We start from the raw sequence: 56654 nt of genomic DNA on the forward strand, positions 1-56654 counted from the left end.
GACTGAGTGCTAACGGCGACCTAAGGTCGTTCCTGGCACTCCCCCCAGGGGGAGTGCTAACGCGAAGATGCGTGCCTGACCCCCGCGACGGCAGCTGCGCACCCTCGCCCACCTACCTGATAGACAACCCCGTAATCTCCGAAGGGGAGCTCGGACGTGACCACCAGCAGCAAGGTTGCCATCAAGCCGCTCGAGGACCGCATTGTGGTCCAGCCGCTCGACGCCGAGACCACCACCGCCTCCGGCCTGGTGATCCCGGACACTGCCAAGGAGAAGCCCCAGGAGGGTGTCGTCCTGGCTGTCGGCCCGGGCCGCTTCGAGGACGGCCAGCGTCTGCCGCTCGACGTCGCCGTCGGTGACATCGTCCTGTACTCGAAGTACGGCGGCACCGAGGTGAAGTACCAGGGCGAGGAGTACCTCGTCCTCTCGGCTCGCGACGTTCTCGCCATCATCGAGAAGTAAGACGTCCCCAGCCCGCCCCGGATCCGTGTCAGCACTGACAGGGGCCCGGGGCGCGGTTGTTGCTCCACGTACGCAGACCACACCCTGAGGAAACGGGATCATGGCGAAGACCCTGCAGTTCAACGAGGATGCCCGCCGCTCGCTGGAGCGCGGCGTCAACAAGCTGGCCGACACCGTCAAGGTGACCATCGGCCCCAAGGGCCGCAACGTCGTCATCGACAAGAAGTTCGGCGCCCCCACCATCACCAACGACGGTGTGACCATCGCCCGCGAGGTCGAGCTCGACGACCCGTACGAGAACCTCGGCGCGCAGCTGGTCAAGGAGGTCGCCACCAAGACCAACGACGTCGCGGGTGACGGCACCACCACCGCCACCGTGCTGGCCCAGGCCCTGGTCAACGAGGGTCTGCGCAACGTCGCCGCCGGCGCCGGCCCGGCCGCCCTGAAGAAGGGCATCGACAAGGCTGTCGCCGCCGTCTCCGAGCACCTGCTGTCGGTCGCCCGCGAGATCGAGGGCAAGGACGACATCGCCGCCGTCGCCTCCCTCTCCGCGCAGGACACCCAGGTCGGCGAGCTGATCGCCGAGGCGATCGACAAGGTCGGCAAGGACGGTGTCATCACCGTCGAGGAGTCGAACACCTTCGGCGTCGAGCTCGAGTTCACCGAGGGCATGCAGTTCGACAAGGGCTACCTGTCGCCGTACTTCGTCACCGACGCGGAGCGCCAGGAAGCCGTCCTGGAGGACCCGTACATCCTGATCAACCAGGGCAAGATCTCCTCGATCCAGGAGCTCCTGCCGCTGCTGGAGAAGGTCCTGCAGGCCGGCGGCTCCCGCCCGCTGCTGATCATCGCCGAGGACGTCGACGGCGAGGCGCTGTCCACCCTGGTGGTCAACAAGATCCGCGGCACCTTCAACGCGGTCGCGGTCAAGGCCCCCGGCTTCGGTGACCGCCGCAAGGCCATCCTCGGCGACATCGCCACCCTGACCGGTGGCCAGGTCATCTCCGAGGAGGTCGGCCTCAAGCTCGACCAGGTCGGCCTGGACGTGCTGGGCTCCGCCCGCCGCATCACCGTCACCAAGGACGAGACCATCGTCGTCGACGGCGCCGGTGACTCCTCCGAGGTCGCCGGCCGCGTGGCCCAGATCAAGGCCGAGATCGCCAACACCGACTCCGACTGGGACCGCGAGAAGCTGCAGGAGCGCCTGGCCAAGCTGGCCGGTGGCGTCTGCGTGATCAAGGTCGGCGCGGCCACCGAGGTCGAGCTCAAGGAGCGCAAGCACCGCCTGGAGGACGCCATCTCCGCGACCCGCGCCGCGGTCGAGGAGGGCATCGTCGCCGGTGGTGGCGCCTCGCTGGTGCACGCCGCGAAGGTCCTGGAGGACGGCCTCGGCCTGTCCGGCGACGAGGCCACCGGTGTCGCCGTGGTCCGCCGCGCCCTGGTCGAGCCGCTGCGCTGGATCGCCCAGAACGCCGGCCTCGAGGGCTACGTCATCACCTCCAAGGTCTCCGAGCTCGAGCCGGGCCAGGGCTACAACGCCGCCACCGGCGAGTACGGCGACCTGGTCAAGGCCGGCGTCATCGACCCGGTCAAGGTCACCCGCTCCGCCCTGGAGAACGCCGCCTCCATCGCCTCCCTCCTCCTCACCACCGAGACCCTCGTGGTCGAGAAGAAGGAAGAGGAAGAGGCCGCGGGCCACGGCCACTCGCACGGTGGGCACGGCCACAGCCACTGAGCGTCTGCTGACAGCTAGGCGTTAGGGGCAGCAGCCCCAGGGGCGCGAGGAACTGCGCGACCGGCCATGCACTCTCGTAGTGCGAGGCTGGGACCGCCGGTTCCTCGCGCCCCTTTCGCGTGGGCGGAGGCGGGTGGGGCTGGACGATGGTGGTCGAGTGCGGACGGTGCATGGCTGGCCGCGCAGTTCCCCCGCGCCCCTGGTGGTGCTCTCCCTGGATCCGCACCCTGGCTCTCCCTCTAAGGTTGATGGCGTGATTGAAGCCCGCCACCTCCGTGTTCTGCATGCCGTCGCCCGGACCGGGTCCTTTTCTGCTGCGGCGCGGGAGCTGGGGTGCACTCAGCCTGCGGTGAGTCAGCAGATGAAGGCGCTGGAGAAGGCGGTGGACACCCCGCTGGTGGTGCGGTCGGGGCGGGAGATGCAGCTGAGCGAGGCCGGGCGGGTGCTGTTGAAGCATGCGAACGGGATCCTCGCGGGGCTGTCGGCCGCGGAGGAGGAGGTCGCGGCGATCGCGGGGCTGCGGGCGGGCCGGGTGCGGCTGGTCTCGTTCCCGACGGCGAGTTCGACGCTGGTGCCGCGGTCGGTGGCGCAGGTGCGGGCGGCGCACCCGGGGGTGCGGGTCTCGCTGGTGGAGGCGGAGCCCCCGCAGGCGTTGGCGATGCTGCGCGGCGGGGAGTGCGAGGTGGCGCTGGCGTTCCGGTACCCGGATTCGCAGGGCGGTCTGAGCCTGCCGTCCCCGCATGCGACGCTGCGCGAGGCGCGCGCGGAGGCGACGTTGGAGGCGGCGGCGACGGCTGCGGCGAACGACTGGTCGGAGCTGGTGGTGCGGCCGCTGCTGGACGATCCGCTGGTGGGTCTGGTGCCGGCCGGGCATCCGCTGGCGGGCCGGGGCGAGGGCGAGCCGGTGGATCTCGCGGAGCTGGCGCAGGAGCAGTGGATCGCGGGCTGTCCGCAGTGCCGGGGGCACCTGGTGGAGCTGTGCACGGACGCGGGCTTCGCGCCGTCGATCGAGTTCGCCACCGACGACTACCCGGCGGTGGTGGGCCTGGTGGGCGCGGGTCTGGGGGTGGCGGTGCTGCCGGGGCTGGCGCTGGAGTCGGTGCGGCATCCGGGAGTGGTGGCGGTGCCGGTCCGGGTGGCGTCGGGTGAGCCCGCGCGGCGCGAGGTGGTGGCGTTGACCCTGCCGGACCTGGCGGGGGTTCCGGCGGTGGAGCTGATGTTGGACCAGCTCGCGGCGGCGGCTGCGGCCCGCTGAGGCGTTCGCGGAAGGGTCCGGGAACGGACGCGGCGCCGGCCTGGGGCGGGGCGCCGCAGCGTATACGAAGAAACGTTTTTTCAGTTACTCGAAGAGTTGGTGCGGCGGCAGGGAGTATGCGCGGCCGCTCACCGGGTGCTCAGTGGCGGATGGTCTGCGGCATCGCCAGCGGGACCTGGACCAGCCGGTTGCGGGAGCGGCCGAGCAGCTCCTCGCGCTCGTCCTCCGTCATGCCGCCCCACACCCCGTAGGGCTCGCGGACGGCCAGGGCGTGGGCCGCGCACTGGGCGCGTACCGGGCAGCGCATGCAGACCTCCTTGGCGCTCGCCTCGCGGGAGGTCCGGGCCGCGCCGCGTTCGCCCTCGGGGTGGAAGAACAGCGAGCTGTCGACGCCGCGGCAGGCGGCGGAGAGCTGCCAGTCCCAGAGGTCTGCGTTGGGGCCTGGGAGGCGGGAGAAATCTGCCATGGCTCATTCCCTTCGAGGGCGCGGGACCTGGCGGCTCGGCCGTGGTTGTCCGGCGAGACTGCGCGGGACCGATACGGACACCTGGAAATATGACTTACACCCAACTACACGGACAAGTCACCCACAGACCGACACAACAGTCAATGACCTAACGGAAGCTATAAAAACGGACAAACGGTGCAATAGGTTTTAAGTCGCACCCTTCCCCGATCGGATGTCCGAAGGGGCGCGGGTCCCGGCCGGAAGGCGTGCGTGGCGCGGGCACCGCGCGCGAGCTGCACAAAAGTGCGGCGTGTGCACCGCGAGGTGGCTCTTGTGTGATGGGTTGGCCACGTACAGTGGTGGAGATGGACCTGAAGCCGTAACTCATTCGAGTGACGGTCGTTGGATGTACGGAGGCGGTCAGCAGGCGCGGGACATCGGGATCGGTCGCGGAGCGAGGCGATCGGAACGGAGTCCGTCCAAGGCGGCCGTGTCGGAGAGGTTCGTACCAGCCAGGAGGCTCAACGTGACGCGGATCAGCTGCGGAGGACGGTCATGACATCCGTACTCGTCTGCGACGATTCCCCGCTCGCCCGGGAGGCGCTGCGCCGTGCGGTGGCGACCGTACCCGGCGTGGACCGGGTGACCACTGCGACGAACGGTGAGGAGGTCCTCCGCCGCTGGGTGGCCGACCGTTCCGATCTCGTTCTGATGGACGTTCGGATGCCCGGACTGGGCGGAGTGGAGACGGTCCGCCGACTGCTCTCGGCCGACCCGGGCGCCCGGATCATCATGCTCACCGTGGCCGAGGACCTGGACGGTGTGGCCCTCGCGGTCGCCGCCGGGGCCCGCGGCTACCTGCACAAGGACGCCTCGCGCGCCGAGCTGCGGGCCACCGTCACCCAGGCGCTGGCCGACCCGACCTGGCGCCTGGCGCCGCGCCGGCTGCGCAGCCCGGACATGGGCGCCGCACCGACCTTGACGGCCCGTGAGATCCAGGTGCTGGAGGGGATGAGCCACGGCCGCAGCAACGCGGAGATCGGCCGCGAGCTGTTCCTGTCCGAGGACACCGTGAAGACGCACGCCAGGCGGCTGTTCAAGAAGCTCGGCGCCTCGGACCGCGCGCACGCGGTGGCGCTCGGCTTCCGTTGGGGCCTGGTCCGCTGAGCGGGTGCGGCGACAACTGCGCTCGCTCGGACGTGTGACGTTGTGGTCCCGAGGCTGCACCATGGAGTAGTGGAGCACCTCGGGGACCAGCGGACAGGCAGGGGAGGCGGCACGGTGCACCCGGCGACGCATAACGTTCCGATGCACAAGTCCGGACGCGGTGCCGCGTTTTCCGGTCCGACCAGGCACCATGGACCGATGCATGACGACGAGGAGGCCGCCGGGACCGATCCGGCACAGCCCGCCCCCGAGGGTGCGGCTGCCGGTCCGTCGTCGGCACCGGAGGGCCGGTCGGCGGGATCCGACGGTGCGTCGGGTGCGGGTGGCCGTCCGCAGAACGCGGGTGTGACGTCGCCCGAGGAGGCCGCACTGGTCGCGGCCGCGGTGCGTGGGGACGGTCCGGCGATCGAGGCGCTGCTCGGCTACGTGCTGCCGCTGGCGCTGCGCTACTGCCGGGGCCGGCTGCTCCGGCTGCCCGGCGGGGCCCGGCACCATGTGGACGACGTGGCGCAGGAGGTGTGCGTCGCGGTGCTGTGCGCGCTGCCCCGCTACCGGGACACCGGCCGCCCGTTCGAGGCCTTCGTGTACGGGATCGCCGCGCACAAGATCGCCGACCTGCAGCGGGCCGCGATGCGCGGGCCCGGTTCGACGGTGATCCCGCCGGACGACCTGCCGGAGACGCCGGACGACTCGCTCGGCCCGGAGGAGCGGGCGCTGCTGTCCAGCGACGCCGCGTGGATCAAGGAACTGCTGTCCAACCTGCCGGCCCGGCAGCGCGAGCTGGTGCTGCTGCGGGTGGCGGACGGGCTGTCGGCGGAGGAGACCGGCGAGGTGCTCGGCATGTCGCCGGGCGCGGTGCGGGTGGCCCAGCACCGGGCGCTGTCGCGGCTGCGGGCGCTGGCCGAGGAGTCCGGCTAGCCGGTTCGCGCGGGGGGAAGAAGCGTGGGGGCGCGCGCGTTGTCAAGAGGGCGCGACGACGCACCCCGCGGCACCAGTACCATGGGGTATCGGCGCCTGGTCGGGTCGCCAAAGTTTCTCCGGTGTGCGCGGTCCTCGGTTGGAGGATCGACCGAACGCCGGGCTTGGCGGCCGAGAGAGCCCTGGCGCCCGTGCGCAGAACGACGGCCCGCCACGGAAGGTTCCCCATGTCTTACAACGCCGCCGGCGTACCCGAGAAGTTCGCGATGCTCGGACTCACGTACGACGACGTCCTGCTGCTGCCCGGGGCCTCCGAGGTGCTGCCCAACCAGGTCGACACCTCCTCGCGGATCTCCCGGAACGTGCGGGTCAACATCCCGCTGCTGTCGGCGGCGATGGACAAGGTCACCGAGTCCCGGATGGCGATCGCGATGGCCCGGCAGGGCGGCGTCGGCGTCCTGCACCGCAACCTGTCGATCGAGGACCAGGTCAACCAGGTCGACCTGGTGAAGCGCTCCGAGTCCGGCATGGTGACCGACCCGATCACGGTCGGCCCGGAGGCCACGCTGGCCGAGGCCGACGCGCTGTGCGCCCGGTTCCGGATCTCCGGCGTGCCGGTCGCCGGCCCGGACGGCAAGCTGCTGGGCATCGTCACCAACCGTGACATGGCCTTCGAGACCGACCGCAGCCGCAAGGTCGCCGAGATCATGACGCCGATGCCGCTGATCACCGGCAAGGTCGGCATCTCCGGCGAGGACGCGATCGCGCTGCTGCGCCGCCACAAGATCGAGAAGCTGCCGCTGGTCGACGACGAGGGCCGGATCAAGGGCCTGATCACCGTCAAGGACTTCGTCAAGGCGGAGAAGTACCCGAACGCCGCGAAGGACGCCGAGGGCCGGCTGCTGGTCGGTGCCGCGGTCGGTGCGTCCGCCGAGGCGTTCGACCGCGCCCAGGCGCTGGTCGGCGCGGGCGTGGACTTCCTGGTGGTGGACACCTCGCACGGTCACTCGCACAACGCGCTGTCCTGGATCTCGAAGATCAAGTCCGCCGTGTCGGTCGACGTGGTCGGCGGCAACGTCGCCACCCGGGACGGCGCGCAGGCGCTGATCGACGCGGGCGTGGACGGCGTGAAGGTCGGCGTGGGCCCCGGCTCGATCTGCACCACCCGTGTGGTGGCCGGCGTCGGCGTGCCGCAGGTGACGGCGATCTGGGAGGCCGCGCAGGCCTGCCAGGACGCGGGCGTCCCGATCATCGGCGACGGCGGCCTGCAGTACTCCGGTGACATCGGCAAGGCGCTGTGCGCCGGCGCCGACACCGTGATGCTGGGCTCGCTGCTGGCCGGCTGCGAGGAGTCGCCGGGCGAGCTGCTGTTCATCAACGGCAAGCAGTTCAAGTCCTACCGCGGCATGGGCTCGCTGGGCGCGATGCAGACCCGCGGCCAGGCCAAGTCCTTCTCCAAGGACCGCTACTTCCAGGCCGAGGTCTCCTCGGACGAGAAGCTGATCGCCGAGGGCATCGAGGGCCAGGTGCCCTACCGCGGCCCGCTGTCCGCGGTGCTGTTCCAGCTGGTCGGCGGCCTGCGCCAGACCATGGGCTACGTCGGTGCCGGGTCGGTCGAGGAGATGCAGACCAAGGGCCGGTTCGTCCGGATCACCTCGGCGGGCCTCAAGGAGAGCCACCCGCACGACATCCAGATGACGGTCGAGGCGCCGAACTACAACGCGCGCTGACCCGAGTCCCACCGGAGCCGCCCGGCCCGCAGTTCACCCTGCGGGCCGGGCGGCTCCGGTGTTCGGTGCGCCCCTGTCGGGGGGCAAAGGGGTCGTACGGGATACTTGGGGGGCGACCGGGGTGACCCGGTCGGGAGATGGAAAGCAGCAGAAGGGCTCGAAGTGACTGAGATCGAGATCGGGCGAGGCAAGCGCGGCCGCCGGGCGTACTCCTTCGACGACATTGCCGTCGTCCCCAGCCGCCGTACGCGTGACCCGAAGGAGGTCTCGATCGCTTGGCAGATCGACGCCTACCGGTTCGAACTGCCGTTCCTGGCGGCGCCGATGGACAGCGTGGTGTCGCCCCAGCAGGCGATCGCGATCGGGCAGCTGGGCGGCCTGGGCGTGCTGAACCTGGAAGGCCTGTGGACGCGGTACGAGGACCCGCAGCCGCTGCTGGAGGAGATCGCGTCGATCGCCGACGAGGCGGACGCGACCCGGCGCCTGCAGGAGGTGTACTCCGCGCCGATCAAGGCCGAGCTGATCAAGCAGCGGATCAAGGAGGTCCGTGACTCGGGTGTGGTCACCGCCGCGGCGCTCTCGCCGCAGCGCACCGCCGAGTTCTCCAAGGCCGTGGTCGACGCCGGCGTCGACGTCTTCGTGATCCGCGGCACCACGGTCTCCGCCGAGCACGTGTCGGGTGCGGCCGAGCCGCTCAACCTGAAGCAGTTCATCTACGAGCTGGACGTCCCGGTGATCGTCGGCGGCTGCGCCACCTACACCGCCGCGCTGCACCTGATGCGCACCGGCGCGGCCGGCGTGCTGGTCGGCTTCGGCGGCGGCGCCGCGCACACCACCCGCAACGTGCTGGGCATCCAGGTGCCGATGGCGACCGCCGTGGCGGACGTCGCGGCGGCCCGTCGCGACTACATGGACGAGTCCGGCGGCCGCTACGTGCACGTGATCGCGGACGGCGGCGTCGGCTACAGCGGCGACATCCCGAAGGCCGTCGCCTGCGGCGCGGACGCGGTGATGATCGGTGCCGCGCTGGCCCGCGCCACCGACGCGCCCGGCCAGGGCTACCACTGGGGCATGGAGGCCGTCCACGAGGAGCTGCCGCGCGGCAAGCGGGTCCACCTGGGCACCGTCGGCTCCACCGAGCAGATCCTGGCCGGCCCGTCGCACACCCCCGACGGCACCATGAACCTGTTCGGCGCGCTGCGCCGGGCGATGGCCACCACCGGCTACACCGAGCTCAAGGAGTTCCAGCGGGTCGAGGTCACGGTCAACTCCGGCCACTGATCGCTCCGCTGATTCCGCTGATACGGAAAGGGCCCCTGCCATACGGCGGGGGCCATTTTTCGATGTGGCGTCAGGACTTGCCGGACTTCACGGTCATGCTGACGCCCAGGAACGCGCCGAGCACGATGAACAGCACCGAGAACAAGTCGAAGGCTTCCTTCCAGACGTCGACCAGAAGGGAGAAGTGGTCGAAGAGCAGGGCCGTCACCGACATGCTGGTGTGCTCGTGGGCGATCAGGGCGATGCCGAAGATCTCGCCGAAGAACAGGCCGACCACGGTGAGCAGCCCACCGAGCGGCGGCAGCAGCGGGTGCTTGCCGCCGACCTTGCCGACGGTGGCGCCGATGGCGGCGGCCATGCCGAGCACCAGCCAGACGAACTCGCGGTCGGTGGCCTTGGCGATGAATCCGTACAGCAGGCCGCAGGCCAGCGTGACGCCGACGCCGGCCAGCAGCGCGAGCGGCACGTTCTTCGGGCCGGCGTCGGCGCCGGCCACCGGGACGCCCGCGCCCCAGGGCTGGCCCTCGGCCGGGGCGGACTGGTCGGCCTGGCCGGGCTGGCCGTAGGGGGCCTGGCCGTACGGGGCCTGCGGCGGGGCGGCCTGGGCGTAGGGGGCCTGCGGGGGCTGGCCGTACGGAGTCTGGGGTGCGCCGGGCTGGCCGGGCGGGGCCTGCGGCGGCTGGCCGTACGGGGCCGGGGGCGGGGTGGCCTGGCCGTAGGGGGCCTGCGGCGGCTGGGCGTAGGGGTTGGTCGGATCGGGCGTGGTCATTTCGGATCCCCCCGTTGTGATGGCATGAAGAGCGCGCAGAGGTTAGCAGGCGCACGGAGCGCTTGGACAGGGGTGCGGCAGGCTTCGGACGATCACCGGTGACGGGGCGGTCGGGACCGGTCGTTTTCGGTCGCCGGAGTGGTGCGGAAGAGACACAGGGGGCGCACGGGGCGCGGCGCGGGTGGGGGTGGGTGGTCGGGCGGGGCGGAGACAGGGGATGATGGTGCCCCGGCGTGCGACCGCCGCCCGCAGTGGTCCGACAAGCCGTCAGGTCCCGGCCGGGCGACCGGCGAGGGCCGCAACACCATGGGGAGAGCGCACCGATGACGCAGCCGCAGGAACCGACCGGCCGCCTGCTGGCGGACCGTTACCGGCTCGGCGAGGTGCTCGGCCGTGGCGGTATGGGCACCGTGTGGCGGGCCGAGGACGAGATGCTCGGCCGGGTCGTCGCGGTGAAGGAGCTCCGGATGACCGGGGCCGTCGACGAGGCCGAGAAGCGCCGGCTGATCGTCCGCACCCTGCGCGAGGCCAAGGCCACCGCCCGGATCCGGCACACCGCCGCCGTCACCGTCTTCGACGTGGTCGAGGAGGACGGGCGGCCGTGGATCGTGATGGAACTCGTCGACGGCCGTTCGCTGGCCGACGTGGTCCGCGAGGACGGCGCGCTGACGCCGGAGCGGGCCGCCGCGATCGGGCTCGACCTGCTCGGGGTGCTCGGCGCCGCGCACAGCCAGGGCGTGCTGCACCGTGACGTGAAGCCGTCCAACGTGCTGATCGGTGAGGACGGGCGGACCGTGCTCACCGACTTCGGCATCGCCAGCGTCGAGGGCGACACCTCGATCACCTCCACCGGCATGCTGGTCGGCGCGCCCTCCTACATCGCGCCCGAGCGGGCCCGCGGGCAGCGGCCCGGCCCGCCGTCCGACCTGTGGTCGCTCGGCGGCACGCTGTACGCGATGGTCGAGGGCGTCCCGCCGTACGACCGGGGCTCCGCGCTGGCCACGCTGACCGCCGTGATGACCGAGGAACTGCCGCCGCCCCCGCACGCCGGGCCGCTGCTGCCGGTCATCGAGGGGCTGCTGGAGAAGGACCCCGCGAAGCGGATGGACGCGGACACCGCCCGCGAAATGCTGCAGCGGATCGTCGCCGGGAAGGCGCTGCCCGAGCCGAAGCCCGCCGCCGCCGCGAAGCCGGCCGAGCCCGTCGCCGCCGAGACCGCGACCCGGGCGCTGCCCGCCGACCCCGCCGCCGGCGCGGAGACCGCGGTGGTGGCGCGCGGCGGGGATTCCCGCCGGCGCACGCTGCTGGCCGTCGCCGCGGTGGCCGCGGTGCTGGCGCTGGTCGCCACGCTGGTGGTGCTGTGGCCTGCCGAGAAGGGCGGCGGGGCGAGCGCCCAGGACAGCGGCGGGAACACCGTCGCACCCGTGCAGCCCTCCGAGACCGCGAGCAGCTCGCCGTCCGCGAGCCCGAGTGCCAGTGCGTCGGCGGAGCCGAGCGAGTCGCCCGGGCCGACGCTGAGCCCGGGTCAGGTCCCGGACGGGTACCGGGTCTACAAGGACCCGTCCGGTTTCAGCATCACGCTGCCGGAATGGATGGCCGACAAGGGGGCGGACTACCGCTCCACCAGCCGGCAGTTCGAGGGCAACGGGTTGCGGCTGGTGGTCGACTGGCAGTCGCCCGCCGGGGACAGCGCGCTCAAGGACTGGCAGGCGTCCGACAAGTCCGCGACCATGAAGGACTACCGCCGGATCCGGGTCGAATCGGTGGCCTACCGGGGCTGGAGCAACGCCGCCGACTGGGAGTGGACCTACACCGGCAAGAGCGGCACCCTGCTGCACTCGCTGAACCGCGGCTTCGTCACCGGCAACGGCAAGTACGGCTACGCGATCTACTGGACCATGCCGGAATCCGTGTGGTCCGCGCCGGACGGCTCGCTGGCCCGGCGGATCTCCTTCGAGAGTTTCCAGCCGGCGCCGTGAACCGGACGGAGCGTCTCGGGCGGGTGGACACAAGGGAGTTGAAAGACCGCACCGGGAGGTGGCGGGTGCGGCCCGGGGCCGTAGGCTGGCGGGACTACGGCGTGAGGAACAGGCATGCGAACGGCCCCGGGGCAGGTGGTGGCCGGGCGGTACCGGGTGACGGACCGTCCGGACGATGAGGTCGGCGTGCCCGCGGTGGACGGGCCCAGCGGCGCCCGGGTGCGGCTGTTCGCCCTGGAACTGCCGGAGTCGCCGGTGCTCGGCGGGACGGCACCCGCCTACGGGCCGCAGCTGACCGCCCGGGTCGCGCAGGTCGCGGCCGCCGCACCCACCCACCCGCGGCTGCTGCGCGGACTTGCCGCCGGACCCGAGGGCGAACTGCTGTGGGTCGCCGAGGAATCGGTGGCCGGAGCGCCGCTGGAGCGGCTGATGGGCGACGGGCCGCTGTCGCCGTACCGGGTCGCGGAGATCGGCGCCGACCTGGCCGGGGCGCTGCGGGCCGTGCACGGCACCGGACTCACCCACGGCAACGTCACCGCCCGCACCGTGCTGATCTGCGAGGACGGCGCGGCGATGCTCGGCGGCCTGCTGCTCGGCGCCGCCGAAGAAGAACTGTGCGCGGCGCTCGGCGGCGAAGTGCCGCGCCGGGTGTACGAGACGCGCGCGCTCATGCTCGGACCGCTCGCCGAGCGCTGGGCGATCGACGCGGGCGCACCCGCCGACACCTGGGCCCTCGGTGTGCTGCTCTACCGCCTGCTCACCGGCCACGGCCCGTACCCCGAGCACGACCTGCCGACCCTGCTGGCCGCCGTCCGCGACGGCCGCCACCACCCCGCCGACGGGTGCGGCCCGCTGCGGTCGCTGGTCGAGCGGCTGCTGCGCCCGGACGCCGCCGCGCGGCCCGACGCGTTCGCCGTCCAGCAGGAGCTGCGCGAGCTGCTGGTGTTCGCACCCGAGCCGTACCCGGACGGCCCGCCCGCTCCGCCGATGCCCGCGCCCCGCACCGAGAGCGCTCCGCCGGCGGCCCGGCGCCCGCGCGGCGCCCGCCCGAAGAAGCGGCCGCCGACGGCCCGTCAAGGTGCCGCGCCCGCCGGGCGTCCGCCGCGGATACCCGCGCGACTGCTCGGGCCGCTGGTGGTGGTGGCGGTGCTGGTGCTGATGGTCGCGGCACTCGCCGGGATCGTTCTGGTCGCAGGCTGAAAGCGGTCGGTCACCGTGCGATTCGCAAGCCGGGGTGTGATTCCCGCGCGGCGCCGCGCAGCCTAGGCTTGCCTTCGAACCGTCGGTGCGAGCAGGCACACGAGGTGCCACGACCTCGTCCGACCGACGGTGGGGGGTCATCGAAGGGGGGACGGTCATGGGCGCACAGGACCAGTCGACCGACCGTCTGCTGGCCGGGCGGTACGCGCTCGGCGAGCGCCTGGGGCGCGGCGGGATGGGGACCGTCTGGCGGGCCAGGGACGAAATGCTGGACCGGGAGGTCGCCGTCAAGGAATTGACGGTCAGCCACCTCTCGGAAGAGGACCTGGAAATGCTTCAGTCCCGGATGAAGCGTGAGGCCCGGGCCGCCGCCCGGATCAAGCACCCGGGCGTCATCACCATCCACGACGTGCTCGAACAGGACGGCCGGCCGTGGATCGTGATGGAACTCGTCGACGGCCGTGCGCTGTCCGAAGTGATCAGCCAGGACGGCACCCTGAGCCCGCGTGAGGCCGCCGAGGTCGGCCTCCAGCTGGTCGCCGCACTGCACCGCGGCCACCAGCTCGGGGTGCTGCACCGGGACGTCAAGCCCGCCAACGTGCTGATCGAACACGGCAGCGGACGCGTCGTGCTGCTCGACTTCGGCATCGCCAAGTTCGAGGGCGCGATGGAGATCACCCGCCCCGGCGACCTGGTCGGCTCACCCGACTACCTGGCCCCCGAACGGGCCCAGGGCCAGCGGCCCGGACCGGCCTCCGACCTGTGGGCGCTCGGCGCGACGCTGTTCCACGCCGTCGAGGGCCAGTCGCCGTTCCGCCGCGACAGCCCGCTCGGCACCCTCACCGCCGTCGTCGACGAGCCGCTCCCCGAATCCCGGCGGGCCGCCGCACTCGGGCCGGTGCTGGCCGCGCTGATGGCCAAGGACCCGGCGGAACGGCCCGGCGCCGACGAAGCCACCAAGATGCTTCGCGAGGTCGCCGCCGGACAGACCGTCAGCATCCGCGTGCCGGCCCAGGCCGGCGAGGAACGGCAGCCCACGCAGGCGGTGCCGCTGGGCGACCGGGTCGAACCTGCCGAGAGGGCTGCCGGGGCGGCCGCCGGGGCGGAGACGGTGACGCCCGGGCGGGTGCCGGTGCAGGGCGGGGCGACGGAGACGGTGGCGCCGGCTGCGGTTGCGGCTCCGGCTCCGGCTCCGGCGGTTCGGGGCGGTCGGAAGCGGCGGATGCTGATGGTGCTGGCCGCCGTGCTGGCGCTGGCCGTCGCGGGTGGAGGCGGGTTCTACTACCTGGACCACCGGCACAAGGGCCAGGGCGGAGAGGTTTCGTCCGGCGTCGTCGACCCCGCGCTGTCGCCTCCTCCCACCGGCTACACCTGGCAGGAGGACCCGGCCGGATTCCGCTTCCCGCTGCCCAGCGACGGCAAGTGGGTGCGCAGCGAGGAAGGCACCCAGATCTACTACTCGCCCGACGGCCGCGACCACTACCTGCAGTTCGCGGTGACGGTCGGTCAGCCGCTCTCGCCGCAGGAGCACCTGCTGCAGCTGGAGGCCTCGCTCAGCAAGAGCCAGCGGGACTTCCAGACCAGCAGCCTGGCCGCCGCGAAGATCAACGACCAGGAAGGCGCGGTGTGGGAGTTCAGCTTCACCACGCCGAGCGGCGTCCGCCGGCACGCGAAGGAGGCGGAGTTCCGGCGCAGTGACGGGACGTCGTACTCGGTGTACGTGTCGGGGCCGGAGAAGGACTGGACGCAGAGCCTGCGGCGCTTCACGACGGTGCTCAACAAGTTCACACCGACGAAGTGAGACGGCGGCGGGCCGCGACCTGACAGCGAGGGTCGCGGCCACGTGCAGGTCATTGGCCGTGGCGCGATCCTGCCGACGGGAGTCTTCCGCTTCGCGCAGTTCTCCCCTGGGGGCTGGGAGGTGCCCCCACGCGCCCCTGGCTCGAATGAGTGTTACCGGCGGGTACACAAGCGGGCGTCGAGCGCCTAGGCTGCCCGCATGACGGAGAGCACGAGCCAGGTTCGGCGCAATCCTGTGGCCACGGGTGCGGCGCGTACGGTTGCTTCGGCGGTGCCGGCGGCGGTGGTGGCGCGGTTGGTGAAGGGTGTGACGGCGTCCGGGGAGGGCGTCGTGGAGACCCTGGCGCCGTTGACCGGGGAGGTGCTGGCGGCGCTGCCGGTGTCGGGGACGGCGGATGTGGACCGGGCGTTCACGGAGGCCCGGCGGGCGCAGCCCGCGTGGGCGGCGCTGTCGGTGCGGCACCGGGCGGGGGTGCTGCTGCGGTTCCACGATCTGTTGCTGCGGCGGCAGGACGAGGTGCTGGACCTCATTCAGGCGGAGACCGGGAAGGCCCGGCTGCATGCCTTCGAGGAGGTCATGGCGGTCGCGTCGGCGGCCCGGCACTACGGGCGGACGGCGTCCTCGTACCTGAAGGACCGCCGTCGTGGCGGTGCGGTGCCGGGGCTGACGAGTGCGGTGGAGGCGCGGCGGCCCAAGGGTGTGGTCGGGCAGATCTCGCCGTGGAACTACCCGTTGGAGCTGTCCGTCGGTGACGCGCTGCCGGCGCTGGTCGCGGGCAACGCGGTGGTGAACAAGCCGGACACCCAGACGGCGCTGACCGCGTTGTGGGCGCGGGAGTTGTTCGTCGAGGCGGGGCTGCCGCCGCAGGTGTGGCAGATCGTGCTGGGTGACGGCCCGGTGGTGGGGCCGGAGGTGGTGGAGCGCGCGGACTACGTGGCGTTCACCGGTTCGACCCGTACCGGCCGGGACGTGGCCCGGCGGGCTGCCGAGCGGCTGGTCGGGGCCTCGCTGGAGCTGGGCGGCAAGAACGCCATGCTGGTGCTCTCCGACGCCGACCTGGACAAGGCCGCGGCGGGTGCGGTGCGGGCGTGCTTCTCCTCCGCCGGGCAGCTGTGCATCTCGATCGAGCGGCTGTACGTGCACCGGTCGGTGGCGGACGCGTTCCTGGCGAAGTTCGCGGAGCGGACGTCCGCGCTGCGGCTGGGCGGCGGTCTGGCGTACGGCGCGGACATGGGCTCGCTGGTGTCGGGCCGTCAGCTGGAGACCGTGACCCGGCACGTCGAGGAGGCGGTCAAGGCCGGGGCGACGGTGGTGGCCGGCGGACAGGCCCGGCCGGACCTCGGGCCGCTGTTCTTCGAGCCGACCATCCTGGACGGCGTCACCCCCGAGATGGCGGTGTGCGCGGAGGAGACCTTCGGCCCGGTGGTGTCGATCTACCGGTTCGACACCGAGGACGAGGCGGTCGCCGCCGCCAACGCCACCCCGTACGGCCTGAACTCCAGCGTGTGGACCAGGGACACCGGCCGGGGCCGCAAGGTCGCGGCCCGGCTGCGCACCGGCACCGTCAACGTGAACGAGGCGTACGCCGCCGCGTACGGGTCGGTGGCGTCGCCGATGGGTGGCATGGGCGACTCGGGGCTCGGCCGGCGGCATGGTGCGGAAGGCATTCTGCGGTACACCGAGGCGCAGACCATCGCCGTGCAGCGGCTGCTGCCGATCGGCCCGTCGATGGGTATGGACGACCAGAAGTTCGCCGAGTTCTTCACCACCGGCCTGAAGGTCATGAAGGCGTTCCGCCTGAAGTAGCAGGGCAGTTGCCGTCGCTTGCCGAGGAGGGGCAGTGTCGTTCGACTACGACGTCGTGGTGGTCGGTTCGGGCTTCGGTGGTTCGGTCGCCGCGCTGCGGCTGACCGAGAAGGGGTACCGGGTCGCCGTCCTGGAGGCCGGGCGCAGGTTCGGCCGCGACGAGCTGCCCACCACGTCCTGGGACACCCGCGACTACCTGTGGGCGCCCGCCGTCGGCCTGTACGGCATCCAGCGCATCCACCTGCTGCGCAATGTGCTCATTCTGGCCGGGGCGGGCGTCGGCGGCGGCTCGCTGAACTACGCCAACACGCTGTACGTGCCGCCGAAGCCGTTCTTCGAGGACCGGCAGTGGCGGCACATCACCGACTGGCAGGCCGAACTCGCCCCGTTCTACGACCAGGCGCAGCGGATGCTCGGTGTTCGGCTCAACCCGACGATGACGCCTTCGGACGTGCACCTGAAGGCCGCCGCCGAGGCGATGGGCTGCGGCGACACCTTCCACCTGGCCCCCGTCGGGGTGTTCTTCGGCGACGGGCAGGACGGCACCGGCGAGGCGAAGGCCGCGCCCGGCAGCGAGGTCGACGACCCGTACTTCGGCGGGGCCGGCCCGAAGCGCAAGGCGTGCACCGAGTGCGGGGAGTGCATGACGGGCTGCCGGCACGGCGCGAAGAACATGCTCACCGAGAACTACCTGTACCTGGCGGAGCGGGCCGGCGCCGAGATCCTGCCGCTGACCACCGTGAAGCGGCTGCGCCCGCACGGCGACGGCTACGCGGTGGACGTGCTGCCCACCGACGCCCGCACCCGGCGGGCGAAGAAGGCCGGCGCCCGCACCATCACCGCCGAGCGGGTGGTGGTCGCGGCTGGCACCCACGGCACCCAGACGCTGCTGCACCGGATGCGCGAGGGCGGGCTGCTGCCCCGGATCTCCGCCAAGCTGGGCCACCTGACCCGCACCAACTCCGAGGCGCTGGTGGGCGCGCAGACCTCCGACCGGCGTTACGGGGAGCGGCCCGACTTCACCCGTGGCGTGGCCATCACCTCGTCCGTGCACCCCGACGAGAACACCCACATCGAGCCGGTCCGCTACGGCCGAGGTTCGAACGCGATGGGCGCGCTGTCCATCCAGCAGGTCAGCGGGGCGGGGCGCGGGCCGCGCTGGCTGCGCTACCTCGGGTCGGTCGGCCGGCATCCGTGGATCTTCGCTCAGTCGATGAACCAGCACCGCTGGTCGGAGAAGACCATCATCGGCCTGGTGATGCAGTCGCTGGACAACTCGCTGACGGTGTCCCTGAAGAACGGCAAGCTGACCTCCCGCCAGGGTCACGGCGCGCCCAACCCGAGCTACATCCCGGCGGCGGAGGAGGGGGCGCGGGCGCTGGCCGCGTCGATCAACGGTTTCCCCGGCTCCACCGTCGGCGAGATCTTCGACATCCCGCTGACCGCGCACTTCCTCGGCGGCTGCCCGATCGGCGACAGCGCCGAGACCGGTGTGGTCGACCCGTACCACCGGCTGTACGGCTACCCGGGGATCAGCGTGGTCGACGGCTCCGCGGTCTCCGCCAACCTCGGCGTCAACCCGTCGCTGACGATCACCGCGCAGGCCGAGCGCGCCATGTCGATGTGGCCCAACCGCGGCGAGGCCGACCCGCGCCCCGAACAGGGCGCCGACTACCGGCCCGTCCGGGCGGTGACCCCGGCTCAGCCCGCCGTGCCCGAAGGGGCGTTCGGGGCGTTGCGGCTGCCGCTGCTGGCCGTGCCGAAGGTGCCGCGCAGGGCAACTGACGCCGATTGACATCGCCGGACGGCCGATGGGATAAACGGGCACCCGATCGAACCACCCCCGGGGGGACCGTCATGCCCATCTGCCCGTCCTGCGGAGCGGCTGTCGCCGGTGCCGTGGCGACCTGCGCGAACTGCGGACACCCCACCGGGCCCGCCGTAGTGCCGCCGCCCGCGATCGGGGAAGTGATGGTGGACGAGACCGCCGCGCCCGGTCCCTCCCCGTGGGGCTCCGGCCGGATACACCAGGACCGGCAGTGGCCGACACCGTCCCGGGGCTGGCTGACCGCCGGCCGGGTGCTGCTCGCCCCGACCGCGCTGCTGGTGGTGCTGGCCACGCTCGGCAGCACCATCGCGGGCCGCGGCGGCAGCGGCGTGGACGACGACCCGGCGGTGCGCTGGACCGTCCACACCTTCCAGATGTGGCTGCAGCTGACGCTGACCGCGTTCGGCACGCCCTGGCGGAACAGCAACTCCAGCAGCTTCGGCTCCTCCACCTCCGGCATTCACGTGCTGCCGTACGCGGTGGCGTTCGGCTGGCTGGCGCTGCTCTGGCTCGGCCAGCGGCTGACCGCCCGGGCCCGCGCCGCGGCCGGCGCCGCCGAGCCGACCGGGCCGGCGGCCGGCGCGCAGGCGCTGCGCACCGGCGCGCTGTCGGCGGTCGCGGTGCTGCTGCTGGGCTGGCTCTCCACCGGCAGTTCGCACGTCGACGAGGATTCGCTCTCGCTGAGCATGCAGGTCACCACCGGTCCGGCGATGCTGCCGCTCGGGCTGTCCGGGTTCCTGGCCGCGGCCGCGGTGGTGCTGGCCGTGGACGGGCAGGGCGCGCTGCGTGCCGAGGCCGCGCGGCGCCGGTGGCTGGGCGGCTGGCTGCTGGCGTGGCAGCACGCGGCGCGGGTGGTCGGGGCGCTGCTGGTGCTGCTCACCCTGGTGTCGGTGGTGATGCAGGTGCTGGTCGACCAGCCGTTCCCGCAGTCCACGTTCCGGGCGCTGACCGTCAACGGCGGCGTGTACCTGTTCGGTGTCGGCAGCGGCGCCCGGGCCGGGGTGGGCGGCCTGCGCGGCGGGCACGAGGGCACCTTCGCGCTGTACGACCTGGGCACGCACGGCGGGCAGTGGTGGCTGGCGGTGGTTCCGGTGCTGCTGGCGGCGCTGGCGCTCGGCTGGTCCGCGCACCGGGGGCGGCTGACCCAGCTGGACCGGGCCCGGCTGGCCGTGCTGTACGCGGTGCTGACGGCGGCGCTGGTGCTCGGCACCTCGATCTGGCTGAGCGAGAGCAGCACCATCAAGGGACAGGTCCACGAGGCCCGGATCGAACTGCTCGGCTGGTCGGTGACCTCGGTGGTGGTCGCGGCCGCGGCCTGGGCGGTGTTCGGCGCGCTGCTGGTGCCGGCCGCGCTCGACGCGGTGCGGCGCACGCCGGTGCCGGTGCGCGTGCCGCTGCCCGCGCAGGCGGCGGACGAGCCGGACGGCATCGTCGGGACGGTCGAACTGGTCGCCGAGGAGCGGCCGCTGGTCGGACAGGTCGACGTACTGGACTCGCACGCTGCCTACCGGCGGCCCGACGCGAGCTGAGCCCGGACCGGGCAGGACGCCGGCCGAGTCCGGACCGGGCAGGACGCCGGCCGAGTCCGGACAGGGCAAAGGGCCCCGCGGGGGAACGGGGCCCTTTGTCGGCCAGCACTCGGCGTCAGGGCCGCGCCGCGTGCTGGGTGACGGCGCCGGGGGAGGAGCGCCGTCGGGGAAATGGTTCTGAGCGCGCCCGAGGCCGATGGGCCTCACGGAGCGTGAGAGTCGGGCCGTTCGCGCCAACGGTCCGAGAGTGCGGCGGGGTGTGTGGTGGCCCCCGTCCTGCAGTCATCGTCCTGGACGAGGGCCGTGCCGTGCAACCGATTCGACGCAAATTCGGCCGAGTCCGGTACCGGACACGGCGCCGGGGGGCGCCGAAACCGACCGGCCGGGGTGGTAACTGTCCGTGATAGTGGCTTGCGGGGCGCACCGGGGCGTACGCCGGAGCGGTTGGTTGACCCGTGTGCGGCGGCCGGCACCGGTACCGGCCGCCACACCCCGGGTCCGCCCGGTCGCGGACGGGTTCGCTGTCCCCTGCTGACCCGACCGCGGCACCGGGGCGCGGTCCCACGGCGGGCCCGTGCCCGCCACGCGCACCGGTGGACCGGAGAAGAAAGATCCACGCGTGGTCCGCCGCACGCGCCGCCCGCACCTGGAGGGTGCCGGCGTCTCGCACGGTCTCCCGGTGCAACGATTCGCCACCCTGCGCGGTCACGGGCGGCTCGGCTGGCAGCCGGGTGAAACGCTCCCGGTAGACTCGGTGGCGACACCCCTTTTGTACCGCCGCCGGAAGGCCGTCCGTGTCCTCTGTACACCCCCAGTCCCCGCCCGAGAACGACACCGTCCTGGTCGTCGACTTCGGCGCCCAGTACGCCCAGCTCATCGCCCGTCGGGTGCGTGAGGCGCGGGTTTACAGCGAGATCGTGCCGAGCTCCATGCCGGTCGCCGAGATGCTCGCCAAGAACCCGAAGGCGATCATCCTCTCCGGCGGTCCGTCGTCGGTGTACGAGGAGGGCGCTCCGCAGCTCGACCGTGCGATCTTCGAGGCCGGTGTTCCGGTGTTCGGCATGTGCTATGGCTTCCAGCTGATGGCCACCGTCCTCGGTGGCACCGTCGACAACAGCGGCGCCCGTGAGTACGGCCGCACCCCGCTGACCGTCACCCGCTCGGGCTCGACGCTGTTCGAGGGCACCCCGGACAAGCACTCGGTGTGGATGTCGCACGGCGACGCCTGCTCGGCCGCGCCGGAGGGCTTCACCGTCACCGCGTCGACCGACGTGGTGCCGGTCGCCGCGTTCGAGAACGACGAGCGCAAGCTGTACGGCGTGCAGTACCACCCCGAGGTGATGCACTCCGAGCACGGCCAGCAGGTGCTGGAGCACTTCCTGTACCGCGGCGCCGGCATCGCCCCGAACTGGACCACCACCAACGTGGTCGAGGAGCAGGTCGCGCTGATCCGCGAGCAGGTCGGCGACAAGCGCGCCATCTGCGGCCTGTCCGGTGGCGTGGACTCCGCCGTCGCCGCCGCCCTAGTGCAGCGCGCCATCGGCGACCGCCTGACCTGCGTCTACGTCGACCACGGCCTGATGCGCAAGGGCGAGACCGAGCAGGTCGAGAAGGACTTCGTCGCGGCCACCGGCGTCAAGCTGATCGTGGTCGACGCCGAGGAGCGCTTCCTGACCGCGCTGAAGGGCGTCTCCGACCCCGAGACCAAGCGCAAGATCATCGGCCGCGAGTTCATCCGGGTCTTCGAGCAGGCCCAGGCCGACATCATCGCCGACGAGGGCCCCGCCGTGGAGTTCCTGGTCCAGGGCACCCTGTACCCGGACGTGGTGGAGTCCGGCGGCGGCACCGGCACCGCCAACATCAAGTCCCACCACAACGTCGGCGGCCTCCCCGAGGACCTCGAGTTCCAGCTCGTCGAGCCGCTGCGCAAGCTGTTCAAGGACGAGGTCCGGATGGTCGGCCAGGAGCTCGGCCTGCCCGCCGAGATCGTCCAGCGCCAGCCGTTCCCCGGCCCCGGCCTCGGCATCCGCATCGTCGGCGAGGTCACCAAGGAACGCCTGGACCTGCTCCGCGACGCCGACGCCATCGCCCGCGAGGAACTGACCCTCGCCGGCCTCGACTCCGAGATCTGGCAGTGCCCCGTCGTGCTGCTCGCCGACGTCCGCTCGGTCGGCGTCCAGGGCGACGGCCGCACCTACGGCCACCCGATCGTGCTGCGCCCGGTCTCCTCCGAGGACGCCATGACCGCCGACTGGTCGCGCCTGCCCTACGAGGTGCTGGCGAAGATCTCCACCCGGATCACCAACGAGGTCAAGGACGTCAACCGCGTCGTCCTGGACGTCACCTCCAAGCCGCCGGGCACCATCGAGTGGGAGTGATCCCACCCCCGGCAACCGTGTGACCGCGCCGCCGCTCCCCGACCGAGGGAGTGGCGGCGCCGTCATGTCCGGGCGGCACCCGGCACAATCGGACCCGGTCCCGTCGGCGGTCGGCGGGCGGCGCGAGGAGAGGGCAACAGCGATGGCGACGGGCACGGGCACAGGCCTGCACGAAGGCCGGAGCACGGAAACACAGACCTGGCAGTGGAAGGCGACGGCCTCCCGCCTCGCCCTGCTGCCGCTGCGGCTGTTCCTGGGGGCGACCTTCGTCTACGCCGCCTTCGACAAGCTCTCCGACGCGCACTACCTGGCCGGCCCCGGCGACGCCGCCTCCTTCTACGCGCAGACGCAGGCCGCCAAGGCCGGCAGCCCGCTCGGCTGGGCGCTCGCCCCCGCCCTGGACTCGCCCACCTTCTTCGGCCTGCTGATCGCCTTCGGCGAGCTCGCGGTGGGCCTGGGCACCCTGTTCGGCCTGTGGGGACGGGTCGCCGCCCTCGGAGGCGCGCTGCTCAGCGCCACCCTCTGGCTGACCGTCAGCTTCCACACCACCCCGTACTACCTGGGCAACGACCTCGCCTACCTGATGGCCTGGACGCCGCTGCTGCTGGCCGGCACCCCCTACCTGTCGGTGGACGGCTACCTCGCCGCCCGGGCCGCCCGGGACCGCGCCCGCGGCCTCGCCGAGGACGCGGTGCGCCGCCGCGCCCTGCTGGACGGCGGCATCGCGGCCGTCGCGCTCGGCGGCGCCGGCCTGCTGTCCGGCTCGCTCACCGCCGCCTTCGGCCGCGACGGGATCGCGCCCGCCGCCGCCCCCGGCACCACCGGCGCGGCCCCGCAGTCCGCCGCGCCGCAGTCCGCGGCGCCGGCGGTGGGCGTCCCCGCCGCGCAGGTCCCGGTCGGCGGCTCCGCCACCGTCAAGGACCCCGCCAGCGGCGACGCCGTGTACATCGTCCAGCCGTCCGCCGGGAAGTACGCCGGCCTGTCCTCGGTGTGCACCCACTCCGGCTGCGCCGTCAACCCGCCCAAGGACGGCCAGCTGTACTGCCCCTGCCACGGCTCCAAGTTCGACGCCGCCACCGGCGCGGTGATCAACGGGCCGGCCACCAAGCCGCTGCCCACCTACGCCGTCACCAAGAACGGCGAGCAGCTCGAACTCGGGCCGAAGCAGGGCGCCTAGGGTCTGTCCTAGTCCAGCGTGTGATTGTCGTCGCGGGCCCCGCCCCGGCCGCGCCTGGAGACTGCCACCAGCGCGCCGCCGAGGCCGCCCGCGCCGAGCACGATCAGCGCCAGCGGCAGCACGAACCGGCTGTTCACCTCCTGGTCGTTCACCGACGCCACCAGGTACAGCACCGCCAGCGCCGTGAACAGTCCGCCCGCGACCAGCGCGTACAGATCGAACTGATGCTTCCTCATCACCGCTCCACCCTGATGTCACCGATGCCCATGGTCACCGTCAGCTCCAGCGCCCCCTTGGACGGCTGCCCCTCCGGGACCTCGATCACCACGTTCTCGTTGGTCGCCGGGCCGCTGTATTCCTGACCGTCCGGCAGGCTCACCGAGCCCACCCCGTCGCGCAGCTTCAGCCGCAGCTCCACACCGTCCGGCACCCGCACCACCGCGTTGCCCATGCCGACCCGCAGCTGGGTGTCGAGGACGCCGCCCTTCGGGTCCAGCGCCGACAGGTCGAGCCGGACGTCGCCGACGCCCGCCGTGTACCGCGAGTGCAGGTTGTCCGCGCTCGCCGTCCAGCTACGGTCGCCGATGGTGTCCGCGACCGTCACCGAGGTACCGCCCGCGACCACCAGGCCCGCCGTCAGCAGCAGCGACAGGAAGGTCAGCCCGCGGGTGCGCCCCCAGCGGGCGCTGAGCACCATCGCCAGGCCCAGCGGCAGCAGCGCCACCGCCAGCACCGCCGACCAGCGGTGGCTGCCGTGGTCGCTCACCGCCACCGCCCAGGCCGCGCCCAGCGACAGCAGCACCGCCGATGCCCCCAGGCCTGACCGCCCGCGCTCTGCGCGCCGCTTGGCCTTCCACTCGCGGTGGCGCGCCATGCTCTCCCGGTGCCGCTCCATCGCCTCCCGCTGCGCCAGGTGGCGCTGCTCGGCGCGCTCCCGGTACTGCGCCATGCTCTGTTCCATGCGCTCCTGGTAGCCCGACGGCGCGGCGGGCTCCTTGCGCAGCGGGTCGCCCTCCGGCAGGTCGGTGCGCTGCCACCAGGGCCGGGCGGGCGCGCCGGGCGGCGGCGTCGCGCCGTACGGGTTGCGCTCCGGGTGCCGCGGGTCCCACAGGTAACCGGACGGGCCGGCCGGGGGCGTGTCCCCGGGGACAGCGCCCGCCGCGTGCTCCTCGTTCCGGGTGGCGATCCGTTCGTGCAGGTCGGCCGTGCGGGCCTGCCACTCGCCGCGCAGGTCGCGGCTCATCGCCTCGCCCCAGGTCTTCCAGTCGGCGAAATTGCCGGACGGGTCCAGCCGGTCGTACGGGCCGCCGGCCGGCTTGGGGCCCGCGGTCTCGTCGCCGCTGAACCGGCGGCGGCGCTCCGGGTCGTGGCGCAGCGCCAGGAACACCAGCGCGGCCAGCATCAGCACCGGGAACAGCTGGTCGCCGTCGTTCATCGAGGAGAAGAACACCCCGGTGCCGATCACCGTCAGCAGCACCGCGCCGATCGACTGGCCGTCCACCCGGCCGGTCAGCACGCGCTGGAGTTCGGTGCGGCCGCCCTCGCCGTCGGTGGCCTCGCGCGGCACCACCAGCCAGGCCAGGCCGTACAGGAACAACCCGAGTCCGCCGGTCAGGCCGAGCACCGCGATCACCACCCGGAACACCACCGGGTCGATGTCCAGGTAGCGGCCGAGCCCGCCGCACACGCCCGCCACCACCCGGTGCCGGGAGGAGCGGGTCAGCGCCGGGCGCGGTTCGGTGGGGGCGCCCGGTGCGTCTCCCGGGATCTGGTCGTCCGTCATACCCCCCATCCTTCCGGGCCGCCGGGCCCCGCCCAACCGTCCGGAGCCCCGGAGCGACCCTGAACTGTCCCTGAGGCGGGCTCCGGGCCGGACCCTGATGCGCCGCCGACCGGGCACCTGCGACCATCGGTGCCGTGGCAGCACCCGACACCAGAACCACCGAGACCGCCCCGACCGACACGCCGGCCGGTGCGCCGCCCTACCGGCGGCTCTACCGCAGCCCGCACGGCCGGATCCTCGGCGGTGTCTGCCAGGGACTGTCGGTGCACCTCGGGGTGCCCGTCACCTGGGTGCGGGTGGCGTTCATCGTGCTGTTCTTCTCCCAGGGCATCGGCACGCTGCTGTACGCCGCGTTCTGGGTGGTGGTGCCGCTCGGCATCGGCGAGGCCGCCCCCGGCGCCCCCCGCACCGGGCTGCCCGCCGCCGGCGCCGGCCGCGTCGGGCGGCTGCGCGGCCTGCTGGAGCGCACCTTCCACGGCGAGGACGGCGCCCCCGGCACCTTCCCCGCCGACCTGCAGGCCGGCCCCGCCTCCGCCCCGGCCGCCCCGGCGACCGCCGGGCAGCGCGGCGGCAGCCTCGGCCAGCTGTTCGCGCTGATCGGCCTGGTCATCGGCGTGATGGCGCTGCTGTCCGCGCTCGGCATCCAGACCGCCAAGCCGTACGTGTGGCCGCTGCTCGCGGTCGGCGTCGGTGTCGCCCTGGTGTGGCGGCAGGCCGACGACTCGCGCTGGCAGAACTGGTTCGGCCTGGAGCCCGGCAGCCGCAAGGGCGCCTACCTGCGGGTCGCCGCCGGTGTGCTGCTGGTGGTGGCCGGCATCATCGGCTACTTCGTGACGCAGGGCGTCGACTCGCCGATCGCCCTGGTGATCGAGTCCTCGCTGGCCGTGGTGGCGGGCGTGCTGGTGCTGGCCGGCCCGTCGATGCTGCGGATGTGGCAGGACCTCGGCGCCGAGCGCACCGCCCGCATCCGCGCCCAGGAGCGCGCCGAGATCGCCGCCCACATCCACGACTCGGTGCTGCACACGCTGACGCTGATCCAGCGCCGGGCCGAGGACCCCAAGGAGGTGCTGCGGCTGGCCCGCGCCCAGGAACGCGAACTGCGCCTGTGGCTGTACCGCCCCGAGGCCGCCGCCGAGGCCGCGCCCGATACCCTCGCCGAACACCTGCGGGCGATCGTCGCCGAGGTCGAGGACCGGCACGGCGTCCACATCGAGCTGGTCTGCGTCGGCGACTGCCCGATGGACGAGAAGATCGCCTCGCAGATGCAGGCAGCCAGGGAAGCCATGGTGAACGCCGCCAAGTACGGTGGCGGGGGACCGGTCCAGGTCTACGCGGAGGTGGAGGGGAGGACGGTGTCGGTGTTCGTTCGCGACCACGGCCCCGGCTTCGACCCCGACGACCTGCCCGAGGACCGGATGGGCGTACGCGAATCGATCATCGGCCGGATGCGGCGCAACGGCGGCACCGCGCGGGTGCGGCCCGCGCCGGACGGCGGGACCGAGGTCGAGCTGGAGATGGAGAGGGCGGCAGATGACTGAGATAGCGGCACCCGAGAGGCGTGCCCGGGTGGTCCTGGTGGACGACCACCGGATGTTCCGTACCGGTGTGCGCGCCGAGATCGGGCGCACCGAGGAGACCGGCATCGACGTGGTCGGCGAGGCCGACGACGTGGAGTCGGCGGTCCGGGTGGTCGCCGAGACCCGGCCCGACGTGGTGCTGCTCGACGTCCACCTGCCCGGCGGCGGCGGTGTCGAGGTGCTGCGCCGCTCGGCGGGTGTGGAGGGGGTGCGCTTCCTCGCGCTGTCGGTCTCCGACGCCGCGGAGGACGTCATCGGCGTGATCCGCGGTGGCGCCCGCGGCTACGTCACCAAGACCATCACCGGTACCGACCTGGTCAAGGCGATCTTCCGGATCTCCGACGGCGACGCGGTGTTCTCGCCGCGGCTGGCCGGCTTCGTGCTCGACGCGTTCGCCGCCACCGACACCCCGCCGGTCGACGAGGACCTCGACCGCCTCACCCAGCGCGAGCGCGAGGTGCTGCGGCTGATCGCCCGCGGCTACGCGTACAAGGAGATCGCCAAGCAGCTGTTCATCTCGGTGAAGACGGTGGAGAGCCACGTCTCCGCGGTGCTGCGCAAGCTGCAGCTGTCGAACCGGCACGAACTGACCCGCTGGGCCACGGCCCGCCGGCTGATCTGAGTCGCCCGGGCCACGGGCCGGTCCGGGCCCGTGCCCGCCCTGTGGTGGGCGTCTCAGGCCCTCGATATTCGTGTGATATTTGTACGGATGCGTTCGAGCCGAGCGTGGCGATCGTCCGAACAAGGGGACCAGGGTGGGAATCAAGAAGGCGTCCGCGTCGGACATCGGTCCGTGGCTGCGGACGAGGGCGCCGATACCGGTCCTCGTGGCTGCCGTGCTCATGTACTTCTTCACCGTCTACAACGCGCGCCACAGCGGGATAAACATGATGGACAACACGTTCATCGTGAAGGCCGCGCAGACCTTCGTGGACGGGGGCTCGCCGTACGAGGACAAGCGGTTCCTGTACTTCCCCAGCGCCGTCCTGGTCGCCGCCCCGATGACCTTCGTCCCCCCGTACTGGCTGGGCTGGCTGGTGCCGGCGCTGACCACGGGCATGGTGATGCTCGGCTGGTTCTTCGCGGTGCGGATCTTCCGGGTGTCGGTGTTCAGCCGGCTGTCGGTGCTCGGCGTGCTGTTCCTCTGCTTCTTCGGCCCGTTCCGGAACCTGGCGCAGCTGGGCAACTGGACGGCCTACTCGGCGCTGGCGCTGCCGGCGGCCCTGCTGCTGGCCAGCCGGGCGCGCTGGGTGTGGGCGGGCGTGGTGGTCGGCCTGGCGATAGCGACCAAGCCGATGCTGGTGCCGTTCGCGCTGATCTTCCTGATCGCCCGGAGGCCCAAGGCGTTCGCGGTGGCCGCCGCCGTCCCGCTGGCCCTCTGCGGCGTGGCCGCGGCGATAATGCCGCAGCCCGGCCTGTTCTTCACCAAGACACTGCCGTTCCTGCTGCACGGGCAGGACGAGTTCGCCAGGCCGTACGACGCCTCGCTGGGCACCCTGCTGGCGCGGGTGCACATCCCGGGCGTGGTGGCGTCGGGCGTGGCGGCGCTGCTGGCGCTGGCGCTGCTGGTCGGCGCGTGGCGGCGCTGGAACCGGGGCGACGCGGAGGACATCCGGCTGGTCGAGACCGGCGTCATGCTGATGGTGGCGGCCAACATCGTCCTCAAGCCGGCCTTCGACCACTACCTGCTGGTGACGCTCCCGGTGCTGCTCGCCTCGGTGATCCGGTCCGGCTCGGTGGCCCGTTCGCCGTGGCTGTGGGTCGCGCTGATCCCGCGGATGGCCGGGTTCACCCTGCCCTGGTTCGACGTGGTCGAGCACTGGGCGTACTCGGTGGCCGCGGTGAACGTGACCGTCGCGCTGCTCCTGCTCGACCGGGCGTTCCGGCCGGCCGCGGTGAAGAGCGCCGAGGTGCCGGACGGGCCGGCCGCGATGGACCCCGCCGTCCCTTCCCTCGGCGAGGAGATGCTTTCCGCCACGGCACAGCCGGTGCGTTGAGCACGGTGTGACCGTGATGTATCCGGTATGGAGGGATGCCGATCTTTGCCCGCCTGTGGGTGTTTTTGGGGTGACAGGAGCGCGTAAGGTCTGCTGAGGTCGGCCGGTCCGCAGTGCGGGTCGGCCTTGGCCCTTTCGCCTTCCCCCGCGTCGAGAGTCCGTCATGCCTGCTGTGCCCATGCCGTCCCTCCCGGCTATAGCCGAGCCCGCTCCGACCGAGACCCCCGCGGCCAGACCGCGCCTGTACGTCCTGGACGGGCTGCGGCTGATCGCCTCGCTCGGAGTGGTCGCCTTCCACTGGACGGGTGTCGACATCCACCCGAACGTCTGGGCGGGAACCCCGCGTGCGCTGATGCCGACCATCCACTCGATCGGCTCCTACGGGTGGCTGGGTGTCCAGCTGTTCTTCCTGATCAGCGGCTTCGTCATCTGCATGTCCTGCTGGGGCAAGTCGCCGCGGGCGTACTTCAGCTCCCGGGTGGTGCGACTCTTCCCGGCGTACTGGATCGGCGTCCTGCTGACCACCGCCGTGGTCAACTACTGGCCGACCGCGCGCACGGACCGCAAGCCGATGAGCGTCAGCGACGTGCTGACCAACCTCACCATGCTGGAGCGCCCGCTCGGCGTCACCGAGGCGGACGGCGTCTACTGGACGCTCTGGATCGAGCTGCGGTTCTACATCGTGTTCGCGATCATGGTCGTGCTGGGTCTGACGTACCGCCGCCTGGTGGCGTTCTGCATGATCTGGACCACCCTCGTGGTGATCTCCGCGAACGTCGACAGCCCGCTGTTCGGCTACCTGGTCCAGCCCCAGGACGCCCCTTACTTCATCGCCGGCATCGTGCTGTACCTGATCTACCGGTTCGGGGCGAACCCGCTGCTGCTCGGCATGGTGGTGTTCGAGTGGCTGATAGCCCAGAACCGGCTCCACATCACCCAGGGCGGCTACGAGTACGAGGTGCACCACGCGCTCTCCTGGCCCGTCATGGCCACCCTGTCCGGCGCCGCGTTCCTGGTGATGCTCGGGGTGGCGATGGGCGCCTTCAACTCGATCCGCTGGAAGTGGCTGACCGTGGCCGGCGCCCTGACCTACCCGGTCTACCTGCTGCACCAGGAGATCGGCTGGGCGATGATCCGGCTGGCCCGGCACCAGGGCATCGGCCACAAGACGACACTGCTGCTCTGCCTGATCTTCATCCTGGCCCTGTCCTGGGTGGTGCACCGCTACGGAGAGCGGCCGCTGTCCAAGCTCCTCAAGCGGCTGATGGACGCGAAGACGCTCTCCCTGCCGAAGGCGGACCCGCCCGTCAAGCGGCGCGAACAGGCCCCCGAAGCGGCCGCGGACGACCAGGTGCTGGCCGCGCATTCATAAGCGGAGCCCGATGGCAACTAGGGTGTGGCGGGTATCGACCGCCGCCCGAAAGCCAGAGGAAGTACGTATGGGTAGTAGCACGGTGACACATGGCGCCACGGAGGCGCCGGGGGAAGTGCACCGCAGCCCGCTCCGGCAGCGCGGGGACGCCGGGGCAGCCCTGCTCCGGCGCACCTTCTGGCTCTGGCCGGCCCTGCTCACCCTCGGGCTGGGCGTCCACGGCAGCTGGCGGCCGGAACTGTGGCGTGACGAGCTGGCGACCTGGAGCGCCGCCACCCGCAGCACCGGCGAGCTGTTCGCCCTGCTGGGCAACGTGGACGCGGTGTCGGGGCTGTACTACCTGCTGATGCACTTCTGGGTGTCGGCGTTCGGCGACTCGGCCACGATGCTCCGGCTGCCCTCCGCGCTGGCCATGTCCGGCGCCGCGGTGTTCGTCGCGCTGACCGGCCGCAAGCAGTTCGACACCAGGACCGGCCTGGTCGCCGGCCTGCTGTTCGCCGTCCTCCCCAGCGTGTCGCGGTACTCCCAGGAGGCCCGCTCCTACGCCTTCGCGGTGCTCGCGGTCGCCGCCGCGACCTGGTTGCTGCTGCGCGCCCTGGAACTCCCGACCTGGCGGCGCTGGCTGCCGTACTCGGTGGCCGTCGCCCTCGCCGGACTGTTCCACATGATCGCGCTGTGCGTGCTCGCCCCGCACGCCGTCGTGGTGCTGCTGCGCTGGTGGCGGGAGCGCGGCCGGGCGCTGCTGATCGGGTTCCCGGTGGCGGTGCTGGTCGCGCTGCTGCCGGTGGTGCCGCTGGTGCTGCTCGGCCGCCGCCAGGTGGGCAGGCAGATCTCCTGGCTGCACGCGCCCACGCTGCAGGACTTCACCAACATGTGGCACGGCCTGTTCCAGTCGCCGCTGGTCAGCGGCTGCGTGCTGGCACTGGCCGTGCTGCCCGCGGCCTGGCCGAAGGGCCGCCGTCCGGCGTTCGAGATCGGCCTGATCGCGGCACTGCCGATCGTGGTGATCTGGTTCGTCTCGCAGGGGCAGACCGCCTACTTCCTCGACCGCTACCTGCTGTTCACCGTCCCCGCCTGGGTGGTGCTGGCCGCCGCCGGCCTGACCGCCCTGCGCCCGCGGGTACTGATCGCGATCGGCCTGATCGGCACCGCGCTGCTCGGCGTCCAGGACCAGCGGAACACCCGGACGCGGACCGCGCACGAGTGGGCCGACGAGCAGGGCGCCGCGAAGATCATCGCCGCGGGCTACCGGCCCGGCGACGGTGTCGCCCCGGTGCGCGGCAGCGACGCGTTCATGATGCTCGACTTCGCCCTCGACTACTACCTGCCCGAACGGGTGAAGCCGAAGGACGTGTTCATCACCGAGAGCCCGGTGCAGCACAAGGACCTGTACTCGGTCGCCTGCAAGGACCCGGCGGCCTGCGCCGCGGGCGTCGACCGCATCTGGGTGGTCACCTACGGCTCCCCCGAGGACCCGTACAAGAACATGTCCGAGGGCGAGGTCAAGGTGCTCTCCGGCGAGTACAAAACGATCCAGACCAAGCAGGTGAAGGGGATCACCGTAACCCTGGTCGAGCGCAGCAAAGCCGTGCAGTGAACGGTTTCTGACGGATCGTCCGCTGCATTTGTCAGTTCGTCGCGAACCGAGGAGGATCGGCGCAGCCGCGGGCAACGGCCCGCCTGCGACCGGTCTCGGAGGACTCTTCGGTGAGCACTGACCTCTCCCGTGCCGACGGCCGGACGGCGGATTCCGGCAGGGGCGCGCCGCGGCGATCCGCGCTGCGGGGGCGGGTCGGGCTGAGGGCCGCCGCCCCCGCCCTGCTGGGGTACATCGCGGTGCGGGCGGTCGGCGTGCTGGTGCTGGTCGCGTGGGGAGCACGCCGGAACGTGGGTGCGTTAACCCGGCTGAGTGAACTCTGGGACGCGCTGTTCTACCAGCAGATCGCCGAGCACTGGTACGCCGGGGTGGCCCCGGTGCCCGGACCGTACGGCCCGTACGAGGCGTACGCGTTCTTCCCCGGCTACCCCGCGGCGATCCGCGCCGTCGCCTGGGCGACCCCGCTGTCCTACAGCCAGGCGGCGCTGGCGGTGGCCTGGCTGTCCTCGGTGGTCGCCGCCTGGGGGATCTTCGCGGTGGGCACGCGGATCTACAACCGCAAGGTCGGCGTGCTGGCGGCCGTGCTGTGGGGCGTGCTGCCGGTCGCGGTGGTCGAGAGCATGGCCTACTCGGAGCTGATGTTCACCGCCTTCGCCGTCTGGGCGGTGTACGCGGCGATGACCCGCAGCTGGATCGTCGCGGGAACGCTGTCGCTGCTGGCCGGCCTGTGCCGCCCGACCGGGATCGCGGTGGCGGCGGCGATCGGCTGCGCCGCCCTGTGGGAACTGGTCACCCGCCGGGGCCCGGACGCGCCCGCCTGGTGGCGGCCGGTGCTCGGCGGGCTGATCGCCCCGCTGGGGTTCGTCGGCCACGTCGCCTGGGTCGGCTGGGTCAAGGGCAGCTGGGACGGCTACTTCAAGGTCCAGGAGGCCTGGCAGTCGAAGTTCGACTTCGGCCGCAGCACCGCGCACTCCTTCATCAGGCTGCTCGGCCGGGTCGAGACCGTGTGGTTGCCGCAGGTCGTGGTGGCGGTGGTGCTGGGCGTGGCCGTGCTGCTGTTCGGGATCTCGGTGATCCAGCGGCAGCCGCTCGTCGTGGTGCTGCTGAGTGCGTTCACCCTGCTGCTGGCGCTCGGGGACGCCGCGTACTTCACCTCCAGGGCCCGGTTCCTGCTGCCCGCCATCGGCCTGCTGCTGCCGCTCGCCACGGCGCTGTCCCGGGTCCGGACCAGGGCGACCCTGCTGCTGCTGCTCGCCGGCGCCGCACTCGGCTCGGCCGCGTACGGCGGGTTCCTGGTGTTCACCTACCCGGACGCCCCGTAGCGGGCCGGTCCGCCGGGTCGGTTTCTCGCGACCGGCCGGGGATGTCGGCGGGTAGCCATAGACTCGAAGGGCCATGACTAGCCTCTTCGATGACCTCCCGCTCCCCGGCTTCGAGCGTCCTGCCGTCGGGTCGAGCCGCCGCCCCGAAGCGGCGCAGCAGCCGCCCCTGACGCTGTGGTCGGACGAGGAGGCGCCGCCCGCGGACGAGCCGTACGACGAACCGTACGAGCCGCCGTACGACCCCGGGTACGGCGCGGAGGAGAGCATCCCCGACGGGCTGTTCGAAACCGACCACGCCGCCGAGAGCGCGCGCGACGCCTGGCACCGCAACGGCGCGGAGCGCACCGTGGTCGACCCGGCGCAGCTGCTGGAAGGCATGAACGACCCGCAGCGCGAGGCGGTGCTGCACCACGGCTCGCCGCTGCTGATCGTGGCCGGCGCCGGCTCCGGCAAGACCCGGGTGCTGACCCACCGGATCGCCCACCTGCTGGCCGCCCGCGGCGTGCAGCCCGGCGAGATCCTGGCGATCACCTTCACCAACAAGGCCGCCGGTGAGATGCGCGAGCGGGTCGAGGCACTGGTCGGCCCGCGCGCCAAGGCGATGTGGGTGTCGACGTTCCACAGCGCGTGCGTCCGCATCCTGCGCCGCGAGGCGAAGCTGCTGAACATGAGCTCCAGCTTCTCGATCTACGACTCGGCGGACTCGCAGCGCCTGATGTCGCTGGTCTGCCGTGACCTGGACCTCGACCCGAAGCAGTTCCCGCCGAAGTCGTTCACCGCGAAGGTCAGCAACCTCAAGAACGAGCTGATCGACGAGGAGACGTACGCCGACCAGGCGGCGAACCCGATGGAGAAGAAGCTCGCCGAGGCGTACTTCCTCTACCAGCGGCGCCTGCGCGAGGCCAACGCGCTGGACTTCGACGACATCATCATGACCACCGTCAACCTGCTGCAGGCGTTCCCGGACGTCTCCGAGCACTACCGGCGCAGGTTCAGGCACATCCTGGTCGACGAGTACCAGGACACCAACCACGCCCAGTACACGCTGGTGCGGGAGTTGTCCGGCGGCTCGGCCGCGCACGCCCCGCGAATGACCGCGGACGGCGACTTCGTCGACCCGGCGGAGGCCCGGCTGGCGCAGATCGCGCCCGCCGAGCTGTGCGTGGTCGGTGACGCCGACCAGTCGATCTACGCCTTCCGCGGCGCCACGATCCGCAACATCCTGGCGTTCGAGGAGGACTACCCGAACGCGACGACGATCCTGCTGGAGCAGAACTACCGCTCCACGCAGACCATCCTGACCGCCGCCAACTCGGTGATCGAACGCAACACCAACCGCCGCAAGAAGAACCTGTGGACGGCCGGCGACCAGGGCGAGCAGGTGGTCGGCTACGTCGCCGACGACGAGCACGGCGAGGCCCAGTTCATCGCCGACGAGATCGACCGGCTCACCGACGCCGGCCACGCCCGCCCCGGTGACGTGGCGATCTTCTACCGCACCAACGCACAGTCCCGGGTGTTCGAGGAGGTGTTCATCCGGGTCGGCCTGCCGTACAAGGTGGTCGGCGGGGTGCGCTTCTACGAACGCAAGGAGGTCAAGGACGTCCTCGCGTACCTGCGGGTGCTGTCCAACCCGGAGGACACCGTGCCGCTGCGCCGGATCCTCAACGTGCCCAAGCGCGGCATCGGCGAACGCGCCGAGGCGATGATCGACGCGCTCGCCGCCCGCGAACGGATCTCCTTCGCGCAGGCGCTGGGGCGGGTCGACGAGGCGTACGGAATAGCGGCACGCTCCGCCAACGCGGTGAAGAAGTTCAACGACCTGCTGGCCGGGCTGCGCCAGGTCGTCGAGTCCGGGGCCGGGCCGGCCGCGGTGCTGGAGGCCGTCCTGGAGGAGACCGGGTACCTGGCCGAACTCCAGGCGTCCACCGACCCGCAGGACGAGACCCGGGTGGAGAACCTCCAGGAACTCGCCTCCGTGGCCCTCGAGTACGAGAAGGACCCGGGGGAGCGGCCCGAGGGTGACGAGGGCCCGCCGGTCGGCTCGCTCGCCGACTTCCTGGAGCGGGTGGCGCTGGTCGCCGACTCCGACCAGATCCCCGACGACGAGGACGGTGCCGGGGTGATCACGATGATGACCCTGCACACCGCCAAGGGCCTGGAGTTCCCGGTGGTGTTCCTCACCGGCATGGAGGACGGGATCTTCCCGCACATGCGGGCGCTGAACCAGGTCAAGGAACTGGAGGAGGAGCGGCGGCTCGCGTACGTCGGCCTCACCCGGGCCCGGCAGCGGCTCTACCTGACCAGGTCGGTGCTGCGCAGCGCCTGGGGGCAGCCGTCGTACAACCCGGCGTCCCGGTTCCTGGAGGAGATCCCGGAGAACCTGATCCAGTGGAAGCGCACCGGCGCGGCGGCCGTGCCCGCCTCCCGCTTCTCCTCGTCCAGCTCTTCCGGTTCTTCCGGTTCTTCCGGCGGACGTAGCAGCAGCTTCTCGGCGAGTGCCTCGCCGAAGGCCGGCTGGGGCAAGTCGGCGCGCACCATGGTGGACCGGGAGGTGGTGGCGCTCACCGTCGGCGACCGGGTCAGCCACGACAGCTTCGGTCTGGGCACCGTGGTCGCCACCCAGGGCGTCGGCGACAAGGCCCGCGCCACCGTCGACTTCGGCACCGCCGGGCGCAAGGAACTGCTGCTGCGCTACGCCCCGGTCGAGAAGCTCTGACGGGAAGCGCTGAAAGGCGGTCAGCGCGGGTCGAGCCCGTGGGCGAGCAGCCACGGCACCGGGTCGACGGGGACGTCGCCGTCGGGCCGCACCTCGAAGTGCAGGTGCGGCCCGGTGCTGTTGCCGGTGTTGCCCGACCAGCCGATCACGTCACCGGCCCGGACCGGGCCGTGCAGGATCCGGTAGGAGCGCAGGTGCCCGTACACGGTGCGGGTGCCGTCGGGGGCGGTGACCGTCGCCATCCGGCCGTACGCCGGGTGCCAGCGGGTGCTGACGGTGCCGTCGGTGACCGCCAGCACCGGGGTGCCGGACGGGACGGGGAAGTCGATGCCGGTGTGCCGCGCCGCCCAGTGCGCGCCGGGCTGGCCGAACACCGCGCTCAGGCCGCGCAGCGCCACCGGCAGCGAGAAACGCCGCTCCTCCGCCTGACGTGACGCCAACCCGGCGACCTCGTTCGAGGGCTGGCGTTCCGCGCGGTCGGCGCGGTCGGTGTGCTCCGGCCCGGGACGCGGAGCGCCCTGCCTGGTCGGATCGCCGGGCCGCGGGACGGCGCCCGCCAGGCGCTGCTGCGGCGGGTGCACCGAGACGACGGCGGCCGCGAACACACTCAGCGCCGCCACCGAGGGCAGCGCCACCGCCAGCACCGCCGTCCTGGTGGCGCTGCGGGCCCGCGCCCGGCGGTGGGCACGGGCGGCGGCACGGCTGCTGGGGACCACGGCTGTCACACCTCGCGGTGGCTCGGGGACGTACGGCAAGAACCGGTCGAGACTGTAGCGGTGCGGCGACAGAGCGGACAAAGCGTGCATTTCAGCGGGCGTGGCGCATCGGCGGCCGGGGCTCGCAGAGCGTGTGGGCTGTGATTTTCCCCTCCTCTGGAGGGGCGGGAAAGGACGGCAGCCCCGCCGGGCCGCTACCCTCCCCTCAGATCTGTTAAAAGTGGTTAACACGCCCCCGCGACGAGGTCGGCCGGGTGGTGGACGACGTGGTCCAGGAGGCAGTGATGGTTGTGTCAGGGCCGATCCGAGTGGTGGTCGCCAAGCCCGGTCTCGACGGGCACGACCGGGGCGCCAAGGTGATCGCGCGGGCGCTGCGCGACGCCGGCATGGAGGTCATCTACACCGGCCTCCACCAGACCCCCGAGCAGATCGTCGACACGGCGATCCAGGAGGACGCGGACGGCATCGGCCTGTCCATCCTGTCCGGCGCGCACATGACGCTCTGCGCCAAGGTGATAGAGCTGCTGAAGGAGCGCGACGCGGCCGACATCAAGGTGTTCTGCGGCGGGATCATCCCGGACGCCGACATCGCCGAGCTGAAGACCCTCGGCGTCGCCGACATCTTCACCCCCGGCACCCCCACCCAGGACGTGGTGAGCTGGGTCGAGGCGAACCTGCGCACCGCCAGCTGAACCTGCCGCGCGTGAATTCTCCGCAGTGGCCCCGGGCGACAACTCGCCCGGGGCCGCCGCGTTTTACCGGGTCAGTCGGTCAGCTCGGCGAGCATCGCCTGGCGGAAGCGCAGGGTGCCGGCGAGCCGGGTGAAGGTGTCGGACCAGGCGGTGTCGGGCGAGGTGTCGGCGGCCAGCGCCTCGACCGCCGGGGCGGTCTCCGGGGCGAGCGCACGCTCGGTCATGCCGAGGACGCCGCTGTGGCTCCACGGGTACGAGCCGAGCTCCGCGGCCCGCTTGAGGGCGGCGACCACGGCGGTGGACAGCGGCGGCGTCCACGGGGTGGCGCAGGCACCGAGCAGCTGGAAGGCGTCGCCGAGGCCGTGGGTCTGCACGAACGCGGCCGTCCAGGAGGCGCGTTCGGCGGGCGACAGGACGGCCAGCAGCTTTGCGGGCGCGCCCGGGGTGCGGCCCTCGCGGCCGGGGCGGGGCGGGGCGCCGAGCAGCGCCCGGGCCCAGCCGGCGTCCTGCTGGCGGACGGCGGCGCGGGCCCAGGCCTCGCGCAGGTCCTCCGCCCACTCGGCGCCGCCACCGCCGTCCGTGTCCAGGGTGGGTACGGCGAGCAGCTGTTCGGGGGTCAGGCCGGTGTCGGCGGTCCACAGCGCGAGCGGGGCGGCGGCCGCGACCTCGCCGAACCACCAGGCCCGTTCGCCGCGCCCGGTGGGCGACTTGACGGGTATGCCGTCGCGCTGCATGGCCGGGTCGCAGGCGGCGGGCGGCGTGATGTGCAGCCACCCGTCCTCGTACCGGGCGGCCTCCCGGGCGCGGGCGGCCATCCGGGCGGCGAGCGCCGAACCGGGCAGCGTGGAGAGCAGCTCGGCGGCGGTGGCGCGGACGTTCTTGGAGCGGTCGCCGAGCGCGGCCTCCAGGAACTCCTCGTCGGAGGCGGACAGTCCGTCCTGCAGCGCGTCGAGGAACAGCACCCGGTCCTCGGCCCGCTCGGTGGACCAGGTGGAGACGAGCAGGGCCAGGCCGGCCGCCGGGTCGGTCCGGCGCAGCCGGGTCAGGTGGGTGACGCGTTCGGCGAACAGGCCCTCCTGCCAGAGGCGTTCGCCGGGCTCTCCGGTGGTGTCGTGGTCGGCGGCGGTGCGGGTGACGTACCGCCAGTCGGGGTTCTGCGGGGCCAGCCAGCGGCCGAGCGGGCCGGCCAGCGTGACGGCGTCGGCACGCAGTTCGGAGCGGGCCCGGGCGGAGTCCAGCAGCGCCGGGACGAGCGCGGGCGGCAGTCGGTAGCCGTGCGCGCGGGCCGCGGCGAGCCACTGCGGGAGCAGCTCGGCCAGGTTGGCGGTGGAGCCGTGGCCGCCGCGGGTGCCGAGCAGCACGGCGAGCCGGCGGGCGGCGGGTTCGGGCAGCGCCGGGCGGGTGTCCTCCGGGGCGGGCGCGGGGGTGTCGACGGCGGGCCCGGGCAGCGCGCCGGCCCGGCGGCGGACCGCGGCGAGGGCGGCCAGGTCGAGCAGCGCGGTGGCCGGCTCGGCGCGGTCCACGGACCCGGCGAGCGGCGTGCCGGGTTCGGGCAGCGGGCGGCGGTCGGTGCCGAGCAGGGCCGCGCCCTGCAGCTCGGCCCACTGGTCGGCGGCGACTGCGGGGGCGGTCATGCGCGGCCTCCGGTCGGACGGGCGGTGGTGCGGTGACGGCGGCCCCAGCCGCTGGCGGTGGCGGCGCGGCGGGCGGCGTGGTGCAGGCAGATGCGTCGGACGGCGGCGCGCTGGCGGGTGCGGGTGCAGGACATGTGGTTCCTCCGGTTGACGGGCCGTCGGGAACGCCGGGGAGCGCCGATGGGCCGGTCGGTCGGGTGTGGTGGGCGGCGGGGGGCTTGGCTCGGCCGCCCGGACGGTGCGGGTGGTGGATGCGTGATGGCGTCAGGGGCGGGTGGTGGTGCGGTGGCGGCGGCCCCAGCCGCTGGCGGCGCGCTGGCGGGTGGTGCAGGTGCGGGGCATCTGGTTCCTCCGGTTGACGGGCCGTCGGGAACGCCGGGGAGCGCCGATGGGCCGGTCGGTCGGGTGTGGTGGCTTTGCGTTCGGCCGGCATCGGGGCGCGGCCGGGCACGCCGAAACCGTGACGTGGCGTCAGGTTGGTTCGGCGGCGATGGTGGGAGTGTCAGCCGAGGCCGACGGGGCGGCGCTCGGCGTCCCAGGCGGTGACCGGCGTGAAGCCGGCGTGACCGCACTCGCCGAACAGGGTGACGGGGTGGCCGGCGGAGACCGCGGCGAGGCGCCACAGCGCGGCCTCGGCGAGCGCGCCGCGGCGCACCGGCAGGGTGTGTCGGCCGTCGGTGAGCTGCCAGCCTTCCGCGGTGAGGACGGGCACGACGTCGGTGAGGACGGCGGGCCAGCTGTCCAGCCACGGATCCTCGGCGACGGCGGTGCCGTACGCGGCCAGCGCTTCCGCCGGGGACAGCCCGGCGGGCACGGCGGCCGGGGCCGGCTCGGGGCTGCCGTAGCGGGTGCCGAGGACGGCGCGCAGCGGGCGGGCGCCCGGGTGGAAGGCCAGGTCGGCCTCCAGCAGGCGGCCGGTGGGCAGTGCCAGGTCCGGCGCCTGGCCGGGGCGGCCGAAGGCCAGCAGCAGGGCGTCGCGGCCGGTCTTCGCGCCGCGCAGCCACACCCGGCGGGTGGTGAGCCGCTCGTCGGCGGTGTCGCGGCTGCCCAGCACCTGCCAGCGGTCGCGGACGGTCGGCCCGGCGAGCAGTTCGGCGGTGTCGGTGGTGAAGCCGACCCGGGTGCGGACGGTGGCGGCGAGCGCCTCCGGCAGGGTGTCGATCCGGCCGTACGCGCCGGCCAGCAGGTGCAGCATCGCGTACTCCTCCAGGAGGGCGTCCTGCGGGGTGTCGGCCAGCGCCCGGACCCGGCCGGCCAGGCCCGGGGCCTGCGCGTCGACCATCCGGGCGGCGACCTCGTCCCACGCGCCGGCCGGCAGCGGGTCGGCGAGGCCCCGGCGGACCCCGTCGGCCAGCCGCAGCCGCAGGTCGAGCGCGCCTGCGGCGACCCGCGCGGAGCGCTTGGCGGCCCGCTTGCGGGCGGCCTCCGGGTCGGCGTCGGCAGCCTTCGCCTGCTGCTTGGCCGCCTTCTCGGCGGCGGCCTCGCTGCGGCCGTTCAGCCATTCCGACACCCAGTCCGGCGGCTCGGCGGCCGCCGTGACGGCCTCCGGCCCGGCCGCCCACAGCAGCAGCAGGCCCAGGGCGTGCTTGCACGGGAACTTCCGGCTCGGACAGCTGCACTTGTAGGCGGGGGTGCCGAGCTCCACCGCCGTCCGGTACGGCGTGCTGCCGCTGCCCTTGCACAGGCCCCACAGCGCGCCCTGCCCGGTGCCGGTACCGCTCCACGGGGCGGGCCCGGAGAGCTTGCCCGCGGCTTTCTGGGACGCCGGGTCGGGGGCCAGGGAAAGGACGTGTTCGGTGCTCCAGCGTTCCTCCATGCCCACGACGCTAGGCGGTGCCACTGACAGTTGAGGGTCGGTCAGGCCGATGCTTCAGCCGATGCGGCCGAGGTGGATCACGACGACGGTGACGACGGACTCGGTGATCTCGTACAACACGCGATACCGGCCGACGTGCATCCGGCGCAGGTCCGCGGAGCCGTACTCCGCGCTGCCCGACGGGCGTGGGGAGTCGGCGAGCAGGTCGACGGCGTCCATGACCTGGCGCAGGCCGTCGGGGTCGTCCTTGAGGAACCGGGCGGCGGCGTTGATGGCCGGTTCGTCCCAGATGATCGCGTAGCTCAAGCGGTCGGCCCCATGCCGAGGCGGGCGCGAACCTGCTCGTTCGGTACAGCCGTGGTCTCCCCGGCCGCCTGCCGGGCCCGGTACCGGGCCAGGGCGAGGGCGTCTTCGAGGTCGGCCAGCTCCTGGGGGTTGATGAGGACCGCGGCGGGCTGGCCGTGGTCGGTGATCGTGATGCGCTCGCGGGCGTGGGAGGCGCGCCGGACCAGCGAGCCGAGGCAGGCTCGGGCCTCCGTGATGGGCAAAGTGTCACTCATGTACTGAACTGTACACTTCCGCTCGCTTCTGTGCAGTGGTGCCGCCTAGCGGGGCCGGTGGGCAGCCGGTGCCGACCCGCCCGACGAGGTCGGCGCGCAGGGCGGTACGGGCGTCGATCAGGGCGATCTTCCGGCGCGGCAGCTCCGGGATCCGCTCGGCGGCGTCCGGCGCGCCGTCCAGCTCGGCGCCGGTGCGGGCGATCTCGGCGAGCGTGAAGCCGAGCGCCTGCGCGGTGCGGACGTACCGCAGCCAGGGCACCGCCTCCGGCGGGAAGTCGCGGTAGCCGTTCGGCAGCCGGCGGGCCGTCAGCAGGCCCGTGCGCTCGTAGAAGCGCACCGCGTCCCGGCTCAGCCCGGCCTGCTCGGCGAGTTCCCCGATCCTCATGTCCCTGCCCCCGTCGGCGACTTGACCTTGGACAGTACTCCAGGGTCGAGCCTGGGGCGGTCCGCACCGAAGAAGGAGACCGCCCGATGACGCCCCTCCGTACGGTCCGTGCCGGCGCCTGGTACGACCTGCTGGTCACCGCCCCGTTCGCCACCCCCTGGACCTTCGCCCTCGCCCACCGCGAGCTGTCCGCCGCCGGGCGGGCCCTCGGGCTCGGCGAACTGCCGCCGCCGGAGCCCGTACTGACGCTGTTCGCCAACCTGATGGGCTCGCTGGTGGTGGTGTGGGCGCTGCTGCGGCTGCTGCGCCCGCTGCCGGTGCACGGGCTGTACGACGGTGCGGCCAGGGTGCTGTTCGCCTGCTGGCAGGCCTGGGCGCTGGCGCACGGCGCGACCGGACTGCTGTGGGGCTTCCTCGCCGTCGAGGTGGCGTTCGGTGCGGCCCAGCTGTGGCCGTTCGTCGCCAACCGTGCTGCCGCAGTGCGGAGTTGAGTCAGCCGGTGGCGCGGCCCGCGGCTTGCAGCAGCCGCCACCAGTCGTCCCACTCGAGGTCGTCCACGGCGGCCTCGACCAGCTCGGGGAAGCGGGGCCCGGCCACCCACTCGGACACGAACACCTCGAGGCTGTCGGCGATCCGTTCCAGGCGGCACCCCTGGTACCAGAGGCCGCCGTCGTCGCGGACCGCCCAGACGCTGCCGTCCGCCGTGTCGAGCAGCAGCGGGGCCTCGTTGACGAAGCCGATGTTCAGGTAGTGCCCGGCGTCCGGGATCCCGGCGGCCAGGGCCAGCACCTCCAGGCCCTGGAAGAACCCGATCTGCCCGGCGGAGTGCAGGGAGGCCCGCACGCCGAAGTGGGGCCCGTCGCTCAGCGCCAGCAGCCGGCGCAGGTCCGCCGGCAGCTCGTCGGACAGCTCCTCGGCAGGGGCGCCCGCGGGGAGGCCGACCGCCGCGAGGTCGAAGTTCTCCCGCCGGGCCCGCGTCAGTGTTGCGAAGAGCTGTTCCATGGTCCGGTCCCTCGCGTCGTGCGGCATTCGCGGATTCTTCCACGGCGTGGCCGACGTGCCGTCAGGAGCCGGTCCGGTTGTCAGTGGCAGGCGGCAAAGTAGTGGTTGCACGGGGCGAACGGGAGTTCGTTCTCCCAGGTCAGCGCCGTGCCATTCCTTCTTCGCGCCCTTTCTGCGCAGTGTTCTGACGTCCCGTGAGATCGGAGCAGTCGATGACCACCGAGACGACCAGCGAGGTCCTGCGGCAGCACGCCGAGGACGCGTTCGCCGAGGAGCTGGCCGCCCTCGCCCGGCACGACGACCGGGCCCGGCCGGAGCGCTGGCGGCTGTCGCCGTGGGCGGTCGCCACCTATCTGCTGGGCGGCGAGCTCGCCGACGGCACCGTGATCACGCCCAAGTACATCGGCCCGCGCCGGGTGATCGAGGTCGCCGTCACCACGCTGGCCACCGACCGGGCGCTGCTGCTGCTCGGCGTGCCCGGCACCGCCAAGACCTGGGTGTCCGAGCACCTGGCCGCCGCGATCTCCGGCGACTCCACGCTGCTCGTCCAGGGCACCGCCGGCACCCCCGAGGAGGCCGTCCGCTACGGCTGGAACTACGCGCAGCTGCTCGCCCACGGGCCCAGCGAGGACGCCCTGGTGCCGTCCCCGCTGATGCGCGCCATGCGGGACGGGCAGATCGCCCGGGTCGAGGAGCTCACCCGCATCCCCGCCGACGTGCAGGACAGTCTGATCACCATCCTGTCCGAGAAGACCCTGCCGGTGCCCGAACTCGGCACCGAGGTCCAGGCGGTGCGCGGCTTCAACGTGATCGCCACCGCCAACGACCGCGACCGCGGCGTCAACGAGCTCTCCTCCGCACTGCGCCGCCGCTTCAACACCGTGGTGCTGCCGCTGCCCGCCACCCTCGAGGAGGAGGTGGAGATCGTCACCCGCCGGGTCGGCCAGCTCGGCCGCTCCCTCGACCTGCCCGAACTGCCGGGCGGCGCCGAGGAGATCCGCCGGGTGGTCACCGTCTTCCGCGAGCTGCGGGCCGGCCTGACCGCCGACGGCCGCACCAAGGTGAAGACCCCCAGCGGCACGCTGTCCACCGCCGAGGCGATCTCGGTGGTCACCAACGGGCTCGCGCTGGCCACCCACTTCGGCGACGGCGTGCTGCGGGCCGGCGACGTCACGGACGGCATCGTCGGCGCCGTGGTCCGCGACCCGGTCGCCGACCGCCAGGTGTGGCGCGAGTACGTGGAAGGCGTGGTCCGCGACCGCGACGGCTGGAAGGACTTCTACCGGGCCGCTCGGGAGGTCTCCGCGTGAGTGCCCAGGTGACGCTGCTCGGGGTGCGCCACCACGGCCCCGGCTCGGCCCGCGCGGTCGCCGCCGCGCTGGCCGCCCTGCAGCCCGACGCGGTGCTGATCGAGGGCCCGCCGGAGGCCGACGAACTGACCGGGCTGGCCGCCGAGAAGGACATGGTGCCGCCGGTCGCCCTGCTCGCCCACGTCAGCGACGACCCGGCGCGGGCCGCGTTCTGGCCGGTCGCCGAGTTCTCCCCCGAATGGGTGGCGCTGCGGTACGCCGCTGACGCCGGGGTGCCGGTCCACTTCATCGACCTGCCCGCCGGGCAGAGCCTCGCGCTCGGCCCGCGCGGATCGAACCCGGATGCGACAAACGAGGCCGACGGCGCGTCAGAAGGAGTGGAGGAGGGGTCGGGAGTGCCGGGGGGCACTTCCGGGCCCGCCCCCGCCGCTGTCCCCGTCGACCCGATCGCCGAACTCGCCGCCGCCGCCGGGCATCCCGACCCGGAGGCCTGGTGGGAGGACGTGATCGAGCACCGCACCCCGGGCGACGATCTGTTCGCCCCGTTCGCGGCCGTCGCCGAGGCGATGACCGCGCTGCGTGAGCACCACCCCGTCGAGCGGCGCGACGAGATCCGCGAGGCCGCCATGCGGCAGCAGATCCGGGCGGCCCGCCGGGCCGGGCACCGCACCATCGCGGTGGTCTGCGGCGCCTGGCACGTCCCCGCGCTGGCCGTCATGCCGACCGTCGCGCACGACCGGGCGCTGCTCGCCGAACTCCCCAAGAAGCTGAAGACCGAAGTCACCTGGGTGCCGTGGACCCACCGCCGGCTGTCCCAGCACACCGGCTACGGCGCCGGCATCGACTCGCCCGGCTGGTACCAGCATCTGTACACCACGCCCGAGCAGCCGCTCGCCCGCTGGATGACCAAGGTCGCCGAACTGCTGCGCGCCGAGGACCACCCGGTCTCCTCCGCGCACGTCATCGAGGCGATCCGGCTCGCCGACACCCTCGCCGCGATGCGCGGCCGCCCGCTGCCCGGCCTCACCGAGACCCTGGACGCGGTGCGCGCCGTCATGTGCGACGGCTCCGACCTCGCCCTCGCGCTGGTCCACGACAAGCTGGTGGTCGGCGACGCACTCGGCGAAGTCCCCGACGGCGCGCCCGCGGTGCCACTGCAGCGCGACCTGACCCGTCTTCAGCGCACCCTGCGGCTCAAGCCCGAGGCAACGACCCGCGAACTCGTCCTCGACCTGCGCAAGGACCTCGACGCCGAACGCTCCCGACTGCTGCACCGGCTGCGGCTGCTCGGCCTGCACTGGGGCCGGCCGGTCCGCGACAGCGTGCAGTCCACCGGCACCTTCCGGGAGACCTGGCAGCTCGCCTGGGAACCCGAGTTCTCCGTCCGCCTGGTCGAAGCCGGCCAGTGGGGCACCACCGTGCAGGGCGCCGCCACCGGCAAGGCCGTCGCCGAGGCCGCCACCGCCGAACTCACCGCGCTCACCGAACTCGCCGAACACTGCCTGCTCGCCGCGCTGCCCGACGCACTGCCCGAGGTGATGCGACGGCTCGCCGACCGTGCCGCGCTCGACACCGACGCCGGACACCTCGCCACCGCGCTGCCCGCCCTGGTCCGCACCCTGCGCTACGGCGACGTCCGGGCCACCGACACCAGCGCCCTCACCGCCGTCGCCCTCGGCCTCGCCGAACGCCTCTGCGTCGCCCTGCCCGCCGCCTGCACCGGACTCGACGCGGACGGCGCGAGTGCTCGTCGCACCGAACTCGACGCCGTCCACCAGGCGATCGCGCTGCTCTCCTCCACCGAGGTCGGCGAACAGTGGGCCGGCACCCTCACCGCGATCGCCGCCCGCGAACCGCACGGCGGCCCCGCCACCGGCGTCCCCGGCCTGCTCCGCGGCCGCGCCGTCCGACTCCTGCTGGACGACGGCCGGATCGACACCGAGGAAGCCGGCCGACGCCTCGGCCTGGTCCTCTCCGTCGCCTCCGGCCCACTGGACGCCGCCGGCTGGGTCGAAGGCCTGGTCTCCGGCGGCGGCGCGCTGCTCCTCCACGACCCGGCGCTGCTCGGCCTGCTCGACACCTGGCTGTGCGGCGTCCCCGCCGACACCTTCACCGACCTGCTGCCGGTACTGCGCCGCACCTTCTCCTCCCTGGAGACGGGCGTCCGCCACACCATCGGCTCCCGGGTCGCCGCTGGACCACTGAACACTTCCGTCGTGGACAGCGGCCCGGACGTCGAACTGGACGCGGAGCGCGCGGACGCGACGACGTCCGTGCTGGCGCTGCTGCTCGGCGTGCAGCAGCCGGTCATCCCGCGCCAGCTGGACCGTCGGACCGGGTGACATGCCGTGGGCGACCCGCAGTCGGTGTTGCACCGCGTATGGTGCCCCGCCGCGTGGGCGGCCCGCAGGGCGTACTTGCTGCGCTGCCCCGATCTTTCCCGTTGTTTCTTCCGCTTCGCGCAGTTCCCCGCGCCCCTGTCGGGGCGTGGGGGGATTGTCGTAGGCGGGCGGCAGGATCGGTGTTGTTCCCACCGCGTGGGCGGCCCGCAGGGCGCACTTGCTGCGCTGCCTCGATCTTTCCGCCTCCCCCTTCCGCCTCGCGCAGTTCCCCGCGCCCCTGACGGGGCGTGGGGGTTAAGGAGTGATTCAAAGTGACTGTCCGTCAGGACGATGAGCGGATGCGTCGGTGGCGGCTCGTGCTGGGGGCCGACGGGGACGGGACCGGGGTGCGGCTTTCGCGGCGGGACGCGGCGATGGATGGGGCGCTGGGGGCGCTGTACCGGGAGGACGGGAAGCGGTCGGCGGGGCTCGGGGGGTCCGCGCCGCAGGTGGCGCGGTGGCTGGGGGACATCCGGGAGTACTTCCCGACCAGCGTGGTGCAGCTGATGCAGCAGGACGCGATCTCCCGGCTGGGGCTGGACCGGCTGCTGCTGGAGCCGGAGATGCTGGCCGCGGTGGAGCCGGACGTGCACCTGGTGGGGACGCTGCTGTCGCTGAAGCACGCGCTGCCGGAGACCACCCGGGAGACCGCGCGGATGGTGGTCGGGAAGGTGGTCGCGGAGCTGGAGCGCCGGCTGGCCGACAAGACCCGTTCCACGCTGGGCGGGGCGCTGGACCGCAGCGCGAAGGTGAACCGTCCCAAGCACCGGGACATCGACTGGGACCGGACCATCCGGGCGAATCTGTCGAAGTACCTGCCGGAGTACCGCACGGTGGTGCCGGAGCGGTTGGTCGGTTACGCGCGGGCGCAGCGGGCGGTGAAGAAGGACGTGATCCTGTGCATCGACCAGTCCGGGTCGATGGCGCCGTCGGTGGTGCACTCGGCGGTGTTCGGCGCGGTGCTGGCGTCGATGCACAGTCTGGACACCCGGCTGGTGGTGTTCGACACCTCGGTGGTGGACCTGACGGAGCAGCTCAGCGACCCGGTGGACGTGCTGTTCGCGACGCAGCTGGGCGGCGGCACCGACATCAACCGGGCGCTGGCGTACTGCCAGTCGAAGATCACCCGTCCGTCCGAGACCATCGTGGTGCTGATCAGCGACCTGTACGAGGGCGGCATCCGGGACGAGATGCTGAAGCGGGTGGCGTCGATGAAGGCGTCGGGGGTGCAGTTCATCGCGCTGCTGGCGCTGTCCGACGAGGGGGCGCCGGCCTATGACCACGCGCACGCGCAGGCGCTGGCGGCGCTGGGGGCCCCGGCGTTCGCCTGCACTCCGGACGCGTTTCCGGACATCATGGCGGCCGCGATCGAGAAGCGCCCGCTGCCGGTGCCGGACCGGCAGTAGCGGCCGACGCCACCCGTGCGGGTGATCCTGTGGTGCGGCGGACCGTCGTGCGCCGGTGGCCCGGGACACGCCGGGCCGGGCCGGCTGTGACGGTTCTCACGAAGGTCGAGCAGGTCCCGGGCGAAACATGCCCGCCGTCCGGGGATAACCTGCCATGCGGACGTGACGCGCGTGTAGATCCACGATGCGCCCGGCAACTGGGTGGGCCGCAAGGCCGTACATCTGCGTACCCGCTCAGCGCCGACGACCCGCAGCGAAGATCCTGCCGTGGCACGCTCGTAGAGACACATTCCGCGACCACGAACAAGGACAAACACGTGGACCTGTTCGAGTACCAGGCGAGGGACCTCTTCGCCAAGCACGGTGTACCCGTGCTTGACGGCGATGTCATCGAGACCGCCGCAGACGCTGCCGCCATCGCGGAGCGCTTCGGCGGCCGAGCCGTCGTCAAGGCTCAGGTGAAGGTGGGTGGCCGAGGCAAGGCCGGTGGCGTGAAGCTCGCGTCCGACCCGCAGGACGCCGTGGCCAAGGCCGAGGCGATCCTCGGTATGGACATCAAGGGCCACACCGTCCACAAGGTGATGCTGGCGCAGACCGCGGACATCAAGGAGGAGTACTACGTCTCCTTCCTGCTCGACCGCACCAACCGCACCTTCCTGGCCATGGCCAGCGTCGAGGGCGGCGTGGAGATCGAGGTCGTCGCCGAGGAGAACCCCGACGCGCTCGCCAAGATCCCGGTGGACGCCAACGAGGGCGTGACCGCGGAGAAGGCCGCCGAGATCGTCGCTGCGGCGAAGTTCCCGGCCGAGATCGCCGACCAGGTCGCCGACGTCCTGCAGAAGCTCTGGGTCGTCTTCGTCAAGGAGGACGCCCTCCTGGTCGAGGTCAACCCGCTGATCAAGTCCGGCGACGGCAAGATCATCGCCCTGGACGGCAAGGTCTCCCTCGACGAGAACGCCGAGTTCCGCCAGCCGGAGCACGAGGCGCTCGAGGACAAGGCCGCCGCCAACCCGCTGGAGGCCGCGGCCAAGGCGAAGGGCCTGAACTACGTCAAGCTCGACGGCCAGGTCGGCATCATCGGCAACGGCGCGGGCCTCGTCATGAGCACCCTGGACGTCGTCGCGTACGCCGGTGAGAACCACGGCGGCGTGAAGCCGGCCAACTTCCTCGACATCGGCGGCGGCGCGTCCGCCGAGGTGATGGCGAACGGCCTGGAGATCATCCTGGGCGACACCGACGTCAAGTCGGTCTTCGTCAACGTCTTCGGTGGCATCACCGCGTGCGACGCGGTCGCCAACGGCATCGTGCAGGCCCTCGCGCTCCTCGAGAGCAAGGGCGAGGCCGTCACCAAGCCGCTGGTCGTCCGCCTGGACGGCAACAACGCGGAGCTGGGTCGTCAGATCCTGACTGACGCCAACCACCCGCTGGTGCAGCAGGTGGACACCATGGACGGCGCCGCTGACCGCGCCGCCGAGCTGGCCAACAAGTAAGGAAGGGGACTTAACACCATGGCTATCTTCCTTACCAAGGACAGCAAGGTCATCGTCCAGGGCATGACCGGCTCCGAGGGCATGAAGCACACCCGCCGCATGCTCGCCTCCGGCACCCAGATCGTCGGCGGCGTGAACCCGCGCAAGGCCGGCACCACCGTTGACGTGGACGGCACCGAGGTCCCGGTGTTCGGCACCGTGGTCGAGGCGATGGAGAAGACCGGTGCCGACGTCACCGTCATCTTCGTCCCGCCGGCGTTCACCAAGTCCGCCGTCGTCGAGGCGATCGACGCCGAGATCGGCCTGGCCGTGGTCATCACCGAGGGCGTGCCGGTGCACGACACCGCCGCGTTCTGGGCCCACGCCGGTGCCAAGGGCAACAAGACCCGCATCATCGGCCCGAACTGCCCCGGCCTGATCAGCCCCGGACAGTCCAACGCGGGCATCATCCCGGCCAACATCACCGGCGCCGGCAAGATCGGTCTGGTGTCGAAGTCCGGCACCCTGACCTACCAGCTCATGTACGAGCTGCGCGACCTCGGCTTCTCCTCCGCCGTGGGCATCGGCGGTGACCCGGTCATCGGCACCACCCACATCGACGCCCTCAAGGCGTTCCAGGAGGACCCGGAGACCGAGCTGATCGTCATGATCGGCGAGATCGGCGGCGACGCCGAGGAGCGTGCCGCGGCCTACATCGCCGAGCACGTCACCAAGCCGGTCGTCGGCTACGTCGCGGGCTTCACCGCGCCCGAGGGCAAGACCATGGGCCACGCCGGCGCCATCGTCTCCGGCTCCTCCGGCACCGCCCAGGCGAAGAAGGAGGCCCTCGAGGCCGCCGGCGTCAAGGTCGGCAAGACGCCGTCCGAGACCGCCCGCCTGGCCCGCGAGCTGATCGCCGCCGCCAAGTAAGGCAAACGCCGCTTCGGCACGAAGGCGCCGTCCACCCCCGGGGTGGGCGGCGCCTTCGGCGTCCGGGCGCTGTCGTGGGTGGTGGACCCGGTCAGGACCCGTGCGGCCGGCAGTGCGCCAACGGCACGCACGTGTCGGCCAGCGGCGGCGGCATCCGGTGGTGCGCCGGCGGCGGGAGCAGCGGGCGGCGGGGCGCCCGGAACGGACCCGGCGGCAGCGCGTCGATGCTGCTCGTACCGTCGTCCTCGTCGTCGCCGTCGGACGGCTCCACCGACGGCAGCTCCCGGGCCGGCGGGCCGACCAACCGGGCCGGCACCCCCGGCGTCGGACCGCACCACGGCGTCCGCAGGCCCGGCGCGCCGGCCCCCGCCGCCGGACCCGCGCTGCCCGAACCCGCCGCCGTGCAGGCCGTCGCCGCCGGCTGGCCCGGACGCAGCAGATCGGCCGGGCCGACCCCCAGCAGGGTGGCCGCCACGGCCGCGCCCACCGCCACCGTCAGGGTGGCCGCCGCGCCCGTCAGCAGGCCCGTGTGCAGGCGGCTGTCGGCCACCAGCAGGGCCGGTGGCGGCAGCCAGGGGCCCGGGCAGCCGTGCACCGCAGCCCGGTGCAGCAGCTCGCCCAGCCGCTCCGCGAACTCCGGGTCGGCCGGGTCGCCGACCAGCGCCGGGACGTCCCGGGCCAGCGACGCGCGCGCCGAACGCACCCGGGCCTCGGCCGCCGCCGTACTCGACTCCGCCTCCACCGCCAGCTGCTCCACCGACAGCCCCAGCGTGTCGTGCAGCACCAGCGCCCGGCGCCGCGGCCGGGACAGCCGCTGCAACGCCTTCAGCAGCGCCCGGTCCCGGGGCGTCAGCCGGGTCGGCGGCTCCGGAACGACCGGCTCGGCGACCTTGATCCGGCGCCGCGCCGCCCGCCGCAGCACCCTGGCCCGGCGCGGGCCGCCCCGGTGCCACGGCGACAGCGCCAGGTCGAACGCCGCCGACCGCACCCACCCCTCCGGGTCCGCCGCCGACGACACCTCCGCCCAGCGCCGCCCGGCCGCCCCCAGCGCGAGGTGCACGCAGTGCACGGCGCGGTGCCGGTGGCCGGTCAGCAGGAAGGTCTGCTGCACCAGGCGGGTGTGCACCAGGGCGGCGAAGTCGGCGAACCCGGCGGGGGCCTCGGGCTCGGCGGACGGGGCGTGCTGGGCGTGGGGGGCTTCGGGGCTGATGGGCTTGTGCTTCGGGGGGCGGATGGGGGCGGGTGCCGGTGCGGGTGCCGGTGCGGGTGCCGGTGCGGGGGAGTCAGGGGCTGGGTCGGTGCCCGGTGTTGCCGCCCGGGGAGCCTTGGCGGGCTTGCGCTTCGGGCGGCGGACGCGGCCTGACGTCGGTGCGGCCGGGGCGGCCGGGGCGGACGGGGCGGACGTGGTCGGTCCGGGAGCCGGGGTAGCAGGGGTTCCTTCCGCTGCGTTCGCCGTTGCTGCCGGGGCGGCACTCTCGTGTCCCGACGGGGCCGGGGCGGTGGCGAGGGCGGCGGCTTCCTCGGGAGTGCGGGCGCCGAGTTTGCGGGTGGCGCGGTTGAGGTGGGCGCGGGCGGTGCCGGGGGCGACGCCGAGGTTGCGGGCCATGGTGCGCAGGTCGTCGCCGGCGGCGAATCGGGTCAGCGCCTGGGCCTCCCGCGGGGAGAGGCTGCGTAGCAGGTCGCGGGTGCGGGGGGAGCCTCCGGTGGTGCGCCCGGGCCCGGCGGTCGAAGGTGAAGTCACCGCAATCCTCCGCTGCGAATCCGTCCCGGCGATAGGCACATGTACTGATAATCCGGGACACGGCGAAGGTTTGCGCGTTGACACCCCGTAACGCGCGGTCTTGGCAGCATGTGGCCCATGACGCAGCTGATGGGCCGTCCGATTCTCGGCCTGCCGAGCGAACTCGACAGTCGTTCCTCCCTCGCCGATCTGCTCGCCGGAGTACGCACCGCGCTGCTCACCCTGTCCGTGGTCGCGTTACCGGTGTTCGGCCTGTGGGTGCTGGCCCCGTACGGCGACGACACGGCGCAGGGCGCGGCCAGGACGGCGTTCGGGCTCTGGCTGCTCGGCCACGGCGCGCCGCTCGCCCGGGGGCCGGAGGCCGCGCCGGTGACGGTCACCCCGCTGCTGCTCACGGCGGTCATCACCATGCTGGTGGTGCGGGCCGGACGCCGGGTGGCCCGGCGCTCCCGGGGGCGCGGGTTCGTCCGCTGGCGCTCCCCGTTGGCGATGTACGCCGGGTACCAGCTGGTCGCGGCCGGCGCCGTCGCGCAGTGCGCCGACCCGGAGGCCGCACTGTGCTCCCGGGGAATCCTGGACCTGCTGGCGGTCGCGGGGCTGACGGCCGGTGCGCTCGGCTACGGGCTGTGGACCGGACTCGGCCGGCCCGGGCAGCTGCGGCGGCTGCCGCTGCCCGCCGCGCTGTGGCCGCCGGACGGAGCCGAGCCGGCGGCCCTGCGGGCGCTGGCCGGGTGGGCGGGCGCGCTGCTGGCCGGCGGCGGGGCGGTGTTCGGGGCGGCGCTGCTGCTCGGCTCGGCCGGACAGAGCGCGCAGCGGCTCGGCGGCGGCGCCGCCGGATGGCTCGGCATGCTGCTGGCCTGCGTGGCACTGGTGCCCAACGCGCTGCTCTGGGCAGCGGGTTACGCGCTCGGCCCGGGCTTCGCGGTCGGCGCGGGCAGCCACGCCGGGCCGCTGGGCACCCGGCTCGGCGCCGTCCCCGACTTCCCGCTGCTCGCCGTGCTGCCCGACCGGCGCGGCCCCGACTGGCACCTGCTGGCCTGCGCGGCACCCACCGCCGCCGCGGTCGTCGCCGCGCTGCTGCTGGGTCGTGCCGCCACTCGTTGGAGTGCATTGCAGACCGCCACTGTCGCCGCCGCCACCGCGCTGGCCGCCGCCCCGCTCGGCGTGCTGGCCGGCTGGTCCTGCGGAGGCGCGCTCGGCACCCGGCGGATGGCCGAACTCGGACCGGTGCCCTGGCAGTTCGGCCTGGCGCAGAGCGCCTGGCTGCTGACCCTGGCGGTGCCGGGCGCGCTGCTCGCCCGCTGGTGGCACACCCGCGACGGGGCGGGCCCGACGGTGCGCGTGCGGGTCGGGGCGTACCGGCTGGTCTGCCGCCTTGCCGCGTAGCGCGGTGGCGCCTGCCCGCCCACCCGCCCGCCCGTGACCCCGCCGCCGAAGTGGACCCGGGGCGGCGTGCGGCGGATTCGCCGTTTGCGCCCGCCCGCCCGCCCGTGACCCCGCCGCCGAAGTGCACGCACGCCAACCCGCTGCGCGGGCCTTCACGCGAGCCCCGCGCAGCGGGTTTCGGCCGGGCTTCTGCCCCAGCCCCGCGCAGCGGACCGCTCGGGGCTCACCTTGGCGGCGGGGTCACGGGTGGGTGGGTGGGTGGGCAGGCAGGGGCGCAGTCACGCGTCGCGGCGGCGCAGCGTGCGCAGGCCCGCCGCCGCCGCGACGGCCGTCCATGCGGCCATCAGCAGCAGGCCGACGCCGTGGCCGTAGTGGATGTCCGGCGCGTCCTGCAGGCGCATGGCGTACAGGCCGGCCCGGTCGGGGAGGAACTGGGCGGCCTCGCGGATCCCGGGGACGGCGGACAGTGCGGTGGTGCCGAGGAACACCAGGGGGGAGAGCAGGCCGAGTGCGGCGGTCTGGTTGCGCAGCACGGTGGTCAGTGACAGGCACAGCACCAGCAGCAGCGGGTGGTAGAGCACCCCGGCCGCGAGTGCCCGCCAGCTGCCGGGGGCGGACAGGTCGAGGCCCACCGAGGCGGCGGTGACGGCGAGTTGGCCCGCGACGGTGAGCAGGCCGACGGCCAGGCCCAGGCCCGCGCCGAGCAGCAGTTTGCCGCGGTAGAAGCGCACCCGGTCGGGGACGGCGGCCAGTGAGGTGGTCAGGGTGCCGGAGGCGTACTCCTGGCCGACCAGCAGGATGCCCAGGCAGACCACGGCGACCTGGCCGAAGTTGAGCCCGTAGAACAGGCCCTCCATCGGGTCCTCGGTGAGCGAGGTGTCGGTGCGGCCGTAGGCGAACTGGACGGCGGCGGTGATGCCGGCGCTCAGCGCGACCGCCAGCAGCGGCGTCGTCCACAGTGAGCGCAGGGTGGTGAACTTGGCCCATTCGGCGCGCAGCGGGTAGGTGCTCATGCCGCCACCGCCCGGTACTCGACGGCGTCCGCGGTCATCCGCATGAAGGCCTCCTCCAGGGAGTCGTGGGTGACGGACAGTTCGATCAGCACCACCCGGTGGGACGCGGCCAGCGCGCCCAGTTCGCCCGGGTCGGCGTCCGGTACGTCGTAGGCGCCGTCGCCGAGCGGCACCGCCGCGGGGTGGGCGTCGGCGAGCAGGGCGGCCAGGGCGGCGGGGTCGACGGCCCGGACCCGGACCCGGCGGCGGCCGTGTTCGGCGAGGAACGCGCTGGTGGAGGTGTCGGCCAGCAGCCGGCCCCGGCCGATCACCACCAGGTGGTCGGCGGTCTGCGCCATCTCCGCCATCAGGTGCGAGGAGACCAGTACCGCGCGGCCTTCGTCGGCGAGCCGGCGCAGCAGTGTCCGGATCCACCGGATGCCTTCCGCGTCCAGGCCGTTGACCGGTTCGTCCAGCAGCAGCGCGGCGGGGTCGCCGAGCAGGGCGGCCGCGATGCCCAGGCGCTGGCGCATGCCGAGCGAGAAGGTGCGGATCCGGCGTCCGGCGGCGTCGGTGAGGCCGACCAGGGCGAGTACTTCGTCGATCCGGCGGGTGGGCAGGGCGTGCGTGGCGGCGATCCAGCGCAGGTGGCCGGTGGCGGTGCGGCCGCCGTGCACGGCCTGGGCGTCCAGCAGGGCGCCGACCCGGCGCAGCGGTTCGGCGAGGCGCTCGTAGGGGCGGCCGTCGACCAGGGCCGTGCCGGAGGTCGGCCGGTCCAGGCCGAGCACCGTCCGCAGGGTGGTGGACTTGCCCGCGCCGTTCGGCCCGAGGAAGCCGGTGACCCGGCCCGCCTCCACTCGGAAGCTGAGGCCGTCCACGGCCCGGCGTTCCCCGTACGTCTTGGTCAGGTCGCGAATCTCGATCACGGCTGCGCTCCTCCCGCTCGGTATGACCTTCAGTCAATCGGCAGGCGGGAGGCGGCAGATCCCGCCCGGGAGTGGTTCGTCTCCCTCTCGGGAGGGAGGATGGCGTGATGCCCGCTCTGTTCGCCCCGCTGCTGCTGCCCGCGACCTGGGCCCGCTGGCTGCACCTGCTGGTCGGCACGGTGTTCGCCGGGATGGTGCTGCTGGTCTACCCGGGGACGGAGGGCGTCTCGACCGGGCGGGCGATGCTGCTGAGCGGTGCGGTCGACGTGCCGCTGCTGTGCCTGGTCGCGCTGGTGCCGGCGGTGCGTCGGGCGGAGGGCGTGCAGGCGCGGCTGCTGCTGGTGCCGGCCCGCGAGGAGTCGATCGGCGTCGCCCCGTCGGCGAGTTGGGCGGACCGCGGGCGGACGGCGCTCTGGCTGGTCGCCCGGGTGGCGCTCGGCATGGCGGCGGGCGCCGTGTCGGCCGCGGCGTTCGAAGCGGCCGCGCGGTGGCCGGTACTCGCGGTGCCGCTGCTGTGCGCGCTGCTGTGGCTGGTGGTGCTCGCCGGACGGCTCCAACTCGCCTTGGCCGTAAGGCTGTTGGGGCCGTCGGCGGCGGAGCGGCTGGCCGCGGCGGAGCTGCGCGCGGAGCGGCTGCTGGAGCGCAACCGGCTGGCCCGCGAGCTGCACGACTCGATCGGGCACGCGCTGACCGTGACGGTCCTCCAGGCGGGCGCGGCCCGGGAGGTCGCCGATCCGGCGTTCCGGGAGCGGGCGCTGGAGGCGATCGAGACCACCGGCCGCCGCGCGCTGGACGACCTGGAGCGGATGCTGGTGCTGCTGCGCGAGGCCCCCGAGGCGGCCGCCACCGAACAGCCCGGCCTGGACCGGGCCGAGGAGCTGTTCGCCGCCGCCCGCGCCGCCGGCAGCCCCGTCGACGCCGAACTGGACGTCCGCGCCGACGGGTTGCCGGGCGTGCTGTCCCGCGAGGCCTACCGGATCGTCCAGGAGGGCATCACCAACGCGCTGCGGCACGCGCCGGGCGCACCGGTCCGGATCAGGGCGCTGACCGCGGCCGGCGCGCTGGAACTGTCCTGCCGCAACACCCTGACCGGCAAGGGCAGTCCGCGCCGGGGCGGCGGCAAGGGCCTGCGCGGCGTGCGCGAACGCGCGGTGCTGCTCGGTGGCGACTGCGAGGCCGGCCCGGACGGAACGGACTGGGTGCTGCGGGTGCGGCTGCCGCTACGGTTGGGCCGGTGACGGTGATCGAGGTGCTGCTGGTCGACGACGAGGAGCTGATCCGGGCCGGCCTGCGCGCCGTCCTGGACGCCCAGGACGGCATCTCCGTCGTCGGTGAGGCCGAGGACGGCGCCCAGGCCCTCGGCCTGGTCCGCTCGCTGCGCCCCGACGTGGTGCTGATGGACGTCCGGATGCCCGGCCTGGACGGGCTGGCCGCGACCCGGGCGATCCTGCGCGCCGCCGACCGGCCGCCGAAGATCC

At 73.2% G+C, this 56654-nt stretch carries 47 protein-coding genes and 1 pseudogene (1 of these 48 only partly in view); 33 read left to right on the forward strand and 15 right to left on the reverse strand.

All coding sequences use genetic code 11. The features are described 5' to 3' along the window. Nucleotides 1-156 precede the first annotated feature (156 nt). The 3 genes from groES to ACFYS8_RS25225 all read left to right on the forward strand — a co-directional run bounded on the left by groES (nt 157) and on the right by ACFYS8_RS25225 (nt 3452). Nucleotides 157-462: a co-chaperone GroES gene (gene groES / locus ACFYS8_RS25215; RefSeq protein ID WP_014136232.1), complete on the forward strand. Its 306-nt coding sequence runs from the start codon at nt 157-159 to the stop codon at nt 460-462. A gap of 100 nt (nt 463-562) precedes the next feature. Beyond that, nucleotides 563-2197 (forward strand): chaperonin GroEL, encoded by a 1635-nt coding sequence (gene groL, locus ACFYS8_RS25220; protein ID WP_387644549.1) that lies wholly within the window; start codon nt 563-565, stop codon nt 2195-2197. A 253-nt stretch (nt 2198-2450) separates the two neighbouring features. Continuing rightward, nucleotides 2451-3452 carry a LysR family transcriptional regulator gene (locus tag ACFYS8_RS25225; protein WP_387644552.1) on the forward strand — a complete coding sequence of 334 codons (1002 nt, stop codon included), beginning with the start codon at nt 2451-2453 and terminating at the stop codon, nt 3450-3452. 139 nt (nt 3453-3591) lie between these two features. Here the strand turns inward: ACFYS8_RS25225 and ACFYS8_RS25230 are convergent, their stop codons facing one another. Beyond that, nucleotides 3592-3918: a WhiB family transcriptional regulator gene (locus ACFYS8_RS25230; RefSeq protein WP_387644555.1), complete on the reverse strand. Its 327-nt coding sequence runs from the start codon at nt 3916-3918 to the stop codon at nt 3592-3594. Between the two features lie 537 nt (nt 3919-4455). Between ACFYS8_RS25230 and ACFYS8_RS25235 the strand changes: the two genes are divergently transcribed. The 4 genes from ACFYS8_RS25235 to ACFYS8_RS25250 all read left to right on the forward strand — a co-directional run bounded on the left by ACFYS8_RS25235 (nt 4456) and on the right by ACFYS8_RS25250 (nt 8996). Then, a complete protein-coding gene (locus ACFYS8_RS25235) occupies nt 4456-5067 on the forward strand; it encodes a response regulator transcription factor (RefSeq protein ID WP_014136228.1) in 612 nt (203 codons plus the stop codon). Nucleotides 5068-5265: 198 nt separating this feature from the next. Then, the gene (shbA, locus tag ACFYS8_RS25240; RefSeq protein WP_387644557.1) at nt 5266-5985 is read left to right on the forward strand and encodes an RNA polymerase sigma factor ShbA; all 720 of its coding nucleotides are present in this window, start codon (nt 5266-5268) and stop codon (nt 5983-5985) included. A gap of 227 nt (nt 5986-6212) precedes the next feature. Further along, nucleotides 6213-7715, forward strand: a complete 1503-nt coding sequence (guaB, locus tag ACFYS8_RS25245; RefSeq protein WP_387644559.1) for an IMP dehydrogenase — start codon at nt 6213-6215, stop codon at nt 7713-7715. A 162-nt stretch (nt 7716-7877) separates the two neighbouring features. Next, complete coding sequence (locus ACFYS8_RS25250) at nt 7878-8996, forward strand: GuaB3 family IMP dehydrogenase-related protein (protein WP_387644562.1); 1119 nt, start codon at nt 7878-7880, stop codon at nt 8994-8996. Between the two features lie 70 nt (nt 8997-9066). Here ACFYS8_RS25250 and ACFYS8_RS25255 read toward each other — a convergent pair whose 3' ends face one another. Continuing rightward, nucleotides 9067-9765 carry a hypothetical protein gene (locus ACFYS8_RS25255; RefSeq protein ID WP_387644564.1) on the reverse strand — a complete coding sequence of 233 codons (699 nt, stop codon included), beginning with the start codon at nt 9763-9765 and terminating at the stop codon, nt 9067-9069. Between the two features lie 323 nt (nt 9766-10088). On the opposite strand from ACFYS8_RS25255, the gene ACFYS8_RS25260 reads away from it, so the two are divergent. From ACFYS8_RS25260 to ACFYS8_RS25300, 9 genes and pseudogenes are all read left to right on the forward strand, one after another. Continuing rightward, entirely contained in the window at nt 10089-11744 is a 1656-nt protein-coding gene (locus ACFYS8_RS25260; RefSeq protein WP_387644567.1) for a serine/threonine-protein kinase, read from the forward strand. A gap of 114 nt (nt 11745-11858) precedes the next feature. Further along, nucleotides 11859-12944 (forward strand): protein kinase, encoded by a 1086-nt coding sequence (locus ACFYS8_RS25265; RefSeq protein ID WP_387644569.1) that lies wholly within the window; start codon nt 11859-11861, stop codon nt 12942-12944. 157 nt (nt 12945-13101) lie between these two features. Then, the gene (locus ACFYS8_RS25270) at nt 13102-14745 is read left to right on the forward strand and encodes a serine/threonine-protein kinase (RefSeq protein WP_387644572.1); all 1644 of its coding nucleotides are present in this window, start codon (nt 13102-13104) and stop codon (nt 14743-14745) included. Nucleotides 14746-14943: 198 nt separating this feature from the next. Further along, nucleotides 14944-16551 carry a succinic semialdehyde dehydrogenase gene (locus ACFYS8_RS25275; protein ID WP_387644574.1) on the forward strand — a complete coding sequence of 536 codons (1608 nt, stop codon included), beginning with the start codon at nt 14944-14946 and terminating at the stop codon, nt 16549-16551. Nucleotides 16552-16585: 34 nt separating this feature from the next. Next, nucleotides 16586-18346, forward strand: coding sequence for a GMC oxidoreductase (locus ACFYS8_RS25280; RefSeq protein ID WP_387644577.1), 1761 nt, complete (start codon nt 16586-16588; stop codon nt 18344-18346). Nucleotides 18347-18522: 176 nt separating this feature from the next. Then, a complete protein-coding gene (locus ACFYS8_RS25285) occupies nt 18523-19908 on the forward strand; it encodes a hypothetical protein (protein WP_387644579.1) in 1386 nt (461 codons plus the stop codon). Between the two features lie 794 nt (nt 19909-20702). Next, nucleotides 20703-22286, forward strand: coding sequence for a glutamine-hydrolyzing GMP synthase (gene guaA, locus ACFYS8_RS25290; RefSeq protein ID WP_387644582.1), 1584 nt, complete (start codon nt 20703-20705; stop codon nt 22284-22286). Nucleotides 22287-22428: 142 nt separating this feature from the next. Further along, nucleotides 22429-22947 (forward strand): annotated as a pseudogene (locus ACFYS8_RS25295) (DoxX family membrane protein); the annotation flags it as partial. A 207-nt stretch (nt 22948-23154) separates the two neighbouring features. Continuing rightward, a complete protein-coding gene (locus ACFYS8_RS25300) occupies nt 23155-23463 on the forward strand; it encodes a ubiquinol-cytochrome c reductase iron-sulfur subunit (RefSeq protein WP_387645000.1) in 309 nt (102 codons plus the stop codon). 8 nt (nt 23464-23471) lie between these two features. On the opposite strand, the gene ACFYS8_RS25305 is transcribed toward ACFYS8_RS25300, so the two are convergent. Together ACFYS8_RS25305 and ACFYS8_RS25310 are read right to left on the reverse strand one after the other, a co-directional pair. After that, nucleotides 23472-23699, reverse strand: coding sequence for a hypothetical protein (locus ACFYS8_RS25305; protein WP_387644585.1), 228 nt, complete (start codon nt 23697-23699; stop codon nt 23472-23474). Continuing rightward, a complete protein-coding gene (locus ACFYS8_RS25310; protein ID WP_387644587.1) occupies nt 23699-25246 on the reverse strand; it encodes a PspC domain-containing protein in 1548 nt (515 codons plus the stop codon). Before ACFYS8_RS25310 ends, ACFYS8_RS25305 begins: the two co-directional genes overlap by 1 nt. A 134-nt stretch (nt 25247-25380) precedes the next feature. Between ACFYS8_RS25310 and ACFYS8_RS25315 the strand changes: the two genes are divergently transcribed. From ACFYS8_RS25315 to pcrA, 7 genes are all read left to right on the forward strand, one after another. Then, a complete protein-coding gene (locus ACFYS8_RS25315) occupies nt 25381-26784 on the forward strand; it encodes a PspC domain-containing protein (protein WP_387644590.1) in 1404 nt (467 codons plus the stop codon). Continuing rightward, nucleotides 26777-27445 carry a LuxR C-terminal-related transcriptional regulator gene (locus ACFYS8_RS25320; RefSeq protein ID WP_387644591.1) on the forward strand — a complete coding sequence of 223 codons (669 nt, stop codon included), beginning with the start codon at nt 26777-26779 and terminating at the stop codon, nt 27443-27445. The genes ACFYS8_RS25315 and ACFYS8_RS25320 overlap by 8 nt, the downstream gene beginning before the upstream one ends. A gap of 205 nt (nt 27446-27650) precedes the next feature. Continuing rightward, the gene (locus ACFYS8_RS25325) at nt 27651-28820 is read left to right on the forward strand and encodes a glycosyltransferase family 87 protein (RefSeq protein ID WP_387644594.1); all 1170 of its coding nucleotides are present in this window, start codon (nt 27651-27653) and stop codon (nt 28818-28820) included. 163 nt (nt 28821-28983) lie between these two features. After that, a complete protein-coding gene (locus ACFYS8_RS25330; protein ID WP_387644596.1) occupies nt 28984-30192 on the forward strand; it encodes an acyltransferase family protein in 1209 nt (402 codons plus the stop codon). A 67-nt stretch (nt 30193-30259) separates the two neighbouring features. Next, complete coding sequence (locus tag ACFYS8_RS25335; RefSeq protein WP_387644599.1) at nt 30260-31789, forward strand: glycosyltransferase family 39 protein; 1530 nt, start codon at nt 30260-30262, stop codon at nt 31787-31789. Nucleotides 31790-31899: 110 nt separating this feature from the next. Then, entirely contained in the window at nt 31900-33111 is a 1212-nt protein-coding gene (locus ACFYS8_RS25340) for a hypothetical protein (RefSeq protein WP_387644602.1), read from the forward strand. 73 nt (nt 33112-33184) lie between these two features. Beyond that, nucleotides 33185-35830: a DNA helicase PcrA gene (gene pcrA, locus ACFYS8_RS25345; protein WP_387644605.1), complete on the forward strand. Its 2646-nt coding sequence runs from the start codon at nt 33185-33187 to the stop codon at nt 35828-35830. A gap of 20 nt (nt 35831-35850) precedes the next feature. Here the strand turns inward: pcrA and ACFYS8_RS25350 are convergent, their stop codons facing one another. Beyond that, complete coding sequence (locus ACFYS8_RS25350; RefSeq protein ID WP_387644608.1) at nt 35851-36546, reverse strand: M23 family metallopeptidase; 696 nt, start codon at nt 36544-36546, stop codon at nt 35851-35853. A gap of 284 nt (nt 36547-36830) precedes the next feature. Between ACFYS8_RS25350 and ACFYS8_RS25355 the strand changes: the two genes are divergently transcribed. Continuing rightward, nucleotides 36831-37238: a cobalamin B12-binding domain-containing protein gene (locus ACFYS8_RS25355; RefSeq protein WP_387644611.1), complete on the forward strand. Its 408-nt coding sequence runs from the start codon at nt 36831-36833 to the stop codon at nt 37236-37238. Between the two features lie 71 nt (nt 37239-37309). Here ACFYS8_RS25355 and ACFYS8_RS25360 read toward each other — a convergent pair whose 3' ends face one another. From ACFYS8_RS25360 to ACFYS8_RS25385, 6 genes are all read right to left on the reverse strand, one after another. Next, the gene (locus ACFYS8_RS25360) at nt 37310-38872 is read right to left on the reverse strand and encodes a DUF5691 domain-containing protein (RefSeq protein WP_387644614.1); all 1563 of its coding nucleotides are present in this window, start codon (nt 38870-38872) and stop codon (nt 37310-37312) included. Further along, the gene (locus ACFYS8_RS25365) at nt 38869-39006 is read right to left on the reverse strand and encodes a hypothetical protein (protein WP_387644617.1); all 138 of its coding nucleotides are present in this window, start codon (nt 39004-39006) and stop codon (nt 38869-38871) included. The genes ACFYS8_RS25360 and ACFYS8_RS25365 overlap by 4 nt, the downstream gene beginning before the upstream one ends. Nucleotides 39007-39374: 368 nt before the next feature. Next, nucleotides 39375-40688: an SWIM zinc finger family protein gene (locus ACFYS8_RS25370; RefSeq protein ID WP_387644620.1), complete on the reverse strand. Its 1314-nt coding sequence runs from the start codon at nt 40686-40688 to the stop codon at nt 39375-39377. A 54-nt stretch (nt 40689-40742) separates the two neighbouring features. After that, a complete protein-coding gene (locus ACFYS8_RS25375) occupies nt 40743-40994 on the reverse strand; it encodes a type II toxin-antitoxin system RelE/ParE family toxin (RefSeq protein WP_387644622.1) in 252 nt (83 codons plus the stop codon). Continuing rightward, complete coding sequence (locus tag ACFYS8_RS25380) at nt 40991-41248, reverse strand: type II toxin-antitoxin system Phd/YefM family antitoxin (RefSeq protein ID WP_387644624.1); 258 nt, start codon at nt 41246-41248, stop codon at nt 40991-40993. The genes ACFYS8_RS25375 and ACFYS8_RS25380 overlap by 4 nt, the downstream gene beginning before the upstream one ends. Beyond that, nucleotides 41241-41633: a MerR family transcriptional regulator gene (locus tag ACFYS8_RS25385; RefSeq protein ID WP_387644626.1), complete on the reverse strand. Its 393-nt coding sequence runs from the start codon at nt 41631-41633 to the stop codon at nt 41241-41243. The genes ACFYS8_RS25380 and ACFYS8_RS25385 overlap by 8 nt, the downstream gene beginning before the upstream one ends. An 86-nt stretch (nt 41634-41719) precedes the next feature. Between ACFYS8_RS25385 and ACFYS8_RS25390 the strand changes: the two genes are divergently transcribed. Continuing rightward, nucleotides 41720-42124: a hypothetical protein gene (locus tag ACFYS8_RS25390; RefSeq protein WP_387644629.1), complete on the forward strand. Its 405-nt coding sequence runs from the start codon at nt 41720-41722 to the stop codon at nt 42122-42124. Nucleotide 42125: 1 nt separating this feature from the next. Here the strand turns inward: ACFYS8_RS25390 and ACFYS8_RS25395 are convergent, their stop codons facing one another. After that, nucleotides 42126-42635, reverse strand: a complete 510-nt coding sequence (locus ACFYS8_RS25395) for a hypothetical protein (protein ID WP_387644632.1) — start codon at nt 42633-42635, stop codon at nt 42126-42128. Nucleotides 42636-42847: 212 nt separating this feature from the next. Here ACFYS8_RS25395 and ACFYS8_RS25400 point away from each other — a divergent pair, with 212 nt between their 5' ends. The 5 genes from ACFYS8_RS25400 (at nt 42848) to sucD (ending at nt 50131) form a co-directional block, all read left to right on the forward strand. Then, nucleotides 42848-43945 carry an AAA family ATPase gene (locus ACFYS8_RS25400; protein ID WP_387644634.1) on the forward strand — a complete coding sequence of 366 codons (1098 nt, stop codon included), beginning with the start codon at nt 42848-42850 and terminating at the stop codon, nt 43943-43945. After that, nucleotides 43942-46287: a DUF5682 family protein gene (locus ACFYS8_RS25405; protein ID WP_387644636.1), complete on the forward strand. Its 2346-nt coding sequence runs from the start codon at nt 43942-43944 to the stop codon at nt 46285-46287. The genes ACFYS8_RS25400 and ACFYS8_RS25405 overlap by 4 nt, the downstream gene beginning before the upstream one ends. Nucleotides 46288-46625: 338 nt before the next feature. Continuing rightward, nucleotides 46626-47732, forward strand: a complete 1107-nt coding sequence (locus ACFYS8_RS25410; protein ID WP_387645003.1) for a VWA domain-containing protein — start codon at nt 46626-46628, stop codon at nt 47730-47732. A gap of 317 nt (nt 47733-48049) precedes the next feature. After that, nucleotides 48050-49222: an ADP-forming succinate--CoA ligase subunit beta gene (gene sucC, locus ACFYS8_RS25415; protein WP_380473359.1), complete on the forward strand. Its 1173-nt coding sequence runs from the start codon at nt 48050-48052 to the stop codon at nt 49220-49222. A gap of 18 nt (nt 49223-49240) precedes the next feature. Continuing rightward, nucleotides 49241-50131 carry a succinate--CoA ligase subunit alpha gene (gene sucD, locus ACFYS8_RS25420; RefSeq protein ID WP_380361954.1) on the forward strand — a complete coding sequence of 297 codons (891 nt, stop codon included), beginning with the start codon at nt 49241-49243 and terminating at the stop codon, nt 50129-50131. Nucleotides 50132-50222: 91 nt separating this feature from the next. On the opposite strand, the gene ACFYS8_RS25425 is transcribed toward sucD, so the two are convergent. After that, the gene (locus ACFYS8_RS25425; protein WP_387644639.1) at nt 50223-51872 is read right to left on the reverse strand and encodes a LuxR C-terminal-related transcriptional regulator; all 1650 of its coding nucleotides are present in this window, start codon (nt 51870-51872) and stop codon (nt 50223-50225) included. A gap of 117 nt (nt 51873-51989) precedes the next feature. On the opposite strand from ACFYS8_RS25425, the gene ACFYS8_RS25430 reads away from it, so the two are divergent. Further along, nucleotides 51990-53258, forward strand: a complete 1269-nt coding sequence (locus ACFYS8_RS25430) for a DUF6350 family protein (protein WP_387644642.1) — start codon at nt 51990-51992, stop codon at nt 53256-53258. Nucleotides 53259-53536: 278 nt separating this feature from the next. Here the strand turns inward: ACFYS8_RS25430 and ACFYS8_RS25435 are convergent, their stop codons facing one another. Further along, the gene (locus ACFYS8_RS25435) at nt 53537-54271 is read right to left on the reverse strand and encodes a hypothetical protein (RefSeq protein ID WP_387644645.1); all 735 of its coding nucleotides are present in this window, start codon (nt 54269-54271) and stop codon (nt 53537-53539) included. Then, nucleotides 54268-55176 (reverse strand): ABC transporter ATP-binding protein, encoded by a 909-nt coding sequence (locus tag ACFYS8_RS25440; protein WP_387644647.1) that lies wholly within the window; start codon nt 55174-55176, stop codon nt 54268-54270. The genes ACFYS8_RS25435 and ACFYS8_RS25440 overlap by 4 nt, the downstream gene beginning before the upstream one ends. Nucleotides 55177-55283: 107 nt before the next feature. Between ACFYS8_RS25440 and ACFYS8_RS25445 the strand changes: the two genes are divergently transcribed. Both ACFYS8_RS25445 and ACFYS8_RS25450 read left to right on the forward strand, forming a co-directional pair. Beyond that, on the forward strand, nt 55284-56414 hold the full coding sequence (locus ACFYS8_RS25445) for a sensor histidine kinase (protein WP_387644650.1): 1131 nt from the start codon (nt 55284-55286) through the stop codon (nt 56412-56414). Further along, nucleotides 56411-56654, forward strand: partial view of a response regulator gene (locus ACFYS8_RS25450; RefSeq protein WP_387644652.1) — the 5' portion only. Its footprint extends 443 nt past the window's final position; only the first 244 of its 687 coding nucleotides appear in the window; it begins with the start codon at nt 56411-56413; its stop codon lies off the right edge, out of view. Before ACFYS8_RS25445 ends, ACFYS8_RS25450 begins: the two co-directional genes overlap by 4 nt.

The organism is Kitasatospora sp. NPDC004615 (assembly GCF_042873545.1).
Lineage (GTDB): Bacteria > Actinomycetota > Actinomycetes > Streptomycetales > Streptomycetaceae > Kitasatospora.

What these genes read in the sequence shown, in the direction of transcription:
- groL (WP_387644549.1), top strand. Translation starts at nt 563, where the DNA reads ATGGCGAAGACCCTGCAGTTCAACGAGGATGCCCGCCGCTCGCTGGAG.
- ACFYS8_RS25230 (WP_387644555.1), bottom strand. Translation starts at nt 3,918, where the DNA reads ATGGCAGATTTCTCCCGCCTCCCAGGCCCCAACGCAGACCTCTGGGAC.
- ACFYS8_RS25235 (WP_014136228.1), top strand. Translation starts at nt 4,456, where the DNA reads ATGACATCCGTACTCGTCTGCGACGATTCCCCGCTCGCCCGGGAGGCG.
- shbA (WP_387644557.1), top strand. Translation starts at nt 5,266, where the DNA reads ATGCATGACGACGAGGAGGCCGCCGGGACCGATCCGGCACAGCCCGCC.
- guaB (WP_387644559.1), top strand. Translation starts at nt 6,213, where the DNA reads ATGTCTTACAACGCCGCCGGCGTACCCGAGAAGTTCGCGATGCTCGGA.
- ACFYS8_RS25255 (WP_387644564.1), bottom strand. Translation starts at nt 9,765, where the DNA reads ATGACCACGCCCGATCCGACCAACCCCTACGCCCAGCCGCCGCAGGCC.
- ACFYS8_RS25260 (WP_387644567.1), top strand. Translation starts at nt 10,089, where the DNA reads ATGACGCAGCCGCAGGAACCGACCGGCCGCCTGCTGGCGGACCGTTAC.
- ACFYS8_RS25265 (WP_387644569.1), top strand. Translation starts at nt 11,859, where the DNA reads ATGCGAACGGCCCCGGGGCAGGTGGTGGCCGGGCGGTACCGGGTGACG.
- ACFYS8_RS25270 (WP_387644572.1), top strand. Translation starts at nt 13,102, where the DNA reads ATGGGCGCACAGGACCAGTCGACCGACCGTCTGCTGGCCGGGCGGTAC.
- ACFYS8_RS25275 (WP_387644574.1), top strand. Translation starts at nt 14,944, where the DNA reads ATGACGGAGAGCACGAGCCAGGTTCGGCGCAATCCTGTGGCCACGGGT.
- ACFYS8_RS25285 (WP_387644579.1), top strand. Translation starts at nt 18,523, where the DNA reads ATGGTGGACGAGACCGCCGCGCCCGGTCCCTCCCCGTGGGGCTCCGGC.
- ACFYS8_RS25305 (WP_387644585.1), bottom strand. Translation starts at nt 23,699, where the DNA reads ATGAGGAAGCATCAGTTCGATCTGTACGCGCTGGTCGCGGGCGGACTG.
- ACFYS8_RS25310 (WP_387644587.1), bottom strand. Translation starts at nt 25,246, where the DNA reads ATGACGGACGACCAGATCCCGGGAGACGCACCGGGCGCCCCCACCGAA.
- ACFYS8_RS25320 (WP_387644591.1), top strand. Translation starts at nt 26,777, where the DNA reads ATGACTGAGATAGCGGCACCCGAGAGGCGTGCCCGGGTGGTCCTGGTG.
- ACFYS8_RS25330 (WP_387644596.1), top strand. Translation starts at nt 28,984, where the DNA reads ATGCCTGCTGTGCCCATGCCGTCCCTCCCGGCTATAGCCGAGCCCGCT.
- ACFYS8_RS25335 (WP_387644599.1), top strand. Translation starts at nt 30,260, where the DNA reads ATGGGTAGTAGCACGGTGACACATGGCGCCACGGAGGCGCCGGGGGAA.
- pcrA (WP_387644605.1), top strand. Translation starts at nt 33,185, where the DNA reads ATGACTAGCCTCTTCGATGACCTCCCGCTCCCCGGCTTCGAGCGTCCT.
- ACFYS8_RS25355 (WP_387644611.1), top strand. Translation starts at nt 36,831, where the DNA reads ATGGTTGTGTCAGGGCCGATCCGAGTGGTGGTCGCCAAGCCCGGTCTC.
- ACFYS8_RS25360 (WP_387644614.1), bottom strand. Translation starts at nt 38,872, where the DNA reads ATGACCGCCCCCGCAGTCGCCGCCGACCAGTGGGCCGAGCTGCAGGGC.
- ACFYS8_RS25365 (WP_387644617.1), bottom strand. Translation starts at nt 39,006, where the DNA reads ATGTCCTGCACCCGCACCCGCCAGCGCGCCGCCGTCCGACGCATCTGC.
- ACFYS8_RS25370 (WP_387644620.1), bottom strand. Translation starts at nt 40,688, where the DNA reads ATGGAGGAACGCTGGAGCACCGAACACGTCCTTTCCCTGGCCCCCGAC.
- ACFYS8_RS25380 (WP_387644624.1), bottom strand. Translation starts at nt 41,248, where the DNA reads ATGAGTGACACTTTGCCCATCACGGAGGCCCGAGCCTGCCTCGGCTCG.
- ACFYS8_RS25385 (WP_387644626.1), bottom strand. Translation starts at nt 41,633, where the DNA reads ATGAGGATCGGGGAACTCGCCGAGCAGGCCGGGCTGAGCCGGGACGCG.
- ACFYS8_RS25390 (WP_387644629.1), top strand. Translation starts at nt 41,720, where the DNA reads ATGACGCCCCTCCGTACGGTCCGTGCCGGCGCCTGGTACGACCTGCTG.
- ACFYS8_RS25395 (WP_387644632.1), bottom strand. Translation starts at nt 42,635, where the DNA reads ATGGAACAGCTCTTCGCAACACTGACGCGGGCCCGGCGGGAGAACTTC.
- ACFYS8_RS25400 (WP_387644634.1), top strand. Translation starts at nt 42,848, where the DNA reads ATGACCACCGAGACGACCAGCGAGGTCCTGCGGCAGCACGCCGAGGAC.
- ACFYS8_RS25410 (WP_387645003.1), top strand. Translation starts at nt 46,626, where the DNA reads ATGCGTCGGTGGCGGCTCGTGCTGGGGGCCGACGGGGACGGGACCGGG.
- sucD (WP_380361954.1), top strand. Translation starts at nt 49,241, where the DNA reads ATGGCTATCTTCCTTACCAAGGACAGCAAGGTCATCGTCCAGGGCATG.
- ACFYS8_RS25430 (WP_387644642.1), top strand. Translation starts at nt 51,990, where the DNA reads ATGACGCAGCTGATGGGCCGTCCGATTCTCGGCCTGCCGAGCGAACTC.
- ACFYS8_RS25435 (WP_387644645.1), bottom strand. Translation starts at nt 54,271, where the DNA reads ATGAGCACCTACCCGCTGCGCGCCGAATGGGCCAAGTTCACCACCCTG.
- ACFYS8_RS25445 (WP_387644650.1), top strand. Translation starts at nt 55,284, where the DNA reads ATGCCCGCTCTGTTCGCCCCGCTGCTGCTGCCCGCGACCTGGGCCCGC.